We start from the raw sequence: 56379 nt of genomic DNA, 5'->3' as shown, positions 1-56379 counted from the left end.
TCGCCCGGACACCTCCAGCTGCGCGGACGACTCCAGCTGCACCGACGGCTGCGGCTGCGCGGATGCTTCCGATCGCCCGGACACCTCCAGCTGCGCGGACGACTCCAGCTGCACCGACGGCTGCGGCTGCGGCTGCGGCTGCGGCTGCGGCTGCGGCTGCGGCTGCGGCTGCGGCTGCGGCTGCGGCTGCGGCGATGATGCTCGGCGCTGGGGTGGGCGTTGGGGCTGGGGTTGGATTTTGGCTACGCGCTCGAGCAGGCAGTCAGGGCCGTGTTGCAAGCGGTGGAGCTTCTCGGCGTGGCGGTGTTTCAGGCCGTGGGCGCGGCGCTGGGCATGGTTCTGACGGAATTCGTCTTTGGCCGGCGACCAATTGCGGCGGCGGGTGCGATCGCTCATGGTGGCTATCTGGTGGCGGGAGAATAGTCCGAGCTGCTGGTACCGCATGACTAATTATCCCGCGCGCAGGGGATCGGAAAGATATGCGCAAGCTATGTTGATCGTGCCAATATCCAGCGGAACTCCGAGCGGCTGGAATGTGATCTCTGCGCACGTTATTCTTTGACATCAGAGATGACGGAGGACCGACGAAAGAAGGCGCGCGAATGCGCCTGCAGGAATTACTCAGCGCAAGACGGCCCGAAAGCGCGACCGCGACGGGCGACCCGTGGCGAGCGGGCCGCAACCAGCCGAAGCCGGGACACGGAGACCCCAGCGCTACCCCGCGCCCACCACCCCGCGGCCGGCCAAGCGCACCGCACCACAACAGCGACACGGAGACCGCAGCGCAACACCACGCCCACCACCCCTCGCCCAGCCAAGCGCACCCCACCACACAGCGACACGGAGACCGCAGCGCAACACCACTCGGGCATGGCGGGCCGGGAAGGCGACGACGGTGCGAGTGAAGCGGGCGGCCCGTTGAGCCGCGCGGCCGCGGCGGCGAGACGTGAGGCTTACTCGGAGGTTTTGGCCTCGTGGGGGCGTGGGTTCGCCGACCATGGGGGCATGCGTGTCCTGATGCGGGTGGAGAGCGTGGTGCCGGCCGGTGGGCTGGTGGCGTTTCTGCTGCTCTTCGGGGTGCTTGGTGGGGTTTCGGATCCGTCGCCGGTGGCGCGGTGGCTGGGGCTGGGGGTGCTGCTGGCGCCGGGTTTGATGGTTTATGCGCATCGGGGGGCGGCGGCGTGGGCCGGGTTGCTGGGGGCGGTTTTGTGGACGCCGTTGGCTACCAGTTTCGGGGCGGTTCTGGTGGTGTGGGGCTGGGCGCTGGTCAGCGTGGGGGTGGCGCAGAAGGACCGGCCGGTCCAGGAGCTTCCGGTGCCGCATCGGAGGCCGCCGGCTCCGGTGGGGGTGCCGCGGGTGGCGGCGCCGGCTGAGGTGGGCGGGTTTGCGTTGCTGGTGCTGTCGGCGGCGGGGGTGGCCTGGGTCGCCTTGGATGAGGGGGCGGTGCCCTGGGTGGCGGGGGCCGTTGCCGCGTTCGGGCTGGGGTGTGCGCTGCTGGCGCGGGCGGTCAGGCATCAGGGGGCGGTGCGGCGGCTGTTCAACCATCCGCAGCCGGTGCATGCGGTGCGGGCCGTCGAGCAGGAGGGCTATGTGCACGTGCTGGTGCCGGCCGAGGATGATCAGACGGCGCTGGAGTTCGCCTTTGATGTGGCCGAGCCGGAGCCGCGGGACGATGACGACGATGAGGTGCACACGGTGCCGGGGGTGCTCTACGGGCATCCGCGGAAGGGTGAGTGGTGTGCGCTGGAGGTGGGTGACCGGCTGCATGTGCCGGTCGGGCCGGTCGGTGATGTCATCACCGTGCCGTTCGATGTGGTGCACGGGCTGCCGCGGGAGATCGAGGACGACGAGGAGCAGCTGGTCGACCCGGAGGCGCTGCAGCCGGACGACCGGGAGGCGGGGGCGTTCGAGGCGCGCGAGCACCGGGTGGCGCCGCTGCGGGCCTGGACGACGACGCTGACGATCGGGGTCGGGTCGGCGGTGGCGGTGGGCGAGCTCGGCCACGTGTTCGTGTTGCCGGCCACCGCGACCAGCGTGCTGGTCGCGGTGGCGGCGGCGGCCGGGTTCGAGTTCGGGTGGCGGTCGCAGCTGCGGCCGCGGCTGCGCTGGCATGCGGGTGGCGTCGCGGCGGTCGGCTTCCACGGTCTTGACCGGCAGCCGTGGGCGATCGACAGCGCGATCGTCCACGACGACGGCAACAGCATCGTGCTGACCGCCGGCGAGTCCGTGATGACCGTGCCGGCGCCGCCGCCGTGGCCCAAGCCGAAGAGTCAGCGGACCGCCGATCAGCTGGTGGCCGCGTTGCGGGAGTCGCGCACCCGGTCGCTGGCGCTGAGCCCGCTTCCGCCGCCGCCCGAGATCGAGGTGCCCAGGCGGCCCCTCCTGCTGTACGCGGCGTGGGCCGTGGCCACCGCCGGGACAGCCCTGGTGCTGGGTCTTGAAGTCTGAGAAGTGACGATCGGTAACACGGAGCGCGTAGCGTACGAACGTGGATCTGAACACTGTCTCCGAGGTGGTCAGCCCCGCCGAGGTCGGCCAGTGGCGCCCGGGTGACGCCTGGCTGGGCGGGGGCACGGCCCTGTTCGCCGAGCCGCGCCCGCACCTGACCCGGCTGCTCGACCTGACGACCGCCGGCTGGCCCGCCCTCACCCGCCGTGACGACGGCTTGGAGATCGCGGCCACCTGCACGATCGCCGAGCTGGCGGCGCATGGCGACGAGCTGGCGGCGAGCGGCTGCGACATCATCGGGAAGTGCTGCCACGCGTTCCTCGCCTCGTTCAAGATCTGGAACGTGGCGACCGTCGGCGGGAATCTGTGCGCCGCGCTGCCGGCCGGGCCGATGATCGCCATGGGGGCCGCTTTGGATGGGACGTGCCTGCTGCAGGGCCCGGACGGCGAGCGCCGGGTGCCGGTCGAGGAGTTCGTGACCGGCGAGGGCACCACCGTCTTGAAGGACGGCGAGCTCCTCCGGTCGATTCACCTGCCCGCCGAGGCGCTGACCGCCGTCACCGCGTACCGCCAAGGGTCTTTGCATGCCCACGGACGATCCGGAGTGCTGTTGATCGGAAGGCGAGGCAGCTTGACCGTGACCGCTGCCACCAAGCGCCCCCATAAGCTGATATTTCGAACAAGTCCGAGCCAGGAACAACTACAGGTGGCGCTCACTGAGCAGATCCCCGACGACGCCTACCTCGACGACGTGCATGGGACACCGGCCTGGCGAAGGCATATGACCAGGCTCTACGCGGAGGAGATCCGCCAGGAGCTGACGCTGTGAGGATCAACAGACAGGAGCACGACCGTGCCCCGCGCCCGGGCCAGTGCCTGCGCACCTACCTGCGGGAAGAGGGCTGCTTCGGCGTCAAGAAGGGCTGCGACACCGGTGACTGCGGCGCCTGCACGGTGCATGTCGACGGCCGCCCGGTGCACTCGTGCGTCTATCCCGCCTTCCGCGCCGCCGACCGCGACGTCACCACCATCGAGGGCCTCGACCACCCGGTGCAGCAGGCTTTCCTCGGCGCGCAGGCCTTCCAGTGCGGCTTCTGCACCGCGGGCTACCTGATGACCGCGGCCGCCCTCACCGACGACCAGCGCAGCGACCTGCCGAGAGCTTTCAAGGGCAACCTCTGCCGCTGTACGGGGTATCGCGCGATCGCCGACGCCATGGCCGGCGTGGTCCACACGGCCGAGCCCGTTGCCGGCGAATCCGTCGGAGCCGGCGTGGAAGCACCCGCCGGCCCCGGCATCGTCACCGGCCGGGCCCGCTACACGTTCGACCTGGACGTGCCCGGCGTGCTGCACCTCAAGGTGCTGCGCTCGCCGCATGCGCACGCCCGGATCACGGCCGTTCGCACCGAGGCCGCCCTGGCCGTGCCCGGGGTCGAGCTGGTGCTCACCCACGCCGACGCCCCGGTCCGGCTCTTCTCCACCGCCCAGCACGAGAACGCCGGCGAGGACCCGGCCGACACCCGGGTGCTCGACGACGTCGTCCGGTTCGTGGGGCAGCGCGTCGCCGCCGTCGTGGCCACCTCGGAGGCCGCCGCCGAGGCCGGGTGCCGCGCGCTGGCCGTCGACTACGAGGTGCTGCCCCACGTCCTGACGCCGCGAGAGGCCATGGCCGAGGACGCCCCACGGGTGCACCCGGCGGGCAACATCGTCGGCCAGTTGCACGCCGAACTGGGCGATCTCGACGCCGGCTGGGCCGCGGCCGACGAGATCTACGAGGAGACCTTCCGGACGCCGCGGGTGCAGCACGCCAGCCTGGAGACGCACGGCGCGGTGGGCTGGCTCGACGACGACGGCCGGCTGGTGATCCGGTCGAGCACGCAGACCCCGTTCCTGACCCGCCGGGCCGTGGCGTCGCTGTTCGACCTGGCGCCGGAGCGGGTGCGGGTGATCGCGGGCCGGGTCGGCGGCGGCTTCGGCGGCAAACAGGAGATGCTGGCCGAGGATCTGGTGGCGCTGGCCGTGCTGCGCCTCGGACGGCCGGTCAAGCTCGAGTTCACCCGGGCCGAGCAGTTCACCGGCGCCACCACCCGCCATCCGTTCGAGGTCAAGGTCCGGGCGGGGGCCCGGGTCGACGGGACGCTCACGGCGCTGCACCTCGAGGTCGTTTCCAACACCGGGGCGTACGGAAACCACGGGCCCTCGGTGATGTATCACGGCTGCCACGAGTCGATCGCGGTCTACCGGTGCCCCAACATGCGGACCGACGCCTGGTCGGTCTACACCAACACCGTTCCCGCCGGCGCGTTCCGGGGCTACGGCCTGGGCCAGGTGTCGTTCGCCGTCGAGTCGGCCCTGGACGAGCTGGCCCGCCGCCTGGGCCTCGACCCGATCGACATCCGCGCCCGCAACGTCGTCCGCCCCGGCGAGGATCTGACCGCTCCCGGCGATCACGCCGACGACCTGACGATCGCGAGTTATGGGCTCGATCAATGCCTGGATCACCTCCGGCACGCGTCCGATATCACGGACATTTCCCCAGAAGGCTGGCTGGTCGGCGACGGCATGGCGATCACGATGATCGCCGCCGGGCCACCGGGCGGCCACTACGCCGACGCCACGGTCACGAGACTGGACGACGGCCGCTTCGAAGTCGCCGTGGGCACGGCCGAGTTCGGCAACGGCAGCTCGACCGTGCACTGCCAGATCGCGGCCGACGCCCTGGGCGTGACCCCCGACCGGATCATCTTGCGACAATCAGACACCGATGCCGTACGCCACGACACGGGCGCCTTCGGGTCGACGGGCGTGGTCGTGGCCGGGAAGGCCGTCCTGCACGCGGCCCGGGCGTTGCGCGCCCATCTGGACGACGGCGACGGCGTGACCAGCGCCGACGGGCACTGGGGCGGCACCCCGCGCTCGGTCGCGTTCAACGCGCACTGGTTCCGCGTCGCCGTCGACCCGGACACCGGCGAGCTCAGGATCCTGCGCAGCGTGCACAGCGCCGACGCCGGCACGGTGATGAACCCGGTGCAGCTGCGCGGCCAGATCGAGGGCGGCGTGGCCCAGGCGCTCGGGGCGGCGCTGGCCGAGCACGTCGACCTCGACGCCGAGGGCCGGGTCACCACCACCGGGTTCCGGCAGTATCACCTGCCGACGTACGCCGACGTGCCGCGCACCGAGGTGCTGTTCGCCGACACGGAGGACATGATCGGGCCGCTGGGCGCGAAGTCGATGAGCGAGAGCCCGTTCAACCCGGTGGCCCCGGCGCTGGCCAACGCCGTGCGCGACGCCACGGGCGTACGGCTGACGCAGTTGCCCTTCACGCGTGACCGGATCTGGTCGGCTCTGCGAGAGGCTGGCTCAGGGGCAGTTTGATCGTGAACGTGCTGCCCTGGTCGAGGTCGGAGCGGGCGGTGACCGTGCCGCCGTGCTCGCTGACGATGTTGCGCACGATGGCCAGGCCCAGCCCGGAGCCCTGCACGGCCTGATGCATGGCGTTCGACGCGCGGTGGAACGGAGTGAACAGGCCCGGCAGATCGTCGGCCGGGATGCCGATGCCGGTGTCGCTGATCTCGATGACGACCTGCTCGTTCGCGGTGGCCACCCGGCATTCGAGCCGGCCGCCCTGATCGGTGAACTTGATCGAGTTCTCCAGCAGGTTGCGCAGCGCCCGTTCGAGCTGGGTGGCGTCGCCGATCACCCAGGCCGGCTCGGTCGACACGTCCCACCGCAGGTCCTTGGCCCGGGCCGCGGTGCCCAGGCTCTCGTAGAGGCCGTCGACGACCGCGGCCACGTCGACCGGGACGGCCTCGGCCCCGACCCGCTCGTTGGAGCGGTCCAGCAGCAGCAGGTCGGTGACGGTCTCCTGCAGGCGGTTGGCGTTGCGCAGGATCGCGTCGAGCCCGCGCTTCTGGATCGGGGTGAAGCTGTCGTCCTCGTCCTCCACCAGCATCTCGGTGTAGCCCAGGATGCTGGTCAGCGGTGTGCGCAGCTCGTGGGTCACGGTCGAGACGAAGACGTCCTTCTGCTCGTCGAGCACGCGCAGCTCGCTGATCAGCCGGGCCTGGCGCAGCTGCAGCCGGAACTGGTGCACGTTGTGGTCGATCTCCCGGGACAGCGCGGCCAGCAGCCGCCGCTCCTCGGGCGTCCACTCGGGCCGCCCGGGCCGCACCACGCAGACCATGCCCGGCGGGCAGCCGGTGTCCCCGCTCATCGCCACGGCGAGCCCGCCCGGCAGCGTGGCCGGGGTGATCGCCTGCCCGGCCGGGGTGTTCTTCAGCTCCTCGCTGACCATCGGGTCGAGGGTGGCCGCGTTCGGCGGCCAGTGCACCTCGAACCGCTCGCCGGGCTGGATGGTCACGCGGCCGTAGACCGCGTCGGCGCCCATCGCGTTGCCGACCAGCATCGCCATCCGCCAGCCGATCTCCTTGGGGTCGCCGTCGGAGCGCAGCTCGGCCGCGACGGCCTGGCGCAGCTCGCTACGGGCGGCCCGGGCCCGCTCGGCGGTGATCAGCCGTTCGGTCTCGGCCGCCAGGTCGTTGACCGTGCCGGCCACGGCCCGCAGCTCCCCCGGGCCGACCGGGCGGGCGCGCGCGTTCAGGTCGCCGTCGGCCAGCCGCCGCAGGGTGACCCGGATGTCCTCCAGCGGGGCCAGCAGGTGCCGCTGGTGGAGCAGGGCCAGGCCCATCCCGGCCAGCACGACGAGCACGGCCAGGGCGCCGAACAGCAGGCCGGCGGTCCGGGAGTCGCCCCGCTCGTCGCGGGCCAGGGCGTCGCCGTAGGCGTCGATGGCCGCCGAGACGTCCGAGTTGGCGGTGCGGACGTCGTCGAACAGCTCCTTGCCCCGGACGAGCCGGGCCGGGTCGGAATCGGCCTGCCCGGCGTTCACGATCGGGATCGCGTACGCGTAGAGCCAGCTCTCGGCGGCGTCCCGCTGACTCTGCACCAGCCGGTTCACCTCGGGGTCGTCGACGCCCGCGGCGAGCCGGTCGAGCGCGTCGAAGGCCGTCGCGCGCCCGCCCTCGTACGGCTGCAGGAAGCTGTTGTCCCCGGTGAGCTGGAACCCGCGGACGGCGGTCTCGGCGTTGGTCATCTCCTGCAGGACCGACTGGTTGGTGTCGGAGAGCGCGTCCACCCGCTCGGTGTTCTTGATGTGCTCGATCCGGAGCCGGTCGCCGACCACGAACTGACCGACGATGAGCAGCAGGAACAGGGCGAGCAGGCCCGCGAAACCACCGGCGACCCGGATGCGCAGCGACGAGAACATGGTGCGGCCGCCCCTCACGCCGGCCGTCCCAGAGCCGGCAGCGTGAACCAGACCGTGGTGCCGCCGCCCGGCGTCTCCTCGGCGTGGATCTGCCCGCCGTGTCGTTCGATGATCCGCTGGCAGGTGGAGAGCCCGACCCCGTGGCCCATCCCGGACGCCGGGTCGACCTGAGCGAACATCTCGAAGACGCGGTCGCGCTGCTCGGCCGGGATGCCCCGGCCGTTGTCGGCCACCTGGACCCGCCAGCAGCCGCGCCGCAGCGGCACGGCGGCGATCTCGATGCGGCAGGGCCGGTCGTCGCGGCGGTACTTCAGCGCGTTGCCGATCAGGTTCTGCAGCAGCTGACGGACCAGGACGGGGTCGCCCTCGATCACGGGCAGGTCGTCCTGCACCACCACGGTCGCGCCGTCGACGTTGCCGCGCAGGTCGGTCAGGGCCAGCTCGACCAGCTCGCCCAGCGGCACCGGCTCGGGCTCGTAGGGCGCGTTCCCGGCCCGGGCGTAGCGCAGCAGGGAGGTGATCAGCCGCTGCATCCGGCCCACGGCGCGGGTGCCGGCGGCGAGCCACTTGCCGGACTGCGGGTCGGCGCCGGCGATCCGTTCCTCCAGCAGCTCCAGATACCCGCTGACCACGCTCAGCGGGGCGGCCAGGTCGTGGCTGACCACCCCGGCGAACTGCTCGAGCTCGAGGTTGGACCGGCGCAACTCGGCGATCGTGGCCGAACGCTTCGCGTGCGCGCGCTCCAGCTCGGCGTGCTGGGCCTGCACGACCCGGGCCTGCCGGCGGCGCTCGAACAGGGCCAGCATCACCTGGGCCAGGTCATTCAGGCGCTCCAGCTGCTCCCCGGTCAGCTCGTGCCGCTCGTTGTGAAACACGCAGAGCGACCCGAGCGCGTACCCCTGGGGGGTGACCAGCGGGATCGAGACGTAGAAGCGGACGTCGGCCAGCCGGCCGGTCACCCAGGGATTGTCGGCGTAGGCCGGGTCGGTGCGGGCGTCGGGCAGGTACGTGAACTCGCCCGTCTCGAAACGGACCGCGCACATCGAGTCCGTACGGTCGGTGATGCTGCCCTCGAAGCCCGTGCTCGTGAGCTGGCACTGCCGGTTCTCGTCGATCAGGTTGAGCGTGGCGGTGGGCACCCCGGCCAGCGTGGCCGCCACCCGGACGACGGCCTCGAGCTCGTCACCGGCCGGCGCGTCCAGCAGGCCGTACTCGTGCAGGGCCGCCAGGCGGCGCTGCTCGTGGGCGGTCCTCACTTGGTTCTAGTCGGCAGGCGACCACCCCGGGCTGAGGCTTGTCCGGTTCATCCCCCGAAGGCGATGGCGTCGCCGGGCGGGGTGAAGTCCCCGGAGTCGTCCCCCACGGCGTACTTCAGCGTCCTCGCGACCGCGGTGACCACCTCGGCCTCGACCCCCGAGCCGACGTGATCGGACGGGTTGACCGGGTCGTTGGCGATGCCGGCGGCGGCCATCGTGGGCGTGAAGCCGACGAAGGTCTCGGTCCGGTTGTCCTCGGTGCTCCCGGTCTTGCCGGCCACCGGGATGCCGCCGAAGATGCCTGCGACCTGCTCGCCGGTGCCGCCGTTGCACTTGCCGTAGGAGCTCTGCTGGCCGACCGGGCACCGGGCGGCGTCGGTCGCGGCCCGCGCCACCTCGGTGTCCAGCACCTTCTTGCAGGAGCCGGCGACCGGGACCCTCGTCCCGTCCGAGTTCGTGATCGAGGAGACCGGCAGGGGCGCGCAGTACGTCCCCTCGGCCGCCACGGTCGCGTAGGCCGAGGCCAGCTCGAGCGGGGTGGTGTCGATGACCCCCAGCGTGAACGAACCCCAGGTGGAGGCGCTGGTGTCGGCCTGCTTCTTGTCGGCCGGGTTGGCGAAGCTGATGCCCAGGCGCTGGGCCATCTCGACCACGGCGGCCGGGCCGACCTGCTCCTCGAGCCGGACGAAGTACGTGTTGACCGAGCGCCCGAAGCCGTCCCACATGGTGCGGAAGCCGTCCATCCAGGCCGGGTTGTCGTTGCCCGGGCAGTATTTGCCGTCGCAGTTGCCCTCGCCCCAGTCGGTCCACTCGGTGACCTCGGGCGACTTGGTGTCGTAGCCGGTGTTCAGCGGCAGGCCCTTCTCCAGGGCGGCCAGCATGGTGAACATCTTGAAGGTCGAGCCGGACGGGTACCCGTACAGCCCGTTGCCCCCGCTGATCAGCGGATTGACCGTGTCGGTGGTCTTGACCGCGCTGCCGTAGTGCCGGTTGACGGCCAGCGCCAGGACCTTCCCGGTGCCGGGCTGGACCACGGCGAGCGGCAGCGTCTTGCTGTTCTTCAGGCCGTAGACCGAGCGGGACTCGGCGGCCGCCTTCTTCTGGATGTCCGGGTCGAGCGTGGTCACGATGGAGTAGCCGCCGCGGCGCAGGGCATCGTCACGCTCGGCGGTGGTCTTGCCGAACTGCGGCTGCTGGTCCCACCAGCGCTGCATGTAGTCGCAGAAGAAGCCCCAGCCGTCGGTCTCGCCGGTGGCGTCGACGCAGCCGTTGGGCTGGGTCTTGCCGGAGAAGGTGAGCTTCTCCTTGACCGCGGCGTCGCTCTGGGCCTGGGTGATCATGCCGGCCTTGACCATGGCCGCGAGCACGTACGTCTGGCGCTCCTTGGCCTTGGTCCTGGAGCCGCCGATCGGGTTGTCGGCGTCCGGTGACTGCACGATGCCGGCGATCAGCGCGGCCTGGGCCAGGTCGAGCTTGGCCGGGGAGGTGCCGAAGACCCGGCGGGCGGCGGCCTCGATCCCGTACGCGCCGTTGCCGAAATACACGAGATTCAGGTAGTTCTGCAGGATCTGCTTCTTGCTGAGCTTGGTCTCGAGCTGGACCGCGTACTCGATCTCGCGCAGCTTGCGGGCCGGGGTGTCCTCGGTCGCGGCCGCCCGCTCGGCCGGGGTCAGCGTCGGGTCCTCCTTGAGGACGTTGCGCACCAGCTGCATGGTCAGCGTCGAGGCCCCCTGCGAGGCCGCGCCGCTGCTCGCGTCCTTGACGAAGGCCCGGGCCAGGCCCTTGAGGTCGACGCCGCCGTGGTCGTAGAAGCGGGTGTCCTCGGCCGCGACGATCGCGTTCTGCATCACCGGGGCGATCTGGGCCAGCGTGACGTCGTGCCGGTCCTCGTCGTAGAACGTGGTGATCAGCGTCTTGCCGTCGTTGGCGTAGATCCGGGTGACCTGCGAGGCGGACGGGCTCAGCAGCTGGGCCGGCAGCTCGTCGGCCTGGCTGTTCTGCCACTTGGCGCCCGCGCCCAGGACGGCGCCGACCGGGATGGCCGACACCCCGACCAGGGCGCCGACCAGCACAAGTACGCCCCCCAGGCGGCCCAGGGCGCGTCTTTTCTCGGTCATCCGGTGATCCCCTTCGTCGGTGCTTCGATCAACCGGTAACACCGTTTCCTGAGAGCAACCTGGGTTTCGTTACCGATCCGTAACTTAGCCGCCCTCTTATACGTGTGGTGACGGTCACTGAGCTTCCCGGCCGTCGTTTCGCCCGGATTAATGGTCATCGTTCTTTGTGCTGTCACAGAGAGTTAACAAGATCAAGTGAGCTGGGTTACTGACTAGTAGCCACGCCTCTTGTAACTCGCTGACCTCAGCGGCAACATTTCCCGCACGTTAACCGACGGCATCGACGGACCTCTCTGCGCGCCGCTCGGAGCCGTCTTCAAATTCACTAGGAGGTTCCGTGAAGGATGCGCAAGGCGATCCGGCGTACGGACGTACCAACTGGCGCCGCTTCGCCGTAGCGGTGGGCGTGCCCACCCTGGTCGCCGGGGGCCTGGTCGTCGCCCTGGCCCAGGGCGCGCTGGCCGCGAGCTTCTCGGTGTCGGGGGGCCAGCAGTTCAAGCTCTCCGCCGACTCGCTCGTGGGCCAGGGCTTCACCCAATACAGCAAGCAGCTGCCCACCGAGAAGGTGCAGCCGACCACCGGCAAGCCCTACGTCGTCGCGGCGATGTCGGGCATCAAGTCGGCCGACATCACCAAGCTGTGCCAGTCCGTGGCCGTCGGCCCGGTGGTGCTGCGGATCGAAGCGGGCTCCGACCCCAAGCGGCCGGCTCACGCCGACGACCTGCTGATCGGCATGTCCGAGCTGAGCGGTGACGCCGAGTTCAAGGGCATCGACATCGGCCAGGACGCCTCGACGCTCGACGCCGACGGGCGTAAGGGCGAGGACGCCCACGGCGACGTCGGCAGCTTCGGCCAGCAGGCCGACAGCGTCACGATCACCGGGCTGCGCCAGCAGGCGTACATGACCTCGGCGTCGACCTTCCGGCTGACCGGCATGAGCCTCAAGCTCTTCGTCGCCCAGTCGGGCAAGGAATGCTACTACGAGTGATCGGCCTCGAGGGCTCGCGGAACGCATGATCCGCGGGCCCTCACCCGTTGGTCCCTATTTTTGCTTGGAGAGGGCAGCACACGTGGCAACAGACGACTTCTGGAGCAGGTTCCGGCGGTGGCGGCGCAGCCGGCCGTTCTGGGGCGGGCTCTTCCTGCTGTTGTCCGGCATAGAGATGTTTCTCAGCGCCAACATGAGCCTGGGCAGCATGGAGGTGCACCTCGGCCCCCAAGGCTTCCTCTCCTACCTGCTGCCGCTGATGATGCTCCTCAGCGGGGCGCTGAGCTGGGCGTCGCCCGGGCAGCGGCTGTTCTACGGCATCGTGGGGCTGCTGACCGCGCTGTACTCGTTCATCGGGCTCAACCTCGGCGGGTTCCTGCTCGGCATGATGATCGGGATCGTCGGGGGCGCGCTGGTGATCGCCTGGGGGCCGCCGCGGGTCAAGCCCGCCGCCCCGGCCGCCGGCGAGGAGCCGCCGGCCCCGCCCACCTCGGACGAGCTCTACTTCGACGACGACATGGAGGTCGCCGGGCACGACGACCGGCCCACGCGGCCGATCCTGCGGTCTGCCGACAACTCTGACAACTCCGACACGGCGGTCATCCCCGGCCTGCCGCCGGAGGAGCCCCGCAACGGCGTACATCCCCGCACGCTCGGCGTGATCCTTCTGGTCCTCGCCGTGACCACCGGCGTGCTGGTGGCCGGCACGGGCAGGCCGGCCCGGGCCGTGGAATGCCCCGAGGGCCTGCCGTCGCGCGCGGCCACGACCAGCGCCGCCGCCTCCTCGGCACCGCCATCCTCGGTGCCGGTGACCGCCGCCCGTGGTGCCCGGACCGTCCCCCCGGGCACCACGGCCGCCACCAACCAGCCGACGGCGGGCGGGACCAGTGCCCCCGCGAGTTCCGCCTCGCCGTCGGCGTCCCCCACCGCGTCCGCCTCCTCGTCCGCCCCGGCCGGCAACCCGGTGGCGGACGGGGTGGAGGACTTCTTCGACGGCCTCGGCAACCTGCTCGGCATCGGTGACGACGAGTCCCCGAGCACGTCGCCGTCGCCGTCGGAGACCACGCCGGCGCCGACCTCCGCCCCCACGTCGGCTCCCGCCACGTCGGCTCCCGCCACCTCGGCCCCGTCGACTTCCGCCCCTGCGACGTCAGCGCCTACGACGCCGCCCACCACCGCTCCGACGACGCCCCCTGCGACCTCGAAACCGACGCCCTCCCCCAGCGTCGAGGAGATCCCCTGCCTCGGACCGCGCGTGATGGGCAAGGTGGCGAGCGCCGACGACATCCCCAAGGTGTCGGAGAAGCCGGGCCTCATGGAAGTCAAGTCGCTGACCATGTACGAGTCCACGTACGACGGCGTGGTCGACATGCCGACCGCCAAGGGCAGCTTCAAGGCGCTCAAGTTCAGCATGGACAAGGCGGTGAACAAGCCGTTCACCCTGACCATCGACGAGGCCGGCCGCGCCCGGACCGTGATCAAGAGCAACGAGCTGGTCACCGACGGCACGGTGCGCTTCTACACGCCGAACTTCCAGGGCAAGCTCTTCGGCGTCATCCCGGTGACGTTCACCCCGGAGCAGCCCCCGCCGCTGACCCTGCCGGTGCTCTGGTTCACCGACGTGAAGATCCAGTTGGCGTACGTCCGCTGCGACACCCTGACCGGCGCGCCGCTGAACATCAACGAGACGGTGTAGCCCGCCGCTCCCGCCACCCCGCGACCACGGCCTCCGGGTCGAGCGGGGCCAGGATCACCGGCGGCCCGTCCATCAGCCCCACATTGGCCTTGCGGATCCGCTCGTTGAGACCGTCGACCCGCTCCCGCACCTCACGCTCGGTGCGCAGCCGGTCGACGATCTCCTCAAGATCCTCGACTTCCCGGCGCAGAGCCAAGGTCGGCGGGACGACGCCGGCGGTCGCGTTCTCCCGCCGCAGCCAATCCTTGACCCACCAGTCGTCGTCGTACTCCTTGCCCTGATCGGCGAACGGCTTCCCACTGCCGGCCAGGTTGTCGAACTCGCCCCGTTCCGCCGCCTCCCGAAGCTGCCGGTCGACCGACGACTCGTACCAGTGCGTCATGACCGCAATTTTATCGACTACCGCGTTTATCGACCGCCGTGTGCCGCCTGGCCGAAGCGATCCGTCTCCGCGTACGTCCGGACATCCGCCGGCGCCGAGGCCCCTTCCTGGATGGCCACGGCGGTGACCAGCGCCGCATCGAGCGCGGCCCGGTAGAGCAGCGAGCCCATGCTGATCCGGGCCACCCCCAGCCCCGCCAGATGCCCCACCGTCATCCCCGGCAGCAGCAGAACATTGAGCGGCCCCGGCAGCGCCCGGATCTCGTCATCGGCCCGCACCCCCGGCACAAAAACCCCGTCGGCTCCAGCGGCCAGATAGGCCTCGGCCCGGTCTTTGGTCTCGCTGCGATCAACACCCAGCCAGTACGTATCCACGCGCGCGTTGACGAAAAGCCGGGGCGCCGCCTGCTTGATCGCCCCGATTACCTCCACCTGCTCCCCGATCGAGGCGAGCCCCCCACCGGCCCGCCCGTCCTCGACGTTGATGCCCGCCGCCCCCGCCTCGTACAGCTCCAAGGCGAAGTCCGACCCCGCACTCTCCACGTCGACAGTCAGCGGAACCGGCAGCCCCCGAAGCCGCCGCACCAGCTCCAGCGTCTCCGCCCGGGCCAGCCCCACCCCGTCCGGCACCCCGTTCGCCGCCGCCACCCCGAGACTGGTCGTCCCCACGGCCATGAACCCCGCCTCAGCCAGCGCAAACGCCGACGCCACATCCCAGGCGTTGGGCAGAAGGAGCGGCCGCCCCAGCCGATGCAGCTCCCCAAATTCCGTCATGCCCGAACGCTAGGCCCCCCAGACTTCGGCTTACCCCGAACCATCACCGCCCGCCCTATTTCCCGGCTTGCCGTGTATTCGCGCGCCGCCCCTTAGCGCCACCCTCTTGCCCGCTTCTTCCCGGCTTGCCGTGTTCCCGCGCCGCTCGGCCCTTTCTGTCACACCCGCGGCGTAGGTTGACCAGTGGCCGAATCTCCGCCGGAAGGACACCGCAGATGTGCCGCAACATCCACCAGCTGCACAACTTCGAACCGCCCGCCACCCCCGACGAGATCCACGCCGCCGCCCTGCAGTACGTCCGCAAGGTCGCCGGCACAACCCGCCCGTCCCAAGCCAACCAGGAGGCCTTCGACCGCGCCGTCGCCGCCGTGACCGCAGCCACCGCCGAACTCCTGGCCGACCTGGTCACCACCGCCGCCCCCAAGAACCGCGAAGAAGAGGCCGCCAAGGCCCGAGCCCGAGCCGAACGCCGCTACGCCTCCTGACCCGAGCTCAACGCGTCGCGCTGATCAGCTCGGTGTGCTTGCGAACCCGGAAGTGCCCGTCCGCATCGATCCGCGCCTGAACAACCTCACGCGCCACCGCAAGCTGCTCCGCCGTAAGCCGCTGCCCGGAGAGACTGGCCAGATACGCAACCACCGGCTCGACGCTCGGCACCTCGAGGTCACCCGGGTAGGCCTCGCTCACGACTTCACGGAAGTGCCGCCCCACAGCCCTCGGTGCCTCTTCAGCCAAGAAGTGGCTGCGCGCAGCCACCCCACTCACGTCCCGCTTGCCCACCGCCGTCGCGACGGCGAAGAGCTCGGCCATGTGCTCGCGGCCGTTGGTCGCGGTGAAGAGCCGCCCGCCTGGCCGCAGCACCCGCGCGAACTCGCGCAGCGCCGCATCCGGCTCATCGACGTGGTACAGCATGTGATTCGCGATGACCACGTCGAACGACCCGTCCGCGAAGGGCAGGTCCGCCGCGTCCCCCTGACGCACCTCCGCCCCCGGCACCTCCCGGAGCCGCTCACACATGGCCGCCGAGAAGTCCACGAGCGTCAGCCGCAACCCCGCCCGCCGCGGATCAAGATGCCGCCACAGCTCCCCCGTACCCGCGCCCACCTCGAGCACGTCCCCGCCGATGGCGAGCCGCTCCCCCAGCCACGCGAACCACCCCTGCGGATTGGTTCCATACGCGTGTATGGCAATCCGCGCGGTCAGGTTCTCCGTAGTCCCCGCGTATTGCTGCACAGCATCGTTCGATGGCGTCCTCATGGCCGAAACCTATCGACCGGCCTCAACCCGGCCCCCCGCGACGACGGCGTCAGGTGGGCGGGCGGGTCCACTGCATGGTGAGGCCGGTCAGGGCACGGTCGGTGCGGATCTCGAGGACAGTGCCGAGGATGGTGGCCCGGTCGACCACCACCGGGGCGTCGTCCGGGTCGTAGGTGATGCGCTCGGAGAGGAAGACGGGAGTGCCGGGCGGCTGGCGGAGCAGCTCGGCCGTTTCCTCGTCGAGCACACCGGGGCGGATGGCCTCGCTCGCCCGGATGACGTCGATGCCATGGGCGGCGAGCGCGGCGTACAGCGAGATCTCGCTGAGGTCGGTCATGGCCAGCTCGACGCCGCGAACATACGAGAGCTGGTAGACCGCGGGACGGCCGGCCAGCAGACGCAGGCGTTCCAGCCGGACCGCCGGCCAGTCCTGGCCCAGCAGCGCCTCGGCCCAGGCCGGCGGCGGGTGCGACACCGACTGGCCCAGCACATACGTGGCAACCGTCTGGCCCTGCTCGCGCAGGTCCTCGGCGAAGCCCCGCATGGAGTGCAGGAGATACGTGGGGCGCTGCTCGGTCACGAACGTTCCCCGGCCGGGCTGCTGGGACAGCAACCCGTCGTCCTCCAGCCGTTTCAGGGCCTGGCGCAGCGTCGCGAGCGTCACCCCGTACGTGGCGCTGAGCTCGCGTTGCGGGGGCAGGGCGGCACCCGGTGGCAGCTCGCCGGCGCGGATCTTCGTGGTCAGGTCATCGGCGATCACCTGATACTTCGGCGTACGCGTAGTCAGCGGAACCCTCCAGAGCTGCTGCGAGCGCCGCGACGGTCTCCCGTAGATCTGCCGCCGTGGCCCCGTCAAGCACCCTACGCATCAGCGCGGCGCCCACCACCACCCCGTCCCCGGCGCGTCCCGCCTCGGCCGCCTGCTCGGGCGTCGAGACGCCGAAGCCGATCAGCACCGGCCGGTCGGTGACCGCCTTGACTCGAGCCGCGAGCCCGGCCGCGGAGCCGCCGAGCGCCGTGCGCTCACCGGTCGTGCCCATCACGCTGACCGCGTAGATGTAGCCGCGGCCGAGCGCCACGATCTCGGCCAACCGGTCGTCGGGCGTGACCGGGGCGACCAGCGGGATCAGGTCGAGGCCGGCCTCGGCGGCCGCGTCGGCGACGGGCGCGGCCTCGTCCACCGGCAGGTCGGGGACGATCAGGCCGCTGACGCCGGCCTCGGCGAGCCGCCGGCAGAAGACGGCCGGGGAGCGGTGGAATACGAGGTTCGCGTAGGTCATGACGATCAGCGGCACGCGGACCTGATCCCGTACCTGCACCAGGTCTTGAAGGATCGAGGTCACGGTGACGCCTCGGGACAGGGCCCGGTCGGACGCCTGCTGGATGGTGACGCCGTCGAGCATCGGGTCGGAGAACGGCAGCCCGATCTCGATCGCCGTCGCGCCCGCCTCCTGGTAGGCGAGCAGATAGTCGGTCCAGTCGCCGGTGATGCCGCCGGTGACGTACGGGACGAGGGCGGTCATGCGGCACCGCCGATCAGGGTGGTCATGTCTTTGTCGCCGCGGCCGGAGAGGGTGAGGATCACGCGCGAGCCGGTCGGCAGGTCGGGAGTGCCGGCGGCGCGCAGCACCCAGGCGACCGCGTGGGCCGACTCGAGCGCGCAGATGATGCCCTCGGCGCGGGCCAGGCGGCCGACCGCGTCGACCACCTCGGCGTCCTTGACCGCGTGATACTCGGCGCGGCCGATCGCGCCGAGGTGGGCGTGCTCGGGGCCGACGCCGGGGTAGTCGAGGCCGGCCGCGATCGACTCCGCCTCGGCGACCTGGCCGTCGTCGTCCTGCAGGACCATCGAGCGGGCGCCGTGCACGACGCCGGGCGACCCGCTGGTCATGGCCGCGCCGCCGGCCGCCTCGACGCCGACCAGCCGCGCGCCGGTGTCGACGAAGCCGGCGAAGGTGCCGGCCGCGTTCGAACCGCCGCCGACGCAGGCCACCACCACGTCGGGGATCGCGGGGCTCTGCCGGCGGGCCTCGGCGCCGATCACGCGCTGCAGCTCGCGGACCATCCACGGGTACGGATGGGGGCCGCCGACCGAGCCGAGCAGGAAGTGGGCGTTGTCGACGTCGGAGACCCAGGCGCGCATCGCCTCGTTCGTCGCGTCCTTGAGGGTGCGGCTGCCGCTGGAGACCGGGACGACCTCGGCTCCGAGCGTCGTCATGCGGAGCACGTTCAGCTGTTGGCGCTCGATGTCGCGCTCGCCCATGTAGACGGTGGCGGCGAGCCCGAGCAGGGCGGCGGCCGTGGCGGTGGCGACGCCGTGCTGGCCGGCGCCGGTCTCGGCGATCAGCCGGGTCTTGCCCATCCGGCGGGCGAGCAGGGCCTGGCCCAGCACGTTGTTGATTTTGTGGGAGCCGGTGTGCGCCAGGTCCTCCCGCTTGAGCAGCAGCTCGATGCCGAGCTCAGCGGAGAGATTGCGGGCCGGGGTGAGCGGGGTGGGCCGGCCCGCGTAAACGGCGAGCAGCTCGTCGAGCTCGGCCCGGAAGGCCGGATCGGCCCAGGCGTCGCGGAAGGCCGCGGACAGGGCCGCACACGCCGGCACGAGGGACTCGGGGACGAACCGGCCGCCGAAGTCGCCGAAGCGACCGGCAGCCGGTTCCGTCATGAGGTTGGACATCATCTGCCGCTCCAAAAGTTATAGAACTCTCCGCCAAAGTGTTGCATAACTCGGCGGAGAGTTCTAGAACTATTTGGCAGCGGCCTTGTACAGCGTTTCCGGAGCCACGGCTCCCGCGAAGACCCGGCCGTCGTCCGTCACCAGCACGCTGAAGAGCGAACCGGAGAAGAGATGACCACTACCCCAGGCGCCACTCACCTTCGGCAGCATGTCCACCACGCCGTCGAGCTGCTTGGCCTCGTCACCCGACGCCTTCGGCAGCTTCGCCGTCAGCACCGAGGCCCAGCCCTCGCCGATCACCTTCGGCGCCTCGGCGGGAGCCGCCGCCGGCCGTTTGGTCCCGGCCGCCTTGTGCTCCTTCTGCAGCTCGGTCTCGAGCTTGCCGGCGTCCGTCTCGGTCACCTTCGTGCCCGGCGGCGGGTTGAAGGCGAACTGCTGGGCGTCCGGCGTGTCGAAGCTGATCTGCTGGAACGCGACCCGGACGGCCGGGTTGACCGCATTCTTGGCGTAAAGGTCGACCCGCAGCGGGATCTTCTTCTCCGCGTCGATGGCCAGGCGCACCTGCCCGATCAGCGACTCGGTCGCCTTCGGCGCGAGCACCAGCTCGTAGGCGTCGCGCCCGGCCACCTTGGCCGCGCCGGTGGTCGAGACCACCGTCGTCGGGTCGATGGCGTCGAGCGCCGCCTCGGCCGCGTCCTGCGGCGTCGAGGGGATCCCGGTCGGCAGCGCCGCCGGCTTCTTCTCGCTGCCCGCAGGGAGTGTGAAGTGCGAGGCGGTCTTGGCCTTGCTCTGCCACAGCCACACGCTCTGGCCGTTGCGGATGACGTCGGTCTCGCCGAGCGTGCTCATGAGCGCCAGGCGCGCCTTGTCCTCACCGGCGTACCAGACGCGGGCGGTGTTGCTGCCCGCGACCAGGTTGACCAGGTCGCCGCCGCTCGAGTCGGCGGTCAGCCCGGCGATCTTGGGCAGCCCCAGGTCGGCGCTCTGCACGATGGTGCCGGAGAGCCCGTCGACCTTGGCGTTCTGCAGGTCGACGAGCAGTTCGGCCGCGCTGCGGTCGGGCAACGAGGGATCCGCGCTCGCGACGATCGTTCCCGCCGCTGCGCCGCCCCCGATCACGACCACCGCCGCGGCGGATGGTACGAGCCAGCGAAGGGCCGGCCTCGATCTGAACACGGACACGATGTCCACCTCCCGTTGATCTGCCACAAGAGTGCGCCGTGGCCGCTGTGACCGGGCTGAGAGCCGCCCCTAGGGGTTGCCCCTCCCATGCCAAGGTAAGGGGGTGCGGTTGCTGGTGGTAGAAGATGAGGCGCGGCTCGCCGCCGCGCTGCAGCGCGGGCTGCAGGCCGAGGGCTTCGCGGTCGACGTGTCCGGCGACGGGCAGGACGGCCTCGAGATGGCCCGGCACGGCGGGTACGACGCGATGATTCTCGACGTGATGCTGCCGCGGCTCAGCGGGTACCGGGTGGTGCGGCAGTTGCGGGCCGAGGGCAACTGGGTGCCGGTGCTGATGCTGTCGGCCAAGGACGGCGAGTACGACCAGGCCGACGGGCTCGACTGCGGCGCCGACGACTATCTGACCAAGCCGTTCTCCTACATCGTGCTGCTCGCCCGGCTGAGGGCGCTGCTGCGCCGGGGCGTGCACGAACGGCCGACCGTTCTCGCCCACGGCGACGTCGAGCTCGACCCGGCCGAGCGGCGGGTGCTGGTCGCCGGCAGCGAGGTGACGCTCACAGCGAGGGAGTTCGCCCTGCTCGAATACCTCATGCGCCGCCCCGGCGAGGTGGTCAGCAAGATCGAGCTGCTCGACCACGTCTGGGACGCGGCCGTCGAGACCGCGCCCAACGCCGTCGAGGTGTATGTGGGATATCTGCGCCGCAAGATCGGGCGGGACCGGCTGGAGACCGTGCGGGGCGCGGGGTACCGGCTCGCGGCCGTGACGGGCGACTGATGCGCCGGCCGCGCGAGCTCAGCCTGCGCGCCCGGCTGGTCCTCACGTCCGTCCTGGCGCTTACCGCCGGCCTGGCCGCGGGCGGCGTGCTGCTCGTCGCGGTGCTCAACTTCGGGCTGCTGCGGGCGGTCAACGCCGAGGCCCTCGACACCGCCCGGGGCGTGGCCAAGCTCGTCGAGCAGGGGCAGCTGGCCGAGCCGATCCCGGTCAACGCGGCCATGCAGGTGCAGGTCATCGACGCGGAGAGCCGGGTGCTGTCGATCTCGGCGGGGGCCGACCGGCTCATCCCGATGCTGCACCCCGACGAGCTCGAGGGCATGAAGGACGGCAACGTCCGCGAGATCGCCGGCAGCCGGATCGGGCTCGATGGCGACGCGCGGGTCGTGATGGTGACCGCCGGGCCGCCCACCGACCCGGTGCGCGTGCTGGTCGCGCGGTCCACGAACGACCTGACCCAGGGCGTGCACATCCTGCGGGTGACCCTGCTCATCATGTTCCCGCTGCTGGTCGGGGCGCTCTGGCTGGTGCTGTGGCGAGTGCTGGGCGCGGCGCTCAGCCCGGTCGACGCGCTGCGTTCCGGCGCGGAGGAGATCACCGGAGGTACGAGGGCCGGGCGGCTGCCGGTGCCCGAGTCACGCGACGAGATATACCGGCTGGCGGTCACGCTGAACGGCATGCTGCACCGGCTCGACGCCGCGCAGGCCCGGCAGCGGGCGTTCGTGGCCGACGCGGCTCACGAGCTCCGCAGCCCGCTGACCAACATGCGGACGGAGTTGGAGGTCTCGCAGCGACTGCCCGACACCGACTGGAACGCGTTGTCGGAGGACCTGCTCACCGATGTCGATCGGCTCAGCCGGCTCGTCGACGACATGCTGCTGCTCGCGCGGGCCGACGACGCGGCCCCGGGGCGGGTGGTGTCGGCGCCGTTCCGCGAGGTCGACCTGGGCGCGGTGGTCGGCGACGTGGCGGCCCGCTATCCCACCGTGGGTTATGTACGCCCGGCGGCGCCGGTCCTGATCGCCGGTGAGCCCGATGCGCTCGGGCGGGTGGTGGCCAACCTGCTCGACAACGCGGTGCGGCACGCCAAGTCGCGGGTCTGCGTCGAGGTACGGGCCGACGACGCGTACCGCTGGATCACGGTGACCGACGACGGCCCGGGCATTCCCGCGGCCGACCGCGAGCGGGTGTTCGACCGGTTCACACGGCTCGACGACGCGCGGGCCCGGGACGCGGGCGGTTCCGGGCTCGGCCTGGCCATCGTCCGCGAGCTGGCACGTCGCCACGGCGGCACGGTCACCCTGGGCGACGCCGACCCCGGCCTGCGCGTCGACGTCCGCCTACCGGCCGTCCGGTGACCCGGCACCGCAAGAGACCGCCCGAGCGGAACGGCCGCCCGGCGGTCAGGGCGGCATGATCGGCTGCGCCCCGCGTCGCCGGGTCGGCGGTGACCGCGTACGGCAAAGTTTTTGAGATTGTCGGGAACTTTCGCGGCCGCAGGCGCGACCAACGCGGAACGCCCGGCAACGGGCTGTCCCCCATGCGGAAGGTTGACGACTTCGATGTCCCTGCTCAAGCGCTCGGCCCTGGTGGCCGCCACGGTTGCCGGCCTCACCCTGGCCCTGGCCGCGCCGGCCTCGGCCCACGTCACGGTGAACCCCGACACCGCGACCGCCGGCGGCTACACCAAGGTGACCTTCCGGGTGCCCAACGAGTCCGACACCGCCTCCACCACCAAGGTCGAGGTGAACCTGCCGGCCGACAACCCGGTTGCGTCCGTCTCGGTCAAGCCGATCAACGGGTGGGACGTGGTGGCCACCGAGTCCAAGCTGGCCAAGCCGCTCGAGGCGCACGGCGCGCAGATCACCGAGGCGGTCTCGAAGATCACCTGGACGGCCAAGGCCGGCTCCGAGGTCAAGCCCGGGCAGTTCCAGGAGTTCGACGTGTCGCTCGGGCCGCTGCCCGAGTCCGGCCAGCTGGTCTTCAAGGCGCTGCAGACGTACTCGGACGGCACCATCGTCCGCTGGATCGACGAGCCCACCACCGACGGCTCGGAGCCGGAGCACCCGGCGCCCGTGCTGAAGCTGGCCGCGGCCGGCGCCACCGACACGGCGGCCGCCGCGCCCACGGCATCGGCGGCGGCCGCGCCCGCCGCCGACGACGACAGCTCCGACGGTCCCGACGCGTTCGGCATCGCGGGCCTGATCGCCGGCGTGATCGCGCTGATCCTGGCGCTGCTCGCGTACGCCAAGGCGGGCCGCCGCCCGGCCGAGGAGAAGGCCAAGTCCTGACGCTTCACACCTGACGAGGCCGGTCGCGGATGCGGCCGGCCTCGCGGTTTACTACCGGACGTGAATCGCGTTCGCACGGCCTCCAGGGTCTGGCACGGTCTGCTCTTCGCCGTCGTCCTGACGTCACTGCTCATCCAGGTCGTGCTCAGCGCGCAGGGCGACGACGCGCCCGTGACCACCCGGTTCGTCCGGCTGTTCAGCTTCTTCACGATCCAGAGCAACGTGCTCGTGCTGCTCGCCGCGGGCGCCCTCATGATCGATCCGGGCCGCGACGGACGCGTCTGGCGGATCCTGCGGCTCGACGCGCTGCTCGGGATCATCGTGACCGGCCTCGTCTACGCCACGATCCTCGCCGGCACGACCGATCCGCACGGCGCCGGCTGGTGGTCGAACCTCGGCTTCCACTACATCGCCCCGTGGGCCGCCCTCGCCGGCTGGATCGCCTTCGGCCCGCGCCCACAGATCGACCTGCGAACGATCATCTGGGCCTTCCTCTGGCCCGCCGCCTGGATCGCCTACACCCTGGCCCACGGCGCGACCACCGACTGGTTCCCCTACCCCTTCGCGGACGCCACCGAGATCGGCTACCCCACCGCCATCCGCAACATGCTGATGGTCGGCGTCATGGCCGCCGCCTTCGCCGCGATCCTCCGGCTCCTCGACCGCCGCCTACCCCAGACTGTGCCTACTCTCCCAGCGCCACTCGCGGTCTCAAGCAAAAGCAACCCCTGACGTACGCCGCTACGCGCGCCCCCGAAGCGGGCCCCACATCAGCGCCCCGAGCAACCGACGGCCGGGAGGTATCGGCCAACGCGGCCAAGAGCGGCGGTTCATCGAGCGATCATCAGCAGCGCGGTAGTAGGCGCCGCAGGCATAGGCGCCGTGGCGACGGGTCCGCGAACGTGGGCAGCGCGGTCATCGGTCGCCCGGTCATCAGTCGCCCGGTCATCGGTCGCGCAGTCGTAGGTCGCCCGATCACGGGTTCCCCCGTCATTGGTCGCGCCGTCGCAGGTCGCCCGATCACGGGTTCCCCCGTCATTGGTCGCGCCGTCATAGGTCGCGCCGTCATAGGTCGCGCCGTCATAGGTCGCGCCGTCATAGGTCGCGCCGTCATAGGTCGCGCCGTCATAGGTCGCGCCGTCATAGGTCGCGCCGCCATAGGTCGCGCCGTCATAGGTCGCGCAGGCCTAGGGAGGACGGTCGGAGGCGCGGTTTACTGATTGCGGCGCAGGACTTCGGCGAAGCGTTCGGCGACGTTCTCCAACACGCCTGGAGGGAGGAAGATGAGATCGCCTGGATAGCCCTGCTTCAGGCCCTTCGCCAGGTCGCGGACGCGGAGGTCGTGGCCGGGGTTGCGGGTCCGGTTGCGGCGGTCGAAGCTGCGCCACCGCCGGATCGCGAGGTCGGCCAGCTCGGGGGCGTAGCCGGCCTCCTGCCCGGCCTCCACGATCGACTCCAGCTCGTGCGAGAGCCGCAGGTCGTCCCGGTCTGTCATGACGCGCCACCGATCGCCACCATGCCCTACAGCATGCGGACCGCACACCGCCACCGCGACGCCATTATGGCCCCGCCACCCTCCGAGCCGGCGAACACACCCCAAAGAGCGACGTAATCGCCGTCATTGAGCCCCGTCGTCCGGCAAGGGTGGAGGTTCCGGCGGCACCCTCGGGGCAGAGGGCTGAGCCGGCGGCGGAGACGGCGGCGCCCCCGAAGCCGGCGGCGGAGACGGCGGCGCGCCTGAGGCGGAGAGCTGAGCCGGCGGCGCACCCGGTGGTGAAAGGTCAGCCGGCGCGGCCGGAGCGGGCGGCGGAGACGGTGGCGCGCCCGGAGCGGACGGCAGACCCGACAGCCCGCCCGGAGCGGACGGCAGACCCGACGCGGGGTCTGGGGCGGACGGCGTAGATGGCGGCGCGCCCGGGGCCGGCGGCGCGCCCGGGGCCGGCGGCGCGCTCGGGGCGGGCGGCGGGGATGGCGGTGTGCTCGAGGTGGAGGTTTGGGGGTCGTTCCAGGCGGCGCGGAGGTCTTTCTTGGTGGTTTGCCACCAATCGCGGAACTCGGTGGCCAGGTCGGTGAGGGCGTGGCGGGCGCCGGGGTCGTCCAGGCCTGCGCCCAGGAGTTCGGCGAGGCTCAGGAGCCATAGGAGGGGGGTCAGGGCCAGGGCGAGCAGGGGAAGCGGCCACCAGTTCGTGGCTGCGTACAGGTAGAGGAGGGCTATGGCTGTTGCGGTCAGGGCCAGGGCTGTGAGGTCGGCGCGGCGCATCAGGGTGGGGAGCAAGCGCAGGCAGCGCCAGGGGAGGCGGCCGGCGGGGAGGAGGATGCGGGCGGCGAAGCCGGCCATGACGGTGGCCAGGACGGCTGACATGATGCGGCCGAACGGGGCGGCCGGGGGCCACCACCAGTGGGCGATCAGCTGCAGCAGGCAGATCAGGGCGGCGCTGGCGGCCAAGCCCCGGCGGAGGCCGTTCAGGACGCCGCGGATGGGCCAGGTCATCGAGACGATGTCCGCTCGGGCGGGGTTGTCGCGGGCGACGTCTCTCAGGGCGCGCATCGAGCGGCGGACGCGGAGGCGTTCGGCGTCGAGCATGGCGATCAGCCAGCGGCCGTACGGGTTGCCGGGGCTGACGGCCAGGGCGGCGCGGGCCGCGGACAGGGCGGCCTCGCGGTTGCCAGCGTCGCGTTCCACGTCGGCCACGGTGAGCAGGCCCTCGACCGAGTTCGGGTCCAGGGATTGGCCGTGGGCGGCGGCGGCGCGGGCCCGCGGGTAGTCCTTGGCCGCGGCCAGGGCCCGGGCCAGCACGAAGTGGCCGGTGGGCTCGGTGGGGGCCAGGCGGACGGCCTCGGCGGCGGCCGGTACGGCGTCGCGGGCGCGGATCAGGACGATGAGGTTCTCGGCGCGTTCGGCGTGGGCGTCGGCGAACAAGGGCGCCGCCGCCACGGCGGCGTCGGCCGTGGCCAGGGCGCCGGCGTAGTCGCGGCGCAGCCGCTGCACCGAGGCCAGCAGGGTCAGCAGCCGCGCATCGCCCGGCTCGGCGGCCAGGCCGTCGCGGGCCGCCCTCTCCGCTTCGTCGTAGCGGCCGACCTGGGCGAGCCGGTGCGCCCGCCAGTACGCACTCAACGGATCTTGCGCTTTTTCAGGTAGGCGGCCAGGTCGTCGTACTCGCCGGACTCGTTGGCGAACATGGCCACGTTGCGGGCCGTGGCGAACCAGCCGTCGGTCGACGGGCGGACCTCGCGGACCGCGGCCAGCATGTCGTCCTGGTTGATCATGCGGATCTCGCCGGTGCTGATCGAGTCGCGCATGGCGAACTCGGCCGCCGTCTCGCAGACGTGGGCCAGGTCGGCGCCCGAGAAGTGGTCGGTGGCGTCGGCCACGCGGCCCAGGTCGATGTTGGCCACCGGGCGGTCCCGCAGGTGGTACTGCAGGATCGCCGAGCGGGCGGCCTTGTCGGGCGGCAGCACCAGGACCGTACGGTCGAGGCGGCCCGGACGGCGCAGGGCCGAGTCGATGTCCCAGGGGGCGTTGGTCGCGGCGAGCACGAAGACGCCGTCGTTGTTGCCGTCGACGCCGTCCAGCTCGGTGAGCAGCTGGTTGACGACCGTGCGCATGGACGACGAGTTGAGCTGGCTGCGCTTGTGACCCAGGGCGTCGATCTCGTCGAGGAACAGCACGCAGGGGGCGTGGCCGCGGGCCGAGTCGAACAGATCGTGCAGGTTGCGTTCGGAACTCCCGACCCACATGTTGAGCACGTCGGTGATCGACAGGGAGATGAACGAGGCGCCCATCTCGCCGGCCACCGCTCGGGCCAGGAACGTCTTGCCGCAGCCGGGCGGGCCGTAGAGCAGCAGGCCACCGCGCAGGCTCTTGCCGAACAGGCTGCGCAGCTTCGGGTTCCGCAACGGGCCCAGGAAGGAGATCTCGAGACGCTTCTTGACCTGTTCCATGCCACCGACGTCGGCCAGGGTGATCGTCGAGGTCTCGATGTCGAAGCTGCGGTCCTCGTGGCCGCGGACCGGCTCCACCGAGTCGCCCGACCGGGCGAAACGCGGCGGGACGATGTCGCCGAACTCCTGCTCCATCGCGGCCCAGTCCACACCGTCAGCCGGCTTCCCGGACGGGACGGCGGGAGGGGAGGGCGCGGCGGGGGTGGGCGGCACGGCGGGAGTGGCGGGCGCGCCGGGAGTGGCGGGCGCGCCGGGATTGGCGGGCGCGCCGGGATTGGCGGGCGCGCCGGGGGCCTCCGGCGGAGAGGGTACGGAAGAAGGCGCGGCCGGATTCAGAGCGGCGCCCATCAACCGCTGGGCCGTGGCGTTGCCCGGCTCACGGGCCAGCACCTGAGCGGCGTGCCCGATCGCCTCTCCCCCACGGCCGGCCGCCACGAGCAACTCGGCCAGGTGCAGCCGCAGCGGGAGGTCGTCCGGGCGGGCCTCCACGGCCGCGGTCAAGCTGTCGATCAGGGGCGAGTCGCTCATGACACCGAATTATGCCCGCGCCCGCCCAGCCCCAGCTGTGGCCCATGACAACCGGGCGCTCACGCAGGCGTACGGCCAAGCAAGCGGAACCCCGCGCACCCAGCGCCACCAAAAGCTGAGGCCGCCGGGGCAGAGCCCCGACGGCCTCGAGAAACCGACGAGCCGATCAGCCCGGTCGCCGGAAGCCCGCGATGGGCATCCGGTCGATCTCCGCCATCCGCACATGATCACCCGTGTGCGGGGCGTGGACCATCATGCCGCCACCGATGTAGAGGCCTACGTGGTGGAGGCTGCCCGGGAAGAAGAACACCAGGTCACCCGGCTGCAACTCGTCCCGGGAGACCGCCTTGCCCTCGTTCCACTGGTCTTTCGTGTAGTGGTCGAGGTGCACGCCGACGCTGCCCCAGGCCTCCTGGGTCAGGCCGGAGCAGTCGTACGTGTTCGGGCCGGCCGACCCGAAGACGTACGGCAGGCCGATCAGGTCGCAGGCCTTCTGCGCGGCCCGGCCACCCTTGTCGTTGGTGTACGTGACCGGACAGGGACCCAGGCGCAGCGGCCCGTCCGAGGCGTCCGCCGAGCCGTAGGCCTGGATCCGCAGTTTCTGGAGCGAGGTGATCTTCGTCTCGATCGCTGCTTTGCGGGTGCCCAGGTCCTTGTCGCGGGCGGCGACGGACTTGGTCACGACATCCAGGTCGGCCTTGGTCGCGGCGAGCTTGTCCCGCAGCGCCGCCACGCCCTTGATCTGCTCCTGCTGATGACGGGCCAGCTGATCCAGATAGGTCAGTTTGTCGGTCAGCCCGGTCGGGTTGCCACTGATGATCATGGCATCCAGAGCGTTGGGGGCACCCTGCTTGTACGCGTCGACGGCCAGGCCCCGTACCTGCGCCATCGCCAGGTCGACCTGCACCTGGAGCGGAGTGAGCTGGGCGGACAGCTGCTTCTGCCGGGTCCGGTTCTTCAGCAGCTGGTTGTGCACGTTGTTGTACTCCTCGATGACCGGCTCGAGGGCGTTCCACTGCTTGTCGATCTGGGCCTCGACCGAGGAGGGCGAGGGTGTCGCATGTGCGGCGGCTGGTCCGGTGACAACGACCCCGACCGCCGCGAGTGCGCAGACGAGCCCGCGCAGAACTGCGGCGCGACCGCGCGCCCCAATCCGTTTCACGTTGGGTGTGATGTCCTTTCTTCCCTCGAGCCGCCGACCGGGTTAGCTGACGGGTTCGGACGGGAAGACGCGCCCGGCCGCGACGGATCGCGGCTTCACCCCAACTGCTCGGGTCCCCGGTTCGCCCACACGACGATTAGGCGGTGGTCCGTCAGATCGGCCGGTTGGACGATGGGGGGCTGCCAGACCGGGGACCACCGTACTCCGGATCATGCGGAGAACTGAAGGCGGCGCGGGCGGGAAACTGCTTGCGTAGAAAGTCACACACAGAGTAGTCAGAGCGGCCAGTGGTCCAGCGCACGGTCGAGCCAGGGCACCACGAGAATCACGGTCGGTAATACCAGCAGCCCAACGGCGGCGAGCCCGGCGGCGATGTTGAGGCCGACGGACACGGTGTGCGGCCGGGTCAGCCGGGCCAGCCGGCGACGCCGCGCCTCACCCGTCGGGTCGGCCCGCGCGTCCTCCGCCAGGGGGACGGCGTCGGTCAGCCGCTCCAGAGCGGCTCGCAGCGGCTCGGCCCCGACTCTCCGTCGCGCCACGTCGTCCGAGATCATTTCCAGGAGCAGGTGTACGGCGTCGAGCGGCACCCGGCTCCGCAGGGGGCGGGGCACCGCCCGGTAGAAGGCGGTGAACGACTCCATCACCACCTCGTGCCGGTGCCGCAGATGGGTCTGCTCGTGGGTCAGGACAGCGTCGACCTGCTCCCGGTCGAGCACCTGAAGGACACCGTTGCTGAGCACGACGCGGGGCTCGCGGCCGGGCACGCAGTACGCCAGCGGGAGGGCGCCGTCGAGCACGCGCAGGTTGTCCGGGCCCAGCTCGCGGTGCTGCTCGGCCCGGTCGAGCAGGTCCACGAGCGTACGGTGCCTGGCTCTTCTCGCCCTTGACCTTCGCGTGACCCCGACCAAGGAGATCAGCAGGCGCAGAATGATCAGGGCGGCAACCGCCAGGGCGCCGAGCAGCGCGAGGACGGGTTTTCCGGAGGTCCTGGACAACTCGTACGGGGCGGAAAGCACCACGCCGAGCGCGGACAGCACGGCGCTCAGGGTGATCGACTGCCAGAGCAGGACGGCCGCGACGGGCGCCCGGTCGGGCCAGTGCGCACGCGCCAGCGGGCCCGGAACGACCAGCGACAAGGTCAGGCCGAGCGCGCCGAGCAGGAGTGCGGTCACGTCTTGTTGTTGACTGCTTCGATTGCCGCTTTCAGGGCGTCCGGCGACAGTTGCCCCATGAAGTAGGCCAGAGCGGCGTCCTGGTCGCCGCTGGCGGTGAGAGCGTCGAGCATCAGGCCGGCGGTCATCTCCTCGCGGGACTGGGCGGGGACGTATCTATATGCGCGGTCCTCGTCCTGCTGGATGACGACGCGCTTTTTCGTCAAGCGGTTGAGCACGGTCATCACGGTCGTGTAGGCCAGGTCGCGCTCCCGGAGCCGCTCGTGCACCTGCCGCACGGTGAGCGGCTCGCCCGCATCCCACAACTGCCGCATGACCTCGCGTTCCAAGTCCCCGAGAGCCATGTATGCCATCTTACACAGGCCTACTGCACGGCGTCGTACTACACGACGTAGTATCTACTACGAGACGTCGTAGAGGGGGCATTCCCATGGACGTGCTGGACCTGACCCGGCTGCAGTTCGCGGTGGTGACGATCTATCACTACTTCTTCGTGCCGCTGTCGATCAGCCTGGCCGCGGCCGCCGCCGGCCTGCAGATCGCCTGGCTGCGCACCAAGCGCGCTGAGTATCTGCATCTGACGAAGTTCGTCGGCAAGATCCTGATCGTCACGTTCGCGGTCGGCGTGGTCACCGGCCTCGTGCAGGAGTTCCAGTTCGGCCTGGGGTGGAGCGCGTTCGCCAAGTTCTACGGCGACGTCTTCGGCCCGACGCTGGCCATCGAGGGCATGCTCGCGTTCTTCCTCGAGGCGACGTTCCTCGCCCTCTGGTATTTCGGCTGGGACCGGCTGCCCCGCCTCGTGCACACCGCCACGATCGTCATCGTCGCCATCGGCACCGTGCTCTCCGCGTTCATCATCCTGGCCGCCAACTCCTTCATGCAGCACCCCGTGGCGTACGAGCTCGACCCGGTCACCCAGCGCGCCCGGCTGACATCCTTCACCGAGCTGCTGCTGAACAAGGTCAATCTGGCCGCGTTCCCGCACACGCTGGCCGGCGCGATCATGGTCGGCGGGGCGTTGCTGCTGGCCCTCGGTGTGTGGCGGCTCCGGGCCGACGGCACATTCCGGATCATGGCGCGGCTCGGCGCCTGGATGACCCTGGCCGGCGGGGCGCTGACCGCGCTCACCGGCGACCACCTGGGCAAGGTCATGACCGAGGTGCAGCCGATGAAGATGGCTGCGGCCGAGGCCCTCTACGAGACCACCAAGGGCGCGCCGTTCTCGATCTTCACGATCGGCTCGCCGTTCCCCGACTTCTCCCTCGACATCCCGTGGCTGCTCTCCATCCTGGCCAAGGGCAACCCGACGGCGACCGTCCAGGGCATCAACGACCTCCAGGCCCAGTACGCGGCGCAGTACGGCCCCGGCTCGTACGTGCCCATGATCCCGGTCGCCTTCTGGTCGTTCCGCGTGATGATCGGCGCCGGCATGCTGGCCGCGGCCGTCGCCGCCTATTACCTCTGGCGCACGAGGAAGCACCGGGAGGCGCCGCGCTGGCTGACCCGATGGCTGCCGCTGATCCCGATCCTGCCCGCGGTGGCCAACACCTTCGGCTGGATCTTCACCGAGACCGCCCGGCAGCCGTGGATCGCGTTCGGCATCTCCAAGGTCGCCGACGGCATCTCCCCCGGGCTCACCAGCTCCGAGGTGATCGCCTCGCTGGCCGGCTTCACGGTGATCTACGGGATCCTCGCCGTCGTCTGGTTCCGCCTGATCCGCCACCTGGCCCGACAACCCCTCGCGCCCCCGGCCGGGGCCGAGGCCGAGGCCGCCGCCGAACCCGCTCCCGTCTACTGAGGGGACCATCCATGATCACCTTCTGGTTCGCCGTCGTCGTGCTCGCCTGGGTGCTCTTCTTCGTGCTCGAGGGCTTCGACTTCGGGGTCGGACTGCTCGGCCCGCTGCTGGGCCGCGACGATCACGAGCGCGGGGCCGCCGTCCGCACCATCGGCCCGTTCTGGGACGGCAACGAGGTCTGGCTGGTCGCCGCGATCGGCGTCACCTTCGCCGCGTTCCCCAGCTGGTACTCGGCCATGCTGTCCGGCCTCTACCTGCCGATGGTCGTCCTGCTGCTCCTGCTCGCGGTGCGCGGTGTCGCCCTCGAGTTCCGCGGCAAGGGCGACGGGCCTTCCTACCGCCGCCGGGCCGACATCGCGCTGGCGGTCAGCTCGCTCGGCATCGTGCTGGTGTGGGGCGCGCTGCTGGCGACGTTCGCCCGCGGCCTGGCCCTCGGCGCCGACGGCTCGGTCACCGGCGGCGGCTTCTCCCGCACGCTGGCGCCATTCTGGTCTTGGCCGGCCGCTTGGGGCGCTCTCGCGGCCCTGTTCGCCGCTTTGCTGCTCGGCGCCACCTTCCTCGGCCTGCGCACCAGCGGGCCGCTGCGCCATCGGGCTCGCACGCTGGCTCGCTGGCTGGGCACCGGCGGGGCGCTCGCGCTGGTCCTCATCGGGTTCGGTACGGGGTCACGACTGGCCCTCGCCGCCGCGGCCCTCAGCCTGCTCGCCGGCATGCTGGCCCGCTCCGGCCGCGAGGCGCTGGCCTTCGCCACCACAGCCCTGTCAGTGGCCGGCACCGTCGTCGCCGTCTTCACCGCCCACGGCGACGTAGTCCTGCGCAGCACCCTCGACCCGCAGTGGTCGCTCACCCGGGACGCCGCCGCGGCCACCCCCCAGGCCCTGGAGCTGCTCACCTGGGCCGGCGTCTTCATCCTGCCCGGCGTCCTGGCCTACCAGGCCTTCTCCTACTTCGTCTTCCGCCGCCGCGTGGCCAGCGAACGAGTCCCATCATGACCCGCCCACCCTTCGCCACTTCCCCGTCCGCCCCTCCTTCTCCTGCCGCTGCTTCCTCCGCGCTCCCCTCTCCCTCCGCTGTCGTATCTCCCGGCGCCGCTCCCTCCGCTGTCATATCTCCCGCCGCCGCTCCCTCCGCTGTCGTATCTCCCGCCGCCGCTCCCTCCGCTGTCGTTTCTCCCGCCGCGCCGAAGCGGTCCGTGTCAGCCCGCGGGCCGCTGGATCCCCGGCTGGTGCGGCACGCCCGCACCAGCCGGGCCGGCATTGCGCTGCTCGCGCTCCTCGGCGCCGGGCAGGCCGCGGCGACCCTGGCCGTGGCCGTCGCGCTCAGCCTGCTCGTGGCGGGCGGCCACCGCTGGGCGACCGGCCTGCTCGCCGGCGCCTTCGTGGCCCGGGCCGCCTTCGCCTGGGGCGAGCAGGTCGTCGCCCAGCGCACCGCGGCCCGGGTCACCGACGAGCTGCGCCGCTCCATGCTCGCCGCGGTTCTAGGCCGCGGCCCGGCCTGGGTCGCCTCGTTCGGCGCGGGCCGGCTCACGGCCGTGCTGAGCAACGGGCTAGAGGCGCTGCGGCCGTGGTTCGGCGGCTACCTGCCTTCGCTCGTCCTCGGCGTCGCCCTCCCGCCGCTGGTCATCGTCACCATGGCCCTGGTCGACCCCGCGTCGGCCGTCGTCGCCCTGGTCACGCTCCCGCTGATCCCGGTGCTGGGCGCCCTGATCGGCTGGGCCACCCAGGCCCGGGCCCGCCACCGCTGGCAGGCCGACGCCCGCCTCGCCGGCCACTTCCTCGACGTGGTCCGCGGCCTGCCCACCCTCCGCGTCTTCGGCCGCGCCGAACGCCAGACGGCCGTGGTGGCCGACCTGACCGACAAGCACCGATCGGCCACCATGCGGGTGCTGCGCGTCGCCTTCCTGTCGTCGACCGCCCTCGACCTCGTCGGCACCCTGTCGGTCGGCCTCATCGCCGTCGAGGCCGGCCTCCGCGTGGCCGCCGGCCACCTGTCCCTGGGCCCGGCCCTGCTCGTGATCCTGCTCGCCCCCGAGGCGTACCGCCCGCTCCGCGAGATGGCCGCCAAGTATCACAGCGCCACCGACGCCACCGCCGTCATCGACGACGTGGACGAGATCCTCCGTCCCGGGCCCGCCAATGCGTCCCAGCCCGAGCCGGCTCCTGGTGACACAACCGTCGGCTCGGCCCGCGTCGGCGCCTTCGGGTTGCGCGTGCGATACCCCGGTTCCGCGCGCGACGCCCTCGTTCTGGACGAACTGACGGTGCGGGCGGGGGAACTCGTGGCTCTCCGCGGCCCATCGGGCGCAGGTAAGACGACCGCCCTGCGAGTGCTCGCCGGCCTGCAGACACCCGACGCGGGCGTCGCCGTCGCCGACAACGCCCTCTACCTGCCACAGCGGGTCACGCTGCCGCACGCCCGCACCGTGGCCGACCTGTTCCCGGCCGGAACCACCCCGGCCCAGATCCGCGCCGCCCTCCACCCGGTCGGACTGGACCTGCCCGCCGACACACCGCTGGGCGAGCGCGGCGCCGGCGTGTCCGCCGGCCAGCGACACCGCCTGGCGCTGGCCGCCCTGCTGCACCGAGCCGGCACAGAACCAGTGACGCTGCTCCTGGACGAACCAACCGCCCACCTGGACACCGCCACGGAACAACGCGTCATCGGCCAACTGCGAACCGCGGCCCACCGGGGCAGCGCGGTCCTCGTGGTCGCCCACCGCCCCGCCCTGCTCCACGCCGCCGACCGCATCACCGACATCACGCCGCCGCCCGAGGTCTCCTCCGCCGACACCGCAGCCGCACCCGTTGACGAGCCTCGGGCCAACGTCGGCAGCACGGCTGGCGAGGCTAGCACCCAGATCGGCAGCGCGGCCGGCCACGCCGGCACCCGGGCCGGCGGTCCGGTCGGCGGTGGGCGCCGGGCGGGCATCGAGGGCTGGTCGGTGTGGCGCCGGCCCTGGGCGGCGGTGGCGCTGGGGAGCGGATCCTCGCTGGCGGGGATTGTTCTTACCGGCGCGGCGGCCTGGCTGTTGGTGCGGGCGTCCTCGTTGCCGCCGGTGCTTTCGCTTTCGACGGCCGTGGTGCTGGTTCGTGGGAGTGCGGTGGCTCGGCCGTTGCTTCGCTACTTGGAACGGCTTGTTTCGCATGACGTCGCGTTCGCGCGGCTCGGGGCGCGGCGGTCGCGGGTCTACGCCGCGCTGATCCCGCGGGTGCCGGGGGCTCGGCTGCGCCGGCGTGGGGATCTGCTCACCAAGGTGGTCGACGACGTGGACGCCCGGGTCGACGGGCTGTTGCGTGGTCGCCTGCCGTTCTGGTCGGCGCTGGCGACGATCGTTGTCGCCTCGGTAGTGGCGGTGGTCCTCTCCCCGGCCGTCGCGGCGCCGCTGGTGGTCGGGCTGTTGATCGCCGGGGTGGTCGCGCCGTGGATCGCGGCCCGCCAGTCGGCCCGCAGCGAGGCCGCGACCGGGGAGGCACGCGCGCAGTTGCGCGACGCTGTGGTGGAGACCGTGGACGGCATCGAGGAGCTGACCGGTTCGCAGGCCGTGCCGGAGCAGCGCAGCCGCGACCTCGCCCGCCTTGAGGAACAGGCCGCCCGGGCCGCCGGCTGGGCGGCCGCCCTCGGACACCTCGGCTGGGGTGTCGCCGTGGTGGGCACCGCGTTCGCCCTCGGTGGCCTCAGCCACGAGTGGGCCGCGGTCCTGCTGCTGGGCGTTGTCGTCCTGGGCGAACAACTCATGACCCTCCCCGACGCCGCCGTGGCCCGCCAACGCGCCGCCGGCGCCGAACAGCGCCTCGCCACCCTGCTCGCCGAGCCGCCCGCCGCCACCTTCCCCGCCGCCACCTTCCCCGCCGCCACCTTCGGGGCCGCCACCCGCGAGGCCGCCACCCGCGACGCCGCCACCCGCGACGCCGCCACCCGCGAGGCCGCCACCTCCACGGCCGCCACCTTCACTCAGGGAGCGCTGGGGGTGCGGCTTGAAGGGATCTCGGCTGGATGGGATCCGGGGCGAGGGCCCGTACTGGACGGTCTTGATCTTGATCTGAGGGCTGGGGACCGGGTGGCGGTGCTCGGGCGGTCGGGGTCGGGGAAGTCGACGCTGGCGGCGGTTGTGGGGAGGCTGCTCGATCCGCGGGCGGGGGTGATGCGGCTGGCGGACGGAAGTGACCTGCGGGAGCTGCCGGAGCGAGTTGTTCGGGGGCGGGTCGTGGTGGTCGGGGATGAGACCGATCATGTGTTTGCTTCGACGGTTCGGGAGAATCTGCGGCTGGCCAAGCCTGACGCCACGGACGGTGAGCTGCGGGCGGTGCTGGAGCGGGTGCGGCTCGGGGCGTGGCTCGACGGGCTGGACGAGGGGCTCGGGACGTGGCTGGGCAGCGGGGGCAGCACGATGTCGGGTGGGCAGGTGCGGCGGTTCGCGGTGGCGCGGGCGCTGCTGGCCGAGCCGGGGCTGCTGATTCTCGACGAGCCGACCGAAGGGCTTGATGTGGACGTGGCCGAGGCGCTGATGGCTGATCTGCTGGAAGCCGGCCGCGGGCGCACTGTGCTGTTGCTGACCCACCGCGCCGAAGGGCTCGACCGGGTCGACCGGGTGCTGACGCTCGAAGACGGGCGGCTCCGGAGCGGGGCTGGCGATGATCAGTCCGCGGGGGGCGCCGACGGTTGCAGCGCGGGTGGGTTGCTCATCGAGGAGAGCAGGCTCAGTGCGGTGGCGGCGGGGGTGCCGGGCTCGGCCGGGTAGGTGATGAGGCGCTGGCCGGTGTTGTCGGCGGACTGGAGGACTTCGAAGTCGAGGTCCAGGTCGCCCAGGAGGGGGTGGTGCAGAAGCTTGCGGCCGGTCACGCACTCGGCAATCGGGTGGTGGGACCAGATGTCGGCGAAGTCGGGGCTGTGGATGCAGAGGTAGCCGATCAACTCGGCCAGGGCGCGGTCGGTGGGGTGGCGGCCGGCGACCAGGCGGAGGGAGGCCACGGCGCGGCAGGCCTCGATGTGCCAGTCGCGGTAGAGGTTGCGGGTGCGCGGGTCCAGGAAGAGCAGCCGGGTGAGGTTGATGTCGGGGGTGGGCTCGTGGAAAGCCAGCAGGGCGTGGCCGAGCGGGTTCCAGGCCAGCACGGAGGTACGGCGGTCGACCAGCACGGCGGGCACGTCGGGCATTCCGGCCAGCAACCGCAGCATGGTGGGGCGAGCGACGCCGACCGGCGACAAGGCGGCCCGGGCCGAGCTCGCCGGCGACAAATGCGCGGCGTCGGGCGACGACAAATGGGCGGCGGGCGGCGACAAATAGGCGGCAGCTGGCGGCGACAAATGGGCGGCGGGCGGCGACAAGTGCGCGGCGTCGGGCGACGACAAATGGGCAACGGCGGGCGGCGATGAAGGCGCGAAAGGCGGCCGGGCGAGATTGAACAAATGGGTGCGCTCATCGGGAGTGAGGCGCAGCGCGCGGGCCAGGGCGTCGATCACCGAGGTGGAGGCGTTGCGGCTCTGGCCCTGCTCCAGGCGCATGTAGTAGGTGGGGCTGACGCCGGCCAGCTGGGCGAGCTCCTCGCGCCGGAGGCCGGGCACGCGCCGGGGGCCGTACGAGACGAGGCCGGCGGCCGCGGGGGTCAGGCGGGCGCGGCGGGTTCGCAGGAAGGCCCCGAGTTCGTTCACCCGACCATCCTCGCCCGGCCGAGCCTGGTGTGCCTATCCCTGCGGGTGCTAGGCGGAGCCGGGGACTGTCACCGGGCTGCCGCGGCCGCGAGCGTCAACGGCATGACGAACACGAAGCGTGCGGCGATGGCCGTGCTGCTGACGGCGGGTTTCACGCTGGCCGTCGACTTCTCGATCCTCAACGTGGCGTTGCCGGCGATCGGGCGGGACGTCGGGCTGCCGGTGGGCGGTCTGCAGTGGGTGACCACGGCGTTCGCGCTCTGTGCGGCCGGGTTCACGCTGCTCCTCGGGCGGGTGGCGGATCTTGTCGGGCGGCGGCGGATGTTCCTGGCCGGGATGGCCGTGCTGGGCGTCTCGTCGCTGGCCGGCGGGCTCGCGCCGACGGCGGAAGTGTTGCTGGCGGCGCGGGTCGGGCAGGGGCTGGCGACCGCGGCGGTCACGCCGGCCGCGCTCGCGCTGCTGACGACGCTCTTCCCGGCGGGACCGGCGCGGGAGCGGGCCCTCGGGCTCAACGGCGCGCTGATGGCGGCCGGTTTCACCACCGGCGCGGTGCTGGGCGGTGTGCTCACCGGGTTGTTGAGCTGGCGGTGGGCGTTCTTCCTGAACGTCGCGGTGGCGGCGGTGGTCCTTCTGGTGGCGCCGGTTCTGCTTGACCCGGATGTACGCCCGGAGCAGCGCCGCCGCCTCGATGTGCCGGGCGCCGTGGCGGTGACGGGTGGGCTGCTCGCCCTGGTGCATGGGTGGGTGCTCACGGGCGTACTGCTGCTTGGGACTTTCTGGTTGATCGAACGGAAGGTGGCGGAGCCGCTGGTGCCGGTGCGCGTGTTGCGGTCGCGGGAGGTGGGCTGGGGGAACCTGGCCGGGCTGGTGGCCTTCGCGACCGAGACGTCGCTGGTCTTCGTGCTGACGATCCATCTGCAGGACGTGCTGGGGTATTCGCCGCTGCGGGCCGGTCTGTCGTTCGCCGTGCTCGGTCTCGGCACCGTCCTCGGCGGTGTCGTCGCGCCCCGGGTGATCGGGCGCGCCGGTGCGCGTACAGCCCTGGTCGGTGGCCTGGTGTTGCAGGCCGCCGCCACCTTGCCGCTGGTGTTGCTCGGCCCGGAGCGGCCGTGGCTGCTGGTGCTGACCTTCGCCGGCGGGGTGGCCAACCTGGTGGCGATCGTCGCGTTCATGGTGACGGTGACGAACGCGCTGCCCGCCGCCGATCAGGGGCTGGCCACCGGGCTGGCGACGATGAGCCAGCAGGTCGGCATCACCGTCGGCACGCCCGTGATGTCGGCGGTGATGATGCACGGGTACGGCCCGGCCGTGGCCGTCGACGCGCTGGCCGCGCTGGCCACGGCCGTGCTGGTCAGCTTCGCAGTGCGTCCTGCAGGAACCGCAGTTCGGGCGTGAGCAGGTCGACGTCGGGCGGCATGTGGCTCGCGCCGGGCAAGGGCAGCACGGTGTGCGGTCTACCGGCGGCCAGCAACGCGGCCGAGAAGCGCATGGTGTGGACCGGGTAGACGTTGTCGTCGGCCAGGCCGTGGATCAGCATCAGCGGGCGCTCCAGCTTGGCCGCGTCCCGGAGCACCGAGGCGTTCTCGTACGGCTCGGGGTCGACCCGGGGGTCGCCGAGGTACCGCTCCTGCCAGTGGGTGTCATAGAGGAACTCGTCGGTGACCGGCGCCCCGGCGACCGCGGCGTGGAAGACGTCCGGGCGGCGCAGCACGGCCAGCGCGGCCAGGGTGCCGCCGGCCGACCAGCCGCGAATGCCGACCCGGCCCAGATCCAGTTCCGGGTAGAGCGCGGCCACCGTGTGCAGGGCCTCGACCTGGTCCTCGACCAGCATGTCGGAGTTGTCGCCGCGGGCGTGCTTCTCCCAGCGCGGCCCGCGGCCGGGCGTGCCGCGGCCGTCGGCCACGATCACGGCGAAGCCCTGGTCGGCGAACCACTGCGAGACGTAGTAGCTGCGCCGGTCGGCCACGGTCCGCTGCATGGCGGTGCCGCCGTAGGGGTCCATCAGGACTGGGAGGCGCTCGCCGCGCTGCCAGACCGCGGGGAAGAGCACGGCCGTACGCAACTCGAGTTTCCCGGCGCGCAGCAGGGACACCTTCGGTACGACCGGTGAGGTGGCGGCCCGGCTCGCGACGGTACGGGACCCGAAGCGCGTCTCGTCACCGTCGAGCCGGAAGGACGTGATCACCGTGCTGCCGCCCGCCCGCTGACCGGTGTGCAGCCCGCGGGCGGTGGTGATCTGCCGCAGGCCGTCCGTGGGCGACCAGGTCCACAGATGCTGTTCGGTGGGCTCCTCGGTCGCGGCGAACAGGACCGTGTCGCCGTCGACGGAGAGCAACTCGGCGACCTGCAGCCCGGGCGGCGTGACGGGCTCGCCGGCGACGGTCAGGTGGCGGGTGTCGTCGCGGTCCTCCGTCCAGATCAGCTCGCCGGTGGTCGTGCGCCGGGGGAAGCCCGGCACGATCTGCGTCCAGGCGTCGTCGGTCGTTTCCGCGATGACCTCGGTCGCGCCGGTCTCGGGGTCGACGCTCAGCACCCTGAGAACGGTCTGCGGCCGGTTCTGCGTCACCGCCAATAGCCCGTGCTCATCCCATACGACGTCGACGAGGTATTCGTAGTCGGCTTCGACATCAACTTTAGTGCCCGATTTATCGTAAATATGGAGGGATACCACGGCGTTGGCGGTGCCGGCGCGCGGGTAACGCTGGGCGGTCGGCGGCGCCTGCGGGTTGCTGGGATCGCTCAGGTACCAGACCTCGACCGGCTCGACGTCCACCCGGGCCACCGCGAGCCGATTGCCGTCGGGCGCCCACCAGAAGCCGCGCATCCGCTCCATGGACTCGCCGGCCACGTGCTCGGCCAGCCCGTACGTCACCTCGGGCTTCTCCGGTGTTGCAACGGCCCGATCGCCCGTGCCGTCGGCGCCGATCAGCCGCAGCTCGCCGTCGTGCACGTACGCCACGGTCGTGCCGTCCGGACTGATCGTCACATCCTCGACCGGTGTCCGCGCCGGCAACGCCGTGACCGCCCCGCCCTCCACGTCGACCACGAACAGTTCCTGATCGGCGGTGACGGCGACGGTCCGTACGGCCCGGTCGGCGCTGTAATCCGAGATCCCGGCCGACCGGTCCCGCGCCCGCTCCCGCCGCGCCCGCTCCTGGGCCGACAGAGCCCGCCCCGTGTGGCCCGGGTCGACCAGCAGCCGCTCGTCGCCACCGTCATGGTCGAGGCTCCACAGCCGCAGCACCGGATCTTCCCCGCCGAGACTGCGCAGGAAGAGCACCCGCTCCCCCTCGGGCCCCACCGTGAACCGCCGCGGCCGCCCCAGTCCGAACCCTTGCGTCCGCCCCACCAGCCGCGGAAAAGAGACAAGCATGCCGCCAGTCTTACCGCATCGCGTCCACACCGGCACCGGCCAACCGCTTGTACGCCTCGGGATGCACGATCGGAATCCTGTACTGCCGTGCTTCTTCGCCCGTGAAGACGACCAGGTCGCCGGCGGCCGCCACAAGTCCGTCCGCCTCGCTCGCGGAGATGTGTCGATCGAGCAGGGCCTGGTCGAGCAGAGCCGTGTAGGAGTCGGCCTTCGGATCAAGCAGCCGGGGCAACCGGTCGACGAGCCGGGTGAGGAAGTGCGGCTCCCGTTCTTCCGGACGGCGCCGCTGAACCCCGCAGGCCGATGACACCGGCGGGGTCGTCAGCCGGGTCGCGGCTTCGACGATGTGCGCCCACGGCGCCGGCGGGCCTCCGCGGCGGTGATGCCATGGATGCTCTGCGGGCCCATGGCCCGGTCGGGATTGACCACGCTGCACCACTCGTCGACGACGCGGCCGCGGTCGTCGGCGACACGCTGAGGATTCTGGCTAGTCCAGGCGCTCGATGATGGTGGCGTTGGCGGTGCCGCCGGCTTCGCACATGGTCTGCAGGCCGTAACGGCCGCCGGTGCGCTCCAAGGTGTTGAGCAGAGTGGTCGTCAGGCGGGCGCCGCTGGCGCCGAGGGGGTGGCCGATGGCGGTGGCGCCGCCGTCCACATTGACCTTGGCCGGGTCGGCGCCCGTTTCGGCCTGCCAGGCGAGCACGACCGAGGCGAAGGCTTCGTTCACCTCGTACAGGTCGATGTCCTTGATCGTGAGGTTGGCCCGGGCCAGGACCTTGGCGGTGGCGGGGATGATGCCGGTCAGCATGTGGATGGGGTCGTCGCCGACGGCGGTGGCGGTGTGGACGCGGGCGCGGGGGCGCCAGCCGTGGCGGGCGGCGACCTCGCTGGTGGTCAGCAGGAGGGCGGCGGCGCCGTCGTTGACCGGGCTCGAGTTGCCGGCGGTGACCTTCCAGTCGATGACGCCGAAGCGCTGCTCCCAGCGGGGGTCGGCGAAGGCTGGGCGCAGGCCGGCCAGAGTGTCCACAGTGCTGCCGGGGCGGATGGTCTCGTCGACGGCAAGGCCGGTCGGGCGGGTGATCTGGCCGTCGAAGTGGCCGGCGCGCCACGCGGCGGCGGCCCGCTGGTGGCTGGTGGCGGCGAAGTCGTCGAGTTGGGTGCGCGAGAGGCCCCACTTGCGGGCGATCAGCTCGGCGCTGACGCCCTGCGGGATCAGGCCGCCGTAACGCTCCGCCAGCGCCGGGCCTCCGACGAACGCGCGGACGCCGTCGACGTAGGCCGAGCTCCCGATCGGCACGCGGGACATCGACTCGGCGCCCGAGGCCACGACCAGGTCGTACGCGCCGGAGACGAGACCCTGCGCGGCGAAGCTGAGCGCCTGCTGGCTGCTGCCGCACTGGCGGTCCACGGTCACGCCGGGCACCGACTCGGGGAAGCCGGCGGCCAGCAGGGCGAGGCGGGCCGGGTTGGTGCTCTGCTCGCCGACCTGGCTGACCGTGCCGCCGATGACGTCGTCGATCTCGGCCGGGTCGAGGCCGGGGTTCCGCTCGAGCAGGGCCCGGAGCACGTGCGCGTGCAGGTCGATCGGGTGGATGTCGTGGTAGGCCCCGCCGGGCTTGCCCTTGGCGACCGGGGTGCGCACCGCGTCGACGATGACGGCGTCTCGCATGTCCTTGACCTCCCGCAGAATTACGGACCACTTGGTCCGATAGTGGCTCGCCAACCGTCGACGCGTCAACGGCTTCGATAAGCTCGTCACTCATGGCGCGCACGGAAGACCCCTCCGGCCGGTCGCGGATCCTCACGGTGGCGGCCGAGCTCTTCTACGTCCGCGGCGTCCGGGCGGTCGGCCTGGCCGAGGTCATCCAGGCCGCGGGCTGCGGCAAGAACATGCTCTACCGCCACTTCCCCGGCAAGTCCGCCCTGGTCGCCGCCTACCTGACCCAGGCCCGCGAGCAGCGTGCGGCCGCGACCTCGGCCGCCCTGACGGGCGAGCCTCGGGACCAGATGGTCGCGCTGGTGGCGGAGACCGCTTGGTGGGTACGCGGTGACGCGTACCGCGGATGCGCCTTCCGCAAATACCTGGCCGAGTTCCCCGATCCCGGAGAGGGCGACGAGGCGACCGAGGTGGCCCGCGGCTACCTGCGCGACACCCGCGCCCAGATCGACGAACTGGTCGCGGCGATCGACGGCCCTCCGCTGCTGGCCGACCGCCTCTGGCTGCTGATCGACAGCCTCTACAGCGGCACCGGCCCCGACCCCGAGGTCGCCGTCAACTGGGCCCGCGAGCTGGTTGCCACCCCTATGTAGAGTGCGTACATGGCTTCACCGCGGATCACCGCCTCGGTCCTGAAAGTGCTGGCCGCGCTGCTCGCCGACCCGGCCGCCGACCGATACGGCCTGCAGCTCATGGCCGACACCGGCCTGCCCAGCGGCACGCTCTACCCGATCCTGGTCCGCCTGGAGCGCGCCGGCTGGGTCACCTCCGAATGGGAGAAGATCGACCCGGTCGCCGAGGGCCGCCCCAGCCGCCGCTACTACCGCCTGACTGCTGACGGCGCGACCGCCGCCCAGCGCGAAGTAGCCGCCATGCAGCGCCAGATGTCCCGCGCCGCCACCCCGATCACCCAGCCCCGGGAGGCCTGATGCGCCGGCCATCCGAGAGCGCCCCGGACCGACCCGCGGGCCAACCTCATTCCGCCGGCGGCGGCTCCTCCGCACCGCCGCAAGCCATTGGCATCAGCACAGCGAACGGCAGGCGGGCCGGAGTGACCGGCCATCGTTCGGAGCGACCCGCGCAGACCGGAGAGACCGGCAGCCAGGCGGAACGACCGGGGCAGAGCGCGCTGACCAGCAGCAGGGCGGAGCGACCGGCGCACAGCACGCTGACCAGCAGCCGGGCAGAACGACCGGCGCAGAGCGGGCTGACCGGGAGTCGGGCGGAGCGACCGGTACAAGCCGGAGAGACCAGCGGCCAGGCGAATCGGCTGTTGCAGACCGACGGCCAGGCGGAGGGACCGCTGCAAGCCGGAGAAACCGGCGGACGGCTGGAGCGCCTTGCGGGGACCGGGGTGGCCGGCGGCTGGGCGGAGCGGCTGGCGCAGCGCGGGGTGGAGCTTGCGGCGCGGCGGTGGCCGGAGGATCTGGCCGAGATGATGCGCGGCGAATGGCGGGCCGAGCTGGCCGCTGTCGAAGGGCGGGGGCGGGGGCGCCGGCAGCTGGTGTTCGCCGCGTCGCTGGTTGTGTCGCCGGCCGTCGACGAAAGCTCGTGGCGGGAGCGGGCGGGAAGTGTCGGCCGGGCCGCGATGGCGGCGGCCGGGGTGACACTGGTGGCTGCGGCTTCGGCCAACGCGATGCGGGCGGCCGGGCCGGTGGCGCTTCTCGTTGCGGTGCTGGCGTTCGCGGCGATCGGCGTCCGGCTGCGGGGATCGGTCCTCCTGGCTGGGGTGGCGCTCTTCGGTTTTCTCGTTGCCGGCAATCAGGTGCCGGTCATGCCGTTCATGGGTGTCCGGGACATCGCTCCGGCAGTGGCCGTCTGGGTTCTCGGGACAGCGGCCACGGCGGGACTGACCCGGCGACTCGACGGACATCGACGCCGGGCCATGCTGGTCGCGGTCGGCGGCGGGCTGATCACGCTGGACCTGGCCGTGGCCGCGGGCTCTCTGCACGCTGCGGCGGCGCTGGACATCTCCGCCTGGTCGGCGCCGGCCTGGTTCCCGCTCGCCCTGCTGCCCGGTGGTGCGGTCTCCTTCGGGCCGCATTTCGCTGACGGCACAGCGGCTTTCGGCAGCCTCCAGGCCTCCGGGCCGGCCTTCCACGCTTCGGACATCCTGCTCGCCAACGCCGCGGTGATGGCCGGGCCTCTCCTGTTGTGCAGCGCTTTTGTCCTGTCCAACGCGGCCCGGCCGCACAGCTCCGGGGCTTCTCAGCCACGCGCTGCCTCCCTCTGGACCAGCATCACCACAGCCGGGCGGCACCTCACCGCACACCGCAGACCCCGCCGAGATGGGGCCGTCACGGCGTGGACGCCCCAGCACGCGGCGCGGCCGCGCGGGGCGTGGGCGGGGTCGCACGCGGCACAGGCGTGGCCGCGGCCGCACACAGCATGGGCGGGGGCAGCACAGGCGTGGGCTTGGCTGCACGCGGCATGGGCGCGGCTGCACGCGGCGTGGGCGCGGCTGCACGCGGCGTGGGCGCGGCTGCACGCGGCGTGGGCGCGGCTGCACGCGGCGTGGGCGCGGCTGCGCGCGGCATGGGCGCGGCCGCACGCGGCATGGCCGCGGCTGCGCGCAGCGAAAACGCGGCTGAGCCCCGACAAGTGGCAGTTCATTGTCGGCGCCGTCGCCGCAGGCGCGGCCCTGGCCGCATGTCGCCTGCTACCCAGCTCTACCGCCGGAGCGGAGGCAACACTGCGGCAAATGCTCGACAACAGCACTGAGTTCGGCTTCGGGTTCGCCGCGCATCCTTGGGGGCAGGGCGCGATCGCCCTGCTGGCCGCCCTCTGCGTGATGCAAGCGGCACCCGCTCAGAAAGCTCGCTAGCCCAGCGGCCATCGAGCACGGAGCGGCGCTTGCCCACCCTATGTAGAGTTTCGAGTATGGGTAAGCTGAGAGGGTCGGCGCTGGGTGTCTGGGCGATGGTCGCGGTGGTCACGACCGTTACTGCCGGGGCGGCGCTGTGGCGGCCGGCCGAGGTTCGGCTCACGGATCTGTCGGTGTATCTCGGGGCGGTCTCCGGGCTGGCCGACGGGAACAGCCTTTACGACTTCACGCGCGGGGCGGCCCCGTTCACCTACCCGCCGTTCGCGGCCCTGATCTTCGCGCCCCTGACGTGGGTGCCCGTGACATTGGTGCAGGTCGCCTGGTCGCTGGCCACCGCCGCCACGGTCGTGGGGCTCGGCCGCCTGGTCTTCGCGCACTGGCGAGGCGAACAAGAAGCCGGCAACGACAAACCGGACGCAAGGCCGGCCACACCCACGGGCGGGCCGAGTGGCGACGGGAGTGCGCGTGAACGGGGCCCGAAAGGAGATGTCGGGCTGGGTGTGCTGGCGCTCGTCCTCTCCGCGCCGGTGGCGTCGGATTTCAAGTACGGGCAGGTGAGTCTGTTCCTGGCCGGGCTCGTGGCGGTCGACCTGCTGGCGCTGCGGCGTACGGCCTGGCATGGGGTCTTGGTGGGGGTGGCGGCGGCGATCAAGCTGACGCCGCTGATCTTCGTGCCGTTGTTGTGGTTCTCGGGGCGGCGGCGGGCGGCCGTGATGGCCGCGGGAACGTTCGTGGGGTGCGGGACGGCGGCGGCGATGGTGCTGCCGGGTGACTCGTGGCGGTTCTGGACCGGCGAGGTGTTCCAGGTGAACCGGCTCGGCTACATCACCGGGGTGGGCAATCAGTCGATGAACGGGGCGCTCATGCGGCTCGGGGTCGAAGCACCCGTACGGTCGGCGGCGGTGCTGGTGATCGGCGGGATCGTGGCGGCGCTGGCCCTGCGCCGCGGGGTGAAAGCGGCGCAGGACGGTGACTGGCTGACGGCGATGATCGTGGTGGGGGCGGGCAGCGTCGTGCTGTCGCCGGTCTCGTGGACACACCACCAGGTCTGGCTCGTCCTCGCCGCGCTCCTCCCGGTAGGCGGACGCGGAGTTGCCTGGATCGTGGCTGTGCTGGCGACCATGCTGCTTCCGGTCACGGCGATCGGTGGGCCGCTCTTCGGTGAGGCGCGGCTGCTGCTCGCCGTGGCGGTTGCGGCCGTGGTGCCGCTGACTGCCCGAACTAGAGTGAGGCCGGGCGCTGTGCCGGCAGGCGGACGCCGGTGATCTCGCTGGGTGGGCGGATCGCCGTCATCGTCGCGTAGCCCTCGGCCAGCAGGGCGATGTCCGAGCCGGGGACCAGCGGTTCCCCGGTCTTCTCGACGGCCGTGCGGATGAAGCCCTCGCCGCTCTCCGCGAGGGCCATCTGGGCCTGGCCGAACGGGGCCAGCGTGGCCTCGCGCAGGCCGGCCAGCTCGCCGAACGGGCGGTCGGGCACGTTGAGGTTCAGCACCGTGCCCGGCGGGGCCGCGGAGAGCCAGTCCAGCAGGCCGGCCGCGGTCCGGGCGGCCGCCTCCCAGTTGAGCACCGAGTCGTCGGGCACCACGATGGCCGCTCCCCCGCTGGCCGTGGCGTCGGCGTCGGCCGGATTGAGCACGTCGAGCGACACCGCCATCGCCCGGACCCGGTCGTTCGCGGCGGTCAGGGCGGCGCCGACCGTGCCCGAGTGCAGCACCGCGCGGCCCGCGTTGGCGCCGCGGTTGATGCCGGAGAGGACCAGGTCCGGCGGTTCGCCGAAAACCCCCAGACCGGCCAGGACCACGATGTACGCGGGTGAGGCGGTCACCCCGTACGCCACCAGCTCCTCGAAGTCGTGATGGGTGACCACGATCCGGCCCTCGGACGTGACGGCGGTCAGGGCCGCGCTCATGCCGCTGGCCTCCTCGTGCGGCGCCGCCACCACCACTTCGTAGCCGGCCGTGTGCACGGCCCGGGCGAGCGCGCGGATGCCGGGCGCCCCGACCCCGTCGTCGTTGGTGATCAGGACGCGGGCCGTCATCGGCGGTCCTCCAACCGTACGCGCTTGAACAGCTCTTGCACCGCCTCGATGCGGCCGGTGCCCAGGCCGTGGCGGGTCACGTTGAGCGCGCCGGCCGCCGCGCCTGTCTTCAGGGCCTCCTCGAACGATCCGCCCCGGGCCAGCACGGCCGCGACCCCGGCGGTCATCGAGTCGCCGGCGCCGCGGTGTTCCCTGACCCGCAGCGGTGGCGGCTCCACCTCGACCTCGCGGCCATCGAAGAGGGCGAGCGCCGGGTCGCCGGCCCGGCTGATGAGCACCCCGGCCGCGCCCGACCCGCACAGTTTGCGCCCGGCCGCCAGCAGCTCGTCGACGCTGTCGCCGGCCGCGCGGCCGTCGTCGATCAGCTCCTCGTGGCTCACCTTCACGAAGTAGGCGCCACCCTCCAGGACGGCCGAGAGGTGATCACCTGAGAGGTCGGCCACCACCTTGACGCCGTTGCTGCTCAGGTCAGCCGCGAGACGCTCGAAGACGGACGGGTCGACGACCTCGGGCGCGGCCGGTCCACTGAGGACGGCCACGGGCGATCGCAGTCCCTCGGTCAGGGTCACGCTGTACAGCTCGTCGAGCTCGTGCCGGTCGAGCGGATGCCCGGGGTGATCGGCGACCGACGAGCGGGCGCCCTCCCGGCGGTCGTGCACGTACCAGCCGGAGCCGCTGCTCCGGGGCACCGTGCGCACGCGTACCCCCTCCTCGGCCGCCAGCAAGCGCTCCAGGACCTCGCCGGTCTCGCCGCCGACGGCGGCACAGAGGGTGACCGGCACGCCGAGCGCGGCGATCATGCGGGCCTGCCAGACGCCCTGGCCGCCAGGGTGGACGTGCAGCTCGGGGCCGGCGGGATGTTGCTCGATGGTCACGGTCAGCAGGGGCGCGGGGGCGAACACCATCACCGGATCGCTCATGCCCTGCTGCGTTACCCGGCCGTACGCGGGTCATGCGGCCGCGGCCGGGACCAGGCTTTCGGGTGGCACGGGACGGCCGAAGTGGTAGCCCTGCAACAGATCGAAGCCGGCCTCGGTCAGGATGTCGGCCGTCGGCTGGTCCTCGACGCCCTCGGCGACCAGGGTCAGCTCGAGGCCGCGGGCCATCCGGGCCACCGCCTCCACGATCGCCCGCTCCCGCGGGTCGTGGACGCGGTGCACGAACGCCCGGTCCAGCTTCAGCTCGTCCAGCGGCAGGCTCGTCAGCAGCGCCAGCGACGTGTAACCGGTCCCGAAGTCGTCCATGGCGACGCGGACACCCAGCTCGCGCACCCGCCGCAGGCGCTCCGCCCCCAGCTCGGGGCGGGTCATGACCGCGCTCTCGGTGACCTCGACGATCAGCGCGGGCGAGGGCAGGCCGTGCTGGGCCAGCAGGCCCGCGATCACCTCGACGATCCGGTCCTGGGCGAGCACGGGCGCCGGCAGGTTCACCGCGACCGGCACCGGCCAGCCCTCGCGATGCCAGCGGGCGGCCTGACGGATGGCGTCGCTCAGGATCCGGTCGGTCAGTGGGGTGACGACGTCGGAGCGCTCGGCCGCGGGCACGAAGCTTCCCGGCAGCAGCAGCCCCTCGCGCGGATGCCGCCAGCGGACGAGCGCCTCCAGCGAGCGGACGGCCCCGGTCCGGGCGTCCACGAGCGGCTGGTAGTGCAGCTCCAGCTCGCCGCGGTCGATGCCGGCGCGCAGCTCGGACTGCAGCCGCAGGTCGGCCACGCCGTCGGCGGCCGGGCCGGGCCGCCAGTGCTCGACCGTGGTGCGGTGGCGCTTGGCCGCGTACATCGCCGAGTCGGCCCCGGCCAGCAGGTCACCCAGGTCGAGGCAGCCGGCCGCGATGCCGAGCGAGGCCTCGGCGGTGATCGGCACCCCCGCCACCGGGAACGGGCCCTGCACGACCCGCAGCAGCCGGCGGCCGAACTCCTCGAGGTACGTGTCGGAGCCGTCGCCCAGATCGTCGAGGAGCATCACGAACTCGTCGCCGCCGAGCCGGAACGTGCCGGCGTGCCCCGGGAAGGCGCTCAGCTCGTCGGCGACCAGGCGCAGCAGCTGGTCGCCGCGCGCGTGCCCCAGCGAGTCGTTGATCTCCTTGAACCGGTCGAGGTCGATCAGCAGCAGCGCGATCGGCCTGCGGGCCGCCAGCAGCTCGCCGGCGACCTCGCCGAGCAGGCGGCGGTTGCCGAGCCCGGTCAGCCCGTCGTGCAGGGCCAGCGTCTCGTAGCGGAGGCTCAGGTGCTCGATCAGCGGCCCGGCCGGGGCGAGACCGAAGCCGCCGTCGGCCAGGCCGACCACGACCGGGACGATCTTGTCGGCGCCGGGCCGGGCCAGGCAGGCGCGGGCGGCGTCGTCCAGCGCGGCGCCGGCGGGCACCACGAGGGCGGGTTGCTTGAGGATCAGGCGTACGGGACGGTGGAAGAGCAGCGCCCGGCCGTACCCGAGCCGGCCGGCCAGAACCGTCTCCAGATAGGGCCGGTCGAGGACGTGGAGCCGGCCCGCGTCGGAGACGACCAGGCCGAGACTCTCCGGGTCGGCGCGCACGAGCGCCTCGATCACCCCGACCTCGGTGTCGGCGTCGATCACCGTCACCGGCGTGGCGAGATCGCCGACCACCGGCGCGTCCGTCATCGGCACCCTCCCCGATTCGACGGCGAGCGTACGCCGGGCCGGGGTCGATCTCCGACCCGGTCACCGAAAGTTCATCAACCCACCCGGGTCAGGCGCAGGTAGTTCTTGCCCACGGCGTGCCGGGCGCCGCGGGGTTCGACCCGCAGCCGTACGGTCGCGCCCGGTCCGAGATGGACCGGCAGGTCCGGGCTGCCGGTCCAGTCGAGCCGGGCCCGGACGGTGTGGGTGCCCGGCGGCAGGGCCAGGGAGATCTCGCGCCCGCAGCGGATGTCGCCCTTGACGACCCCGTCGACGACGATCTGGAACGCGCGGGCCCGGTCGAGCCACGCCCCGGCGGGCCGCTCCACGGTCAGCGTGGCGATGACGGTCATACCGCCGTGCTTTCCCCACCGGCCCGCCGACTATGCAGATCTAGTACGCGACGCCGACCGTGTGGCGGATCGTCGCGGGATCGGTCACGCAGCGCAGCATCTGGTGGGCCACGTCGGCCCGGGAGATCGAGGTGCCACCGCGGACGTTGCGGTCGATCGCCGTGCGGTACACGCCGGTCAACGGCTTGTCGGTCAGCCGCGGTGGGCGGCTGATCGTCCAGGCCAGCGGGCAGGCCATGACCGCGTCCTCCATGCGGGCCAGATCCTCGTAGTGGCGGCGGAACATGGTCTTGGCGAAGCGGGCGCCGAGATGCCGCATGAGGAAGCCGTCGCCCGGGTCGTGGCGGGGCGGGTGCGGGCGCGCGGGCGACGGGACGGTTCCCATCGGCGCCGCACTGACCACGATGAGACGGCAGTCCTCGGGCGCGGCCTCGATCAGGGCCTGGGTGCCGCGGGCGGCGACGCCCAGATCGGTGTTGCTGCGGGCGCCCAGACCGGAGAGGACGGCGTCGGCGTCCTTCATCGCGTCGGCCAGCGCGAACACGTCGGGCTGGGCCAGGTCGGCCGGGACGACCCGTACCGCCTCGGTGATCTTGGAAGGGTTGCGGACGACGGCGGTGACCTCGTGCCCGGCGGCGAGGGCCTGACGCAGCAGCTCGCGGCCGATGCCGCCGGTGGCGGCGATGATGGTGAGCCTCACGGTAACCTACCCTTCGAGCCTCGGATGATACGAGAACCGTAACATTTTAATTCGGAGACCGAAAGATATGCCTTCCGTAAGAACTACCGGCGTGCGTAACGCTCTGCGTGAGCTCGGTCTTCAGCTCGCCCTGCTCAACCACCAGGTGAGCGCGCGGTTGGACATGCGCGACGTCGATCTCGACTGCCTGCATCTGATCGTCCGCAACGGGCCGTTCAGCCCGGGCGCGCTGGCCAAGGCGGCCGGGCTGCCGCCGGCCACGGTGACCGGGGTGCTCGACCGGCTGGAGAGGGGCGGCTGGATCGTCCGGGAGCGGGACACGGCCGACCGCCGGGCCGTCATGGTCAGGATCGTGCCCGAGCGCGGGGCCGACGTCCTGGCCCAGTTCCGCGGGATGATCACCGCGGTCGACGACATCTGCGGGTCCTACAGCGCCGAGCAGCTCGAGGTGATCGCCGACTTCCTGCGCCGCACGGCGACGGCCGGGGGCGAGGAGGCGGCGAAGCTCACTCCGTGAGGTCGGTGAGCAGCTTGCGGACCGAGCGCTCGTCCGGCTTGTCGACGACCTCGCCCTCCTCGAAGGCCTCGACCACCCGCGGGTCGACGTAGGAGGCGCGGGCGACCGCCGGCGTGTTGCCCAGCAGCTCGGCCACCTCCTTCATCGCGTGCGAGACCGCCTTCTTGCGCTTGGCCTCGGTCGGCTGCGGCCCCACCTCGGCCAGCTCGGCCGCCGCCTTGACCGTGCCGTGCCAGGTGCGGAAGTCCTTGGCGCTCATCTGGCCGCCGCTGACCTCGCGCAGATATTCGTTGATCTCGTCGGCGTGGACCTCGTGCCACTTGCGGCCCTCGTAGTAGGCGAAGAGGCGGTTGCTACCCCGGCGCCGGCGCTTGAGGTCCTTGAGCACCGTGCACACCTCGCCGTCGTCGACCGACCCCGAGTGGTCGACCCCGGACTTGCCGGTGAACTCCATCAGGACACAGCCACCGCTCGTCCGGATGTGGTCGGGCCGCAGCGTGGACAGGCCGAACGACGGGTCCTCCTCGCGCACGGCGTACTGGTCGCTGCCGATCCTGAACATGTTCATGTCGAGCAGGGTGACGATCGCCGCCATCACGCGCGACCGGCTCAGCCCGCGGCCCTCGGTCAGGTCGGCCCGCAGGCGGTCGCGGATCTTCGGGAGGCGGCCGGCCACCTCCAGCGCGTGGTCGAACTTCTTCTCGTCACGGGCCGTGCGCCACTCGTCGTGGTAGCGGTACTGCTTGCGCCCGGCCGCGTCGAAGCCGGTGGCCTGGATGTGCCCGCGCGGATCGGGCGAGATCCACACGTCCTTCCAGGCCGGCGGGATGACCAGCGCCTTGATCCGCGCGAGGTCGTCGTCGTCCTTGAGCACCGCGCCGTCGCGGTCCAGGTAGGTGAAGCCCTTGCCCGCCCGGCGCCGCCCGTAGCCGGGCTTGCTCAGGTCAGAACGCCGCAGCCGCATCGAGCACCTCGGCCGGGGTCACTTCGAGCAGGGCGGGATGCACGCCGGGGTCCGGGCTGTCGCCGCGCTCACTCCGGGTGCCGTGCCACAAGACCCGGTGGTACGGACGTGCAGGCGGCCCCCATCGCGACGGCGACATCGGCCCGAACAGGACCACCGACGGCGTCCCGTAGGCCGAGGCCAGGTGGGCGATCCCGGTGTCCCCGCTGATCAGCAGCCGGGCCCGCGCCACCAGACCCGCCAGCTCGGCGAGCCCGGTCCGCAGCACGGCGGGCCGGCCGGCCAGCTCGGCCACCCGCTCACCGAGGGCGCGTTCGGACTCGGAGCCGGTGATCACCACCCGGTGACCCTGATCCGCGAGCGCGGACGCGACGGCCGCGAACCGCTCGGCCGGCCAGCGCCGCGACGGCGACTTGGCGCCCGGGTGGATGATGGTCACCCCGGCCGGGACGTCGACGCCGGGCACGGCCAGCGACAGATCGGCCTCGTCCGCGGGCACGCCGTAATGGCGCAACAGCCGGCACCAGCGATGCACCTCGTGCTCCTCTTCGATCCAGGGCGGACCGTCGAGATGCCCCGCGTTCGGGCTGGCAAACGCCCATAGTTTCGCCGGTTGGGTGGTTTGCAGCAGCCGGTGCGACTCGGGGCCGCTGCCGTGCAGGTTGACCGCGACCTCGGGCGCCTCGTCCGTGCGCAGGCCCTCGCCGAGGCCGCCGGTGGGGATGATCTTGTCTACCGCTCCGGTCAGCTCGATCAGCGGGGTCAGCCAGGCCGGGGCGGCGAGCGCCAGCGGGCGGCCCGGGAAGGCGCCGCGGAGCCCGCGCAGGGCGGGCACCGCGGTCGCCAGGTCGCCGACGCCGAGGGCGCGCAGGGCGAGGATCACGGGTACGAGCTCTCCTGCTCGGCGGCGATGACGAGCTCCCGGACCGCGCAGCCGGCCGGCTGGGCCAGGGCGAACATGATGGCGCCGGCCACGTTGGCCGGGTCGTTGAGGATCGCGTCCGGCCCCGGCTTGTACTGCTCGTCGCGCTCGTCGAAGAACTTGGTCCGCATGCCGCCCGGGATGACCAGGGTGACGTTGACCTGCCCGGCCAGCTCGGCCGAGAGGGCCCGGGTGAAGCCCACGACGCCGAACTTGGCGGCGCAGTACGCGGTCGCGTCGCTCACCGCCTTGACGCCCAGCGTGGACGAGATGGTCACGACCCCGCCGTGCGACTGCTTGAGGGCCGGGATCGCGGCCCGGATGACCGCGGCCGTCGACAGCAGGTCGATGGTGACGATCCGGTCCCACACCTCGCCCGGGATGTCGGCCAGCGCGCCCGGCACGTCCATCCCGGCCGCGGTGACGACACCGTCGAGCGACCCGCCGGCCTCGGCGATGGCCTGCCGGGTGGCGGCCTCGGCGGCGCGGGTGTCGGCCAGGTCGCAATCGATCCAGGGCACGTCCGCGGCCGGCTTCTGCCGGTCGATGACGAACGGGCGGCCGCCCGCCTTGACGACGGCGTCGACGACGGCCGCGCCGAGCCCGCTCGAGCCGCCGGTGACGATGACTGCATCCATGGTTCTACCTCCGGGAAGACGCGGACCGGGCCGCGGCGATGGTGTTGGTGGTGGAACGGCCGTCCAGATACGGGACGATGACGGTCTGGCCGCCCCAGCGTTTGACGAGTTCGGCCTCGGGCAGCTCCGGGCCGCCGTCGGCGTAGTCGCCGCCCTTGACCCAGACGTCCGGCCGCAGCCAGGTGAGGACCGACTCGGGGGTGGGCTCGTCGAAGACGACCACGGCGTCCACACAGTCGAGGGCGGCGAGCAGCCGGGCCCGGTCGTGTTCCCTGGTGAGCGGGCGATCGGGGCCCTTCAGGCGGCGTACGGAGTCGTCGCTGTTCAGGCACACGATCAGGCAGTCGCCGAGCTTACGGGCGGCCTGCAGGGTGGCGAGATGTCCGATGTGCAGCAGGTCGAAGCAGCCGCCGGTCGCCACGACCGTACCGCCCCGCGCCCGCACCGCAGCGATCAGCTCGCCGGCCGCGGCCGCACCCAGCGCGTCCGTCTTCTCGGGGGCAACCGGATCGGGCGCCAGGGCGGCGGTGACTCCGCCGTTCGACACGTAAGCGGAAGCCGCCGCGACCGCCGCCTGCACGGCCTCCGAGACGAGCGCGCCGGACGCCAGGGCCAAGGCGGCGGTGGCGGCGAACCGGTCCCCCGCCCCGCACGTGTCGCCGTCCGAGACCGAAGGCGCCGGCACGACCAGCGGCGTCGGCCCCGAATGGCACAGCACCGCCCCGTCGCCGCCGCGGGTGACCACCACGGCCCCGGCCCGCCAGAGCTGCCGCAGCTGCTGCCCGCCGCGCTGGGCGACGGTCAGGCTCGACCCGCTGCCGGCGTCGCCGGACAGCTTGCGCACCTCGGCCACGTTGGGCGTGACGAGCCGGACGTTGGGCACCGGGGCCGGGCCGTTGGGGTGCGGATCCCACACGATCGGCGCCTTCACCTCGCCCAGGACGCGCCGGATCTCCGGGTGCCGGGCCACGCCGCGGCCGTAGTCGCTGACCAGGATGGCCGGCGCCTCGCGGAGCACGTCGAGCACCGCCTCCGGGGCCGCGCCCGGCGCCTGCGGGGAACCACCCCGGTCCAGGCGCAGCAGCACCTGCCCGTCGGCCCGCAGCCGCACCTTCTCCGGGGTCGCCCCGGGCAGCGGGAGGGCGTACACGCGTACGCCCGCCGCCGTCAGCAACTCACTCAGCCGGGCCCCGCCGGCGTCGTCCGCGAGCGCCGTGACCAGCGCGACCTCATGTCCCTGACCGGCCGCGAGCAGCGCCGCCAGCCCGGCCCCACCGGGCCGTTCGGTGACCTGACGCTCGTCCAGGACCGGAGCCGGCGCGTCCGGGGCGATCCGGCTGACGCTGCCCTCGACGTCCTTGTCGAGCAGGGTGTCACCGACGATGACCAGCGGGGCGCTCATACGCCCACCCCCACTTGCTCGCGGCCCGGGACGAAAGGGCCGACCACCGCCGGCAGCGTGCGGTCGATGTACTCGCAGATCAGGTGAACCGAGAGCAGATGCAGCTCCTGCACCACTTGGCTGTCCGGCGACGGGCACAGCAGCGCCTCGTCGCTGGCGTCGGCCAGCGGGTTCGGGCCCTGGCCGGTCATCGCCCAGGTCCGCAGGCCGCACTCCCGGGCGGCGCGGGCCGCGGCGACCAGGTTGGGGCTGCGCCCGCTGGTCGACATCGTGAGCAGGACGTCGCCGGGCCGGCCGTGGGCCCGTACCTGCCGGGCGAAGATCTCGTCGAAGCCGTAGTCGTTGCCGATCGCGGTGACCGCCGACGAGTCGGGGGTCAGGGCGATGGCCGACAGCGGCATGCGTTCGTCGCGCAGCCGGCCGACCAGCTCGGCCGCCATGTGCTGGGCCTCGGCCGCGCTGCCGCCGTTGCCGGCCACCAGCAGCCGGCCGCCCTGCCCGAGATGCCGGGCGAGCTGGGCGCCCCAGCGCTCCAGCCGGCCGGAGACGGCCCGGAAGGGCTCGATCGCCGCGGCCAGCGCGGTCAGGTGCCGATCGACGGGGGTCGGATCAGTGGACATCAGGCAACCGCCTCGCGAGTGGGTTCGGGGGTGGTGAGGCCGGCCGCGCTCGCGTAGACGTTCGCGAGCCGCCCGGCGATGCGGGGCCAGGAGTAGGAGTGCACGGCGCGGTCGACCGCCGCCGCCGCGTAGGAGATGCGCCGCACGTCGTCGGCGAGCAGCTTGCGCAGCGCGACGGCCAGGGCGGCCGGGTCGCGGGCCGGGACCAGGTCGCCGGTGACGCCGTCGACCACGGTGTCGGTGAGCCCGCCGACCGCCGAGGCGATCACCGGCACGCCGGAGGCCATCGCCTCCAGGACGGTCAGCCCGAACGGCTCGTACCAGGGCGT

51 protein-coding genes and 1 riboswitch (1 of these 52 cut by a window edge) are annotated in these 56379 nt (G+C 72.2%); of the genes, 20 read left to right on the top strand and 31 right to left on the bottom strand.

Going from position 1 to position 56379, the window contains the following annotated elements; all coding sequences use genetic code 11:
• The first annotated feature begins 231 nt into the window (after positions 1–231).
• From AB0J66_RS35720 to AB0J66_RS35705, 4 genes are all read left to right on the top strand, one after another.
• On the top strand, positions 232–423 hold the full coding sequence (locus AB0J66_RS35720) for a hypothetical protein (RefSeq protein ID WP_364670503.1): 192 nt from the start codon (positions 232–234) through the stop codon (positions 421–423).
• A gap of 582 nt (positions 424–1005) precedes the next feature.
• Entirely contained in the window at positions 1006–2448 is a 1443-nt protein-coding gene (locus tag AB0J66_RS35715) for a hypothetical protein (RefSeq protein WP_364670500.1), read from the top strand.
• Positions 2449–2488: 40 nt separating this feature from the next.
• Positions 2489–3277 (top strand): FAD binding domain-containing protein, encoded by a 789-nt coding sequence (locus AB0J66_RS35710; protein WP_364670498.1) that lies wholly within the window; start codon positions 2489–2491, stop codon positions 3275–3277.
• Positions 3274–5823, top strand: a complete 2550-nt coding sequence (locus AB0J66_RS35705) for a molybdopterin cofactor-binding domain-containing protein (protein ID WP_364670495.1) — start codon at positions 3274–3276, stop codon at positions 5821–5823. The genes AB0J66_RS35710 and AB0J66_RS35705 overlap by 4 nt, the downstream gene beginning before the upstream one ends.
• Here the strand turns inward: AB0J66_RS35705 and AB0J66_RS35700 are convergent.
• The 3 genes from AB0J66_RS35700 to AB0J66_RS35690 are packed head-to-tail and all read right to left on the bottom strand — an operon-like array spanning position 5768 to position 11087.
• Entirely contained in the window at positions 5768–7732 is a 1965-nt protein-coding gene (locus AB0J66_RS35700) for an ATP-binding protein (RefSeq protein ID WP_364670492.1), read from the bottom strand. The genes AB0J66_RS35705 and AB0J66_RS35700 overlap by 56 nt on opposite strands.
• Positions 7729–8970 (bottom strand): GAF domain-containing sensor histidine kinase, encoded by a 1242-nt coding sequence (locus tag AB0J66_RS35695; protein ID WP_364670490.1) that lies wholly within the window; start codon positions 8968–8970, stop codon positions 7729–7731. Before AB0J66_RS35695 ends, AB0J66_RS35700 begins: the two co-directional genes overlap by 4 nt.
• A 47-nt stretch (positions 8971–9017) precedes the next feature.
• Positions 9018–11087 carry a transglycosylase domain-containing protein gene (locus tag AB0J66_RS35690; protein ID WP_364670487.1) on the bottom strand — a complete coding sequence of 690 codons (2070 nt, stop codon included), beginning with the start codon at positions 11085–11087 and terminating at the stop codon, positions 9018–9020.
• Positions 11088–11424: 337 nt separating this feature from the next.
• Between AB0J66_RS35690 and AB0J66_RS35685 the strand changes: the two genes are divergently transcribed.
• Entirely contained in the window at positions 11425–12075 is a 651-nt protein-coding gene (locus tag AB0J66_RS35685) for a DUF6230 family protein (protein WP_364670485.1), read from the top strand.
• 82 nt (positions 12076–12157) lie between these two features.
• Positions 12158–13771: a DUF6114 domain-containing protein gene (locus AB0J66_RS35680; RefSeq protein WP_364670483.1), complete on the top strand. Its 1614-nt coding sequence runs from the start codon at positions 12158–12160 to the stop codon at positions 13769–13771.
• Here AB0J66_RS35680 and AB0J66_RS35675 read toward each other — a convergent pair.
• Together AB0J66_RS35675 and AB0J66_RS35670 are read right to left on the bottom strand one after the other, a co-directional pair.
• The gene (locus AB0J66_RS35675) at positions 13755–14153 is read right to left on the bottom strand and encodes a DUF1992 domain-containing protein (protein ID WP_364670481.1); all 399 of its coding nucleotides are present in this window, start codon (positions 14151–14153) and stop codon (positions 13755–13757) included. The genes AB0J66_RS35680 and AB0J66_RS35675 overlap by 17 nt on opposite strands.
• A 26-nt stretch (positions 14154–14179) precedes the next feature.
• On the bottom strand, positions 14180–14926 hold the full coding sequence (locus AB0J66_RS35670) for an isocitrate lyase/phosphoenolpyruvate mutase family protein (RefSeq protein ID WP_364670478.1): 747 nt from the start codon (positions 14924–14926) through the stop codon (positions 14180–14182).
• A gap of 215 nt (positions 14927–15141) precedes the next feature.
• On the opposite strand from AB0J66_RS35670, the gene AB0J66_RS35665 reads away from it, so the two are divergent.
• Positions 15142–15411 carry a DUF2277 domain-containing protein gene (locus AB0J66_RS35665; RefSeq protein WP_364670476.1) on the top strand — a complete coding sequence of 90 codons (270 nt, stop codon included), beginning with the start codon at positions 15142–15144 and terminating at the stop codon, positions 15409–15411.
• Positions 15412–15418: 7 nt separating this feature from the next.
• Here AB0J66_RS35665 and AB0J66_RS35660 read toward each other — a convergent pair whose 3' ends face one another.
• The 5 genes from AB0J66_RS35660 to AB0J66_RS35640 form a co-directional block, all read right to left on the bottom strand.
• Entirely contained in the window at positions 15419–16183 is a 765-nt protein-coding gene (locus tag AB0J66_RS35660) for a class I SAM-dependent methyltransferase (protein ID WP_364670473.1), read from the bottom strand.
• A 49-nt stretch (positions 16184–16232) separates the two neighbouring features.
• On the bottom strand, positions 16233–16943 hold the full coding sequence (locus AB0J66_RS35655) for a GntR family transcriptional regulator (protein WP_364670471.1): 711 nt from the start codon (positions 16941–16943) through the stop codon (positions 16233–16235).
• Positions 16930–17706 carry a tryptophan synthase subunit alpha gene (gene trpA, locus AB0J66_RS35650; protein WP_364670468.1) on the bottom strand — a complete coding sequence of 259 codons (777 nt, stop codon included), beginning with the start codon at positions 17704–17706 and terminating at the stop codon, positions 16930–16932. The genes AB0J66_RS35655 and trpA overlap by 14 nt, the downstream gene beginning before the upstream one ends.
• The gene (trpB, locus tag AB0J66_RS35645) at positions 17703–18845 is read right to left on the bottom strand and encodes a tryptophan synthase subunit beta (protein ID WP_364670466.1); all 1143 of its coding nucleotides are present in this window, start codon (positions 18843–18845) and stop codon (positions 17703–17705) included. The genes trpA and trpB overlap by 4 nt, the downstream gene beginning before the upstream one ends.
• A gap of 81 nt (positions 18846–18926) precedes the next feature.
• A complete protein-coding gene (locus AB0J66_RS35640; protein WP_364670463.1) occupies positions 18927–20039 on the bottom strand; it encodes a hypothetical protein in 1113 nt (370 codons plus the stop codon).
• A gap of 103 nt (positions 20040–20142) precedes the next feature.
• Between AB0J66_RS35640 and AB0J66_RS35635 the strand changes: the two genes are divergently transcribed.
• From AB0J66_RS35635 to AB0J66_RS35620, 4 genes are all read left to right on the top strand, one after another.
• Positions 20143–20811: a response regulator transcription factor gene (locus AB0J66_RS35635; protein ID WP_364670460.1), complete on the top strand. Its 669-nt coding sequence runs from the start codon at positions 20143–20145 to the stop codon at positions 20809–20811.
• The gene (locus AB0J66_RS35630; RefSeq protein ID WP_364670458.1) at positions 20811–22166 is read left to right on the top strand and encodes an ATP-binding protein; all 1356 of its coding nucleotides are present in this window, start codon (positions 20811–20813) and stop codon (positions 22164–22166) included. Before AB0J66_RS35635 ends, AB0J66_RS35630 begins: the two co-directional genes overlap by 1 nt.
• Positions 22167–22370: 204 nt before the next feature.
• Positions 22371–23099, top strand: a complete 729-nt coding sequence (locus tag AB0J66_RS35625; RefSeq protein WP_364670455.1) for a YcnI family protein — start codon at positions 22371–22373, stop codon at positions 23097–23099.
• A 60-nt stretch (positions 23100–23159) separates the two neighbouring features.
• Entirely contained in the window at positions 23160–23831 is a 672-nt protein-coding gene (locus AB0J66_RS35620; protein ID WP_364670452.1) for a Pr6Pr family membrane protein, read from the top strand.
• Positions 23832–24312: 481 nt separating this feature from the next.
• On the opposite strand, the gene AB0J66_RS35615 is transcribed toward AB0J66_RS35620, so the two are convergent.
• The 6 genes from AB0J66_RS35615 to AB0J66_RS35590 all read right to left on the bottom strand — a co-directional run bounded on the left by AB0J66_RS35615 (position 24313) and on the right by AB0J66_RS35590 (position 30247).
• On the bottom strand, positions 24313–24594 hold the full coding sequence (locus AB0J66_RS35615) for a hypothetical protein (RefSeq protein WP_364670450.1): 282 nt from the start codon (positions 24592–24594) through the stop codon (positions 24313–24315).
• 123 nt (positions 24595–24717) lie between these two features.
• Positions 24718–26214, bottom strand: coding sequence for a tetratricopeptide repeat protein (locus AB0J66_RS35610; protein ID WP_364670447.1), 1497 nt, complete (start codon positions 26212–26214; stop codon positions 24718–24720).
• Positions 26211–27569 (bottom strand): AAA family ATPase, encoded by a 1359-nt coding sequence (locus AB0J66_RS35605; protein WP_364670445.1) that lies wholly within the window; start codon positions 27567–27569, stop codon positions 26211–26213. The genes AB0J66_RS35610 and AB0J66_RS35605 overlap by 4 nt, the downstream gene beginning before the upstream one ends.
• A gap of 166 nt (positions 27570–27735) precedes the next feature.
• Complete coding sequence (locus AB0J66_RS35600) at positions 27736–28731, bottom strand: NlpC/P60 family protein (protein ID WP_364670443.1); 996 nt, start codon at positions 28729–28731, stop codon at positions 27736–27738.
• Positions 28732–28746: 15 nt separating this feature from the next.
• Positions 28747–28884: riboswitch (cyclic di-AMP (ydaO/yuaA leader) on the bottom strand.
• A 122-nt stretch (positions 28885–29006) separates the two neighbouring features.
• The gene (locus tag AB0J66_RS35595; RefSeq protein ID WP_364670440.1) at positions 29007–29903 is read right to left on the bottom strand and encodes a M56 family metallopeptidase; all 897 of its coding nucleotides are present in this window, start codon (positions 29901–29903) and stop codon (positions 29007–29009) included.
• Positions 29900–30247 (bottom strand): BlaI/MecI/CopY family transcriptional regulator, encoded by a 348-nt coding sequence (locus tag AB0J66_RS35590; protein WP_364670437.1) that lies wholly within the window; start codon positions 30245–30247, stop codon positions 29900–29902. Before AB0J66_RS35590 ends, AB0J66_RS35595 begins: the two co-directional genes overlap by 4 nt.
• An 86-nt stretch (positions 30248–30333) precedes the next feature.
• Between AB0J66_RS35590 and AB0J66_RS35585 the strand changes: the two genes are divergently transcribed.
• From AB0J66_RS35585 to cydC, 3 genes are all read left to right on the top strand, one after another.
• The gene (locus AB0J66_RS35585) at positions 30334–31701 is read left to right on the top strand and encodes a cytochrome ubiquinol oxidase subunit I (RefSeq protein WP_364670435.1); all 1368 of its coding nucleotides are present in this window, start codon (positions 30334–30336) and stop codon (positions 31699–31701) included.
• An 11-nt stretch (positions 31702–31712) separates the two neighbouring features.
• A complete protein-coding gene (gene cydB, locus AB0J66_RS35580) occupies positions 31713–32693 on the top strand; it encodes a cytochrome d ubiquinol oxidase subunit II (RefSeq protein ID WP_364670432.1) in 981 nt (326 codons plus the stop codon).
• A gap of 200 nt (positions 32694–32893) precedes the next feature.
• Positions 32894–36439, top strand: a complete 3546-nt coding sequence (gene cydC / locus AB0J66_RS35575; RefSeq protein ID WP_364670429.1) for a thiol reductant ABC exporter subunit CydC — start codon at positions 32894–32896, stop codon at positions 36437–36439.
• Here cydC and AB0J66_RS35570 read toward each other — a convergent pair.
• The gene (locus tag AB0J66_RS35570) at positions 36337–37347 is read right to left on the bottom strand and encodes a helix-turn-helix domain-containing protein (protein ID WP_364670427.1); all 1011 of its coding nucleotides are present in this window, start codon (positions 37345–37347) and stop codon (positions 36337–36339) included. The genes cydC and AB0J66_RS35570 overlap by 103 nt on opposite strands.
• Positions 37348–37449: 102 nt before the next feature.
• Between AB0J66_RS35570 and AB0J66_RS35565 the strand changes: the two genes are divergently transcribed.
• A complete protein-coding gene (locus tag AB0J66_RS35565) occupies positions 37450–38742 on the top strand; it encodes an MFS transporter (protein ID WP_364670425.1) in 1293 nt (430 codons plus the stop codon).
• Here the strand turns inward: AB0J66_RS35565 and AB0J66_RS35560 are convergent.
• From AB0J66_RS35560 to AB0J66_RS35550, 3 genes are all read right to left on the bottom strand, one after another.
• Complete coding sequence (locus AB0J66_RS35560; protein WP_364670422.1) at positions 38699–40720, bottom strand: prolyl oligopeptidase family serine peptidase; 2022 nt, start codon at positions 40718–40720, stop codon at positions 38699–38701. The genes AB0J66_RS35565 and AB0J66_RS35560 overlap by 44 nt on opposite strands.
• A 10-nt stretch (positions 40721–40730) precedes the next feature.
• Positions 40731–41030 carry a hypothetical protein gene (locus AB0J66_RS35555; protein WP_364670419.1) on the bottom strand — a complete coding sequence of 100 codons (300 nt, stop codon included), beginning with the start codon at positions 41028–41030 and terminating at the stop codon, positions 40731–40733.
• A 177-nt stretch (positions 41031–41207) separates the two neighbouring features.
• Entirely contained in the window at positions 41208–42389 is a 1182-nt protein-coding gene (locus tag AB0J66_RS35550; protein WP_364670416.1) for an acetyl-CoA C-acyltransferase, read from the bottom strand.
• A 92-nt stretch (positions 42390–42481) separates the two neighbouring features.
• On the opposite strand from AB0J66_RS35550, the gene AB0J66_RS35545 reads away from it, so the two are divergent.
• The 4 genes from AB0J66_RS35545 to AB0J66_RS35530 all read left to right on the top strand — a co-directional run bounded on the left by AB0J66_RS35545 (position 42482) and on the right by AB0J66_RS35530 (position 46526).
• Positions 42482–43030, top strand: coding sequence for a TetR/AcrR family transcriptional regulator (locus tag AB0J66_RS35545; RefSeq protein WP_364670413.1), 549 nt, complete (start codon positions 42482–42484; stop codon positions 43028–43030).
• A gap of 9 nt (positions 43031–43039) precedes the next feature.
• Positions 43040–43366, top strand: a complete 327-nt coding sequence (locus tag AB0J66_RS35540; protein ID WP_364670411.1) for a helix-turn-helix transcriptional regulator — start codon at positions 43040–43042, stop codon at positions 43364–43366.
• Positions 43367–43710: 344 nt separating this feature from the next.
• On the top strand, positions 43711–45261 hold the full coding sequence (locus AB0J66_RS35535) for a hypothetical protein (RefSeq protein ID WP_364670408.1): 1551 nt from the start codon (positions 43711–43713) through the stop codon (positions 45259–45261).
• A gap of 56 nt (positions 45262–45317) precedes the next feature.
• The gene (locus tag AB0J66_RS35530) at positions 45318–46526 is read left to right on the top strand and encodes a glycosyltransferase 87 family protein (protein ID WP_364670405.1); all 1209 of its coding nucleotides are present in this window, start codon (positions 45318–45320) and stop codon (positions 46524–46526) included.
• Here AB0J66_RS35530 and AB0J66_RS35525 read toward each other — a convergent pair.
• From AB0J66_RS35525 to AB0J66_RS35505, 5 genes are all read right to left on the bottom strand, one after another.
• Entirely contained in the window at positions 46483–47298 is an 816-nt protein-coding gene (locus AB0J66_RS35525) for a 5'/3'-nucleotidase SurE (protein WP_364670402.1), read from the bottom strand. The genes AB0J66_RS35530 and AB0J66_RS35525 overlap by 44 nt on opposite strands.
• Positions 47295–48218: a PfkB family carbohydrate kinase gene (locus tag AB0J66_RS35520; RefSeq protein WP_364670399.1), complete on the bottom strand. Its 924-nt coding sequence runs from the start codon at positions 48216–48218 to the stop codon at positions 47295–47297. The genes AB0J66_RS35525 and AB0J66_RS35520 overlap by 4 nt, the downstream gene beginning before the upstream one ends.
• Positions 48219–48248: 30 nt before the next feature.
• Entirely contained in the window at positions 48249–49916 is a 1668-nt protein-coding gene (locus AB0J66_RS35515; RefSeq protein WP_364670397.1) for an EAL domain-containing protein, read from the bottom strand.
• 74 nt (positions 49917–49990) lie between these two features.
• Positions 49991–50287, bottom strand: a complete 297-nt coding sequence (locus AB0J66_RS35510) for a hypothetical protein (RefSeq protein WP_364670394.1) — start codon at positions 50285–50287, stop codon at positions 49991–49993.
• A 40-nt stretch (positions 50288–50327) separates the two neighbouring features.
• Entirely contained in the window at positions 50328–50987 is a 660-nt protein-coding gene (locus AB0J66_RS35505; protein ID WP_364670392.1) for an NAD(P)H-binding protein, read from the bottom strand.
• A gap of 91 nt (positions 50988–51078) precedes the next feature.
• On the opposite strand from AB0J66_RS35505, the gene AB0J66_RS35500 reads away from it, so the two are divergent.
• Positions 51079–51504, top strand: a complete 426-nt coding sequence (locus AB0J66_RS35500; RefSeq protein WP_364670389.1) for a MarR family transcriptional regulator — start codon at positions 51079–51081, stop codon at positions 51502–51504.
• Here AB0J66_RS35500 and AB0J66_RS35495 read toward each other — a convergent pair.
• The 6 genes in view from AB0J66_RS35495 to AB0J66_RS35470 are tightly spaced (at most 4 nt apart) and all read right to left on the bottom strand, a layout consistent with a single transcriptional unit that may run on beyond the window.
• The gene (locus AB0J66_RS35495; RefSeq protein WP_364670386.1) at positions 51494–52468 is read right to left on the bottom strand and encodes a DNA topoisomerase IB; all 975 of its coding nucleotides are present in this window, start codon (positions 52466–52468) and stop codon (positions 51494–51496) included. The two genes, AB0J66_RS35500 and AB0J66_RS35495, sit on opposite strands and share 11 nt — an antisense overlap.
• On the bottom strand, positions 52449–53351 hold the full coding sequence (locus AB0J66_RS35490) for a glycosyltransferase family 9 protein (RefSeq protein ID WP_364670383.1): 903 nt from the start codon (positions 53349–53351) through the stop codon (positions 52449–52451). The genes AB0J66_RS35495 and AB0J66_RS35490 overlap by 20 nt, the downstream gene beginning before the upstream one ends.
• The gene (locus AB0J66_RS35485; RefSeq protein WP_364670380.1) at positions 53348–54028 is read right to left on the bottom strand and encodes an SDR family oxidoreductase; all 681 of its coding nucleotides are present in this window, start codon (positions 54026–54028) and stop codon (positions 53348–53350) included. The genes AB0J66_RS35490 and AB0J66_RS35485 overlap by 4 nt, the downstream gene beginning before the upstream one ends.
• Before the next feature lie 4 nt (positions 54029–54032).
• Complete coding sequence (locus tag AB0J66_RS35480) at positions 54033–55430, bottom strand: PfkB family carbohydrate kinase (RefSeq protein WP_364670377.1); 1398 nt, start codon at positions 55428–55430, stop codon at positions 54033–54035.
• Positions 55427–56050, bottom strand: a complete 624-nt coding sequence (locus tag AB0J66_RS35475) for an SIS domain-containing protein (RefSeq protein WP_364670374.1) — start codon at positions 56048–56050, stop codon at positions 55427–55429. Before AB0J66_RS35475 ends, AB0J66_RS35480 begins: the two co-directional genes overlap by 4 nt.
• Positions 56050–56379: the 3' portion of a glycosyltransferase gene (locus tag AB0J66_RS35470; RefSeq protein WP_364670371.1), read on the bottom strand. 891 nt of this gene lie beyond the right edge of the window; the window shows 330 of its 1221 coding nt (coding positions 892–1221); the start codon falls outside the window, past its right edge — the gene reads right to left on this strand; the stop codon is at positions 56050–56052. The genes AB0J66_RS35475 and AB0J66_RS35470 overlap by 1 nt, the downstream gene beginning before the upstream one ends.

The organism is Actinoplanes sp. NPDC049598, from assembly GCF_040675435.1.
Lineage (GTDB): Bacteria > Actinomycetota > Actinomycetes > Mycobacteriales > Micromonosporaceae > Actinoplanes.
The sequence above is the reverse complement of the archived record's forward strand: the minus strand, read 5'-3'. Positions and strand labels throughout refer to the sequence as shown.

What these genes read in the sequence shown, in the direction of transcription:
- trpA (WP_364670468.1), bottom strand. Translation starts at nt 17,706, where the DNA reads ATGACCGCCCTCGTCCCGTACGTCACCGGCGGCATCACCGGCGACTGG.
- AB0J66_RS35615 (WP_364670450.1), bottom strand. Translation starts at nt 24,594, where the DNA reads ATGACAGACCGGGACGACCTGCGGCTCTCGCACGAGCTGGAGTCGATC.
- AB0J66_RS35715 (WP_364670500.1), top strand. Translation starts at nt 1,006, where the DNA reads ATGCGTGTCCTGATGCGGGTGGAGAGCGTGGTGCCGGCCGGTGGGCTG.
- AB0J66_RS35510 (WP_364670394.1), bottom strand. Translation starts at nt 50,287, where the DNA reads ATGACCGTCATCGCCACGCTGACCGTGGAGCGGCCCGCCGGGGCGTGG.
- AB0J66_RS35660 (WP_364670473.1), bottom strand. Translation starts at nt 16,183, where the DNA reads ATGAGGACGCCATCGAACGATGCTGTGCAGCAATACGCGGGGACTACG.
- cydB (WP_364670432.1), top strand. Translation starts at nt 31,713, where the DNA reads ATGATCACCTTCTGGTTCGCCGTCGTCGTGCTCGCCTGGGTGCTCTTC.
- trpB (WP_364670466.1), bottom strand. Translation starts at nt 18,845, where the DNA reads ATGACGGAACCGGCTGCCGGTCGCTTCGGCGACTTCGGCGGCCGGTTC.
- AB0J66_RS35525 (WP_364670402.1), bottom strand. Translation starts at nt 47,298, where the DNA reads ATGACGGCCCGCGTCCTGATCACCAACGACGACGGGGTCGGGGCGCCC.
- AB0J66_RS35480 (WP_364670377.1), bottom strand. Translation starts at nt 55,430, where the DNA reads ATGAGCGCCCCGCTGGTCATCGTCGGTGACACCCTGCTCGACAAGGAC.
- AB0J66_RS35475 (WP_364670374.1), bottom strand. Translation starts at nt 56,050, where the DNA reads ATGTCCACTGATCCGACCCCCGTCGATCGGCACCTGACCGCGCTGGCC.
- AB0J66_RS35585 (WP_364670435.1), top strand. Translation starts at nt 30,334, where the DNA reads ATGGACGTGCTGGACCTGACCCGGCTGCAGTTCGCGGTGGTGACGATC.
- AB0J66_RS35625 (WP_364670455.1), top strand. Translation starts at nt 22,371, where the DNA reads ATGTCCCTGCTCAAGCGCTCGGCCCTGGTGGCCGCCACGGTTGCCGGC.
- AB0J66_RS35630 (WP_364670458.1), top strand. Translation starts at nt 20,811, where the DNA reads ATGCGCCGGCCGCGCGAGCTCAGCCTGCGCGCCCGGCTGGTCCTCACG.
- AB0J66_RS35670 (WP_364670478.1), bottom strand. Translation starts at nt 14,926, where the DNA reads ATGACGGAATTTGGGGAGCTGCATCGGCTGGGGCGGCCGCTCCTTCTG.
- AB0J66_RS35605 (WP_364670445.1), bottom strand. Translation starts at nt 27,569, where the DNA reads ATGAGCGACTCGCCCCTGATCGACAGCTTGACCGCGGCCGTGGAGGCC.
- AB0J66_RS35515 (WP_364670397.1), bottom strand. Translation starts at nt 49,916, where the DNA reads ATGACGGACGCGCCGGTGGTCGGCGATCTCGCCACGCCGGTGACGGTG.
- AB0J66_RS35540 (WP_364670411.1), top strand. Translation starts at nt 43,040, where the DNA reads ATGGCTTCACCGCGGATCACCGCCTCGGTCCTGAAAGTGCTGGCCGCG.
- AB0J66_RS35485 (WP_364670380.1), bottom strand. Translation starts at nt 54,028, where the DNA reads ATGGATGCAGTCATCGTCACCGGCGGCTCGAGCGGGCTCGGCGCGGCC.
- AB0J66_RS35545 (WP_364670413.1), top strand. Translation starts at nt 42,482, where the DNA reads ATGGCGCGCACGGAAGACCCCTCCGGCCGGTCGCGGATCCTCACGGTG.
- AB0J66_RS35560 (WP_364670422.1), bottom strand. Translation starts at nt 40,720, where the DNA reads ATGCTTGTCTCTTTTCCGCGGCTGGTGGGGCGGACGCAAGGGTTCGGA.
- AB0J66_RS35590 (WP_364670437.1), bottom strand. Translation starts at nt 30,247, where the DNA reads ATGGCTCTCGGGGACTTGGAACGCGAGGTCATGCGGCAGTTGTGGGAT.
- AB0J66_RS35530 (WP_364670405.1), top strand. Translation starts at nt 45,318, where the DNA reads ATGGGTAAGCTGAGAGGGTCGGCGCTGGGTGTCTGGGCGATGGTCGCG.
- AB0J66_RS35495 (WP_364670386.1), bottom strand. Translation starts at nt 52,468, where the DNA reads ATGCGGCTGCGGCGTTCTGACCTGAGCAAGCCCGGCTACGGGCGGCGC.
- AB0J66_RS35520 (WP_364670399.1), bottom strand. Translation starts at nt 48,218, where the DNA reads ATGAGCGATCCGGTGATGGTGTTCGCCCCCGCGCCCCTGCTGACCGTG.
- AB0J66_RS35565 (WP_364670425.1), top strand. Translation starts at nt 37,450, where the DNA reads ATGACGAACACGAAGCGTGCGGCGATGGCCGTGCTGCTGACGGCGGGT.
- AB0J66_RS35665 (WP_364670476.1), top strand. Translation starts at nt 15,142, where the DNA reads ATGTGCCGCAACATCCACCAGCTGCACAACTTCGAACCGCCCGCCACC.
- AB0J66_RS35550 (WP_364670416.1), bottom strand. Translation starts at nt 42,389, where the DNA reads ATGCGAGACGCCGTCATCGTCGACGCGGTGCGCACCCCGGTCGCCAAG.
- AB0J66_RS35675 (WP_364670481.1), bottom strand. Translation starts at nt 14,153, where the DNA reads ATGACGCACTGGTACGAGTCGTCGGTCGACCGGCAGCTTCGGGAGGCG.
- AB0J66_RS35690 (WP_364670487.1), bottom strand. Translation starts at nt 11,087, where the DNA reads ATGACCGAGAAAAGACGCGCCCTGGGCCGCCTGGGGGGCGTACTTGTG.